Origin of the sequence: Gilliamella sp. CG16 (assembly GCF_046635785.1) — a bacterium.
Lineage (GTDB): Bacteria > Pseudomonadota > Gammaproteobacteria > Enterobacterales > Orbaceae > Gilliamella > Gilliamella apicola_I.
This window is the reverse complement of sequence record NZ_JBIDFL010000003.1, coordinates 115344-172032: the sequence shown is the minus strand read 5'-3', so window position 1 is coordinate 172032 and position 56689 is coordinate 115344. Positions and strand designations below refer to the sequence as shown.

Genomic DNA, 56689 nt, shown 5'->3' with positions numbered 1-56689 from the left:
GTTTCATCGACTTCAAGCGGAACATCCCCAAGCAAAGCTATCTCAACAATTAAATCGACTCATTACTTATCGACATGCGTTATATGAAAATATTCAACAATATTTGCTTAAACTTACTAATCAATATAATCGATTAGATAGAAAGTTATTGAGTGTTTCGCCAGAATATCACATCACGTTTTATGGTCAGACATTATATCAAAAGCAACAGCAACTGATTAATATGATTAAACAAAAATTAGCAATGTCGCAACATCAATTTGTTTTACAAACCTCACAACTTAATAACTTAAGTCCGCTGGCAACGTTAGAGCGGGGTTATTCCATTACCACTAACCAACATGATGATGTGATTTGTAATAGTCAACAAGTGAAAGTGGGTGAATGTATCACGACAAAGTTAAAAGAAGGGATTTTAGTCAGTCAAATTACTGAGGTGAAATAAAATAATTAATTATTACGATAAAAATCATATTACTAAACTTCAATTTTATACAATAAAGTATACTGATTATTTTAATCAAATAAAATTGTCATTAAAATAGTAATACAGTATATAATACTACGTTTAAATTTTTTTTTATAACTAATAACTAATAATATTTAAGTACATAAGAGAATAGACGATTTATGCATCCCCCAATAGGTATTGATTTAGGTACAACAAACAGCTTAATTTGTGTTTGGCAAGATAGTAAACCGACGCTGATTCCCAACGCAATTGGAGAAGTGGTAACACCATCAGCAATAAGTATTGATGAAGATGGATCCATTTTAGTTGGTCGAGCAGCGTTATCACGATTAACAACTCATCCCAATCAAAGTGCATCAGCATTTAAACGTTTTTTAGGATCGAATAAAGTTTTTGAATTAGGCGATAAGAAGTTTACGCCAACAGAACTTTCTGCAATTGTCCTAAAATCTTTAAAAGCTGATGCTGAAGCTTTTCTAAAACAAAACATTCATGATGTGGTGATTTCTGTCCCTGCTTATTTTAATGATGAGCAGCGCAAACAAACCCGTTTTGCAGCTGAACTTGCTGGATTAAACGCGGTACGTTTAATTAATGAACCAACTGCAGCGTCCATGGCATATGGCTTGCATGATGAACAATCCGGTAATACATTAGTTTTTGATTTGGGTGGGGGAACATTTGATGTCACCGTACTTGAGTACTCTATGCCAATAATCGAAGTCCATGCTTCGGCGGGCGATAATTATTTAGGTGGAGAAGATTTTACTCATGATATTGTTAAAGCTTGCTTAAGTGAATGGAATATTAAACAGCAAGATGTTTCAGCCGATGATTATGCCAGATTACTTGATTTAGCTGAACAGTTAAAATGCAAGTTAAACGGCGAACAGATGCAACACTTAACTTGGTTTTGGCAAGATAAAGAGAGGCAATTTGAGCTTAACGAAAATCGAGCTAAAATGATTTGGTTGCCATTATTAAATCGCCTTCGAGCACCGATCGAGCAAGCGTTAAGTGACGCTCGGTTGAAGCCGAATCAACTAGAACATATTGTGTTAGTGGGTGGTTCGTCTCAATTGGGCGTTGTGCGTGAACTGGTTACCAAATTATTTGGCAAATTACCTTATCGCCATATTAATCCGACCACTATTGTGGCACAAGGTGCTGCAGTACAAGCAGCTTGTCGATTGCGTAATAAAGATGTGGAAGAAGTTATTTTGACCGATGTTTGTCCTTACACATTAGGTATTGAAAGTGCGTCGGATAATGTTCATGGCTTATTTTCCCCCATTATTGAACGCAATACAATTGTACCAACTTCCAAAGTGAAGACTTTTTATACTAGTCGTCCACAACAAAAATTGATTTCTATAGCCGTTTATCAAGGCGAAAATCCACGTGTTGAAAACAATGTGTTAATTGATGAGTTTGAAGTTCCTTTAACGCCTATGGAAAAAATACAAGGGATTGATATTCGTTTCAGTTATGATTTAAATGGATTATTAGAGGTCGATGTTGTGGTACTTGAAACAGGTAAGCAACACGGCAAGGTAATCGATCATAGCCCGATAGGGTTAACAGAACAACAAAAACAGGAAAGTCATGAACGTTTAAAATCACTGAAAATTCATCCCCGAGATCAAATGCAAAATCGTACATTATTAGCTAGATTGGAACGTGCATGGGCGCAATCACTTGGTGATGAACGTCATTTAATTGGATCTTATCTTGAAGCATTTCTTGATGTATTAAATCGTCAAAATCCAGATGAAATTAATGAGTTTCGTTGTGATATTGAGTCTGAACTTAAAGATCTTGATAGATAATTATTCAAAGTAGTATTTATAAACTTCTCCCCTTTTATTATTGATATAAAAGGGGAAGTTTATACACTAGTTTATCTATTCCTTCACAGGCGGTCCATATCGGTTATTTTTTTTATAACTAGGTTTCCAGAAAGGTAATAATATCAGTAAAAATAGGGTATAAATAATGAAGTAACTTGGTTCACCTAAATAACTATCATTTGCACGTCGTTTTAATGCGAAAATAATATTTATTCCCGAAATCATATAAGCAAATTTTGAAACTTCGTTATATATTGATGCTTCGGACAAATATCTATCAAGAAATAAGGTAGAAAAACCAATAATTAACAGACTATAAAAAATTTGTTTACAAAATCCTTTACGATTTGTTCGTCCATTTAAACGCCAAAATTGCCACCATTTATTTTCAGGTAGAGATAATGCATCAACTTGTTTTTGATTTTCACGATTTCTAGCTAAAAGTATGGCGGCACATAAGCGTAATATCATATTATTGTCTGAATGATTTTTTAGCCCTTCTAACATCTCGATATCATCTTCTTCAATTAGACCACAGTAGTTGGCTAAACATTCTTTAAGATATATTATTCTAGCCGTTAGATCATTATGTTGATATTTATCTTTATTTACTGAAGATGGAAATAACCACTGTTTTTCGAGCGAATTTGCGATTTTTTGTAAATCATCATTATCACCTGCAATTTTATTCAACGTTTGTTGTAATTTCAGATTTTGTTCAGGTTTATATAACAAAATGGCATTTAATATCATTAAATAATAAGGGTTTTGATTGGCAAATTTGGTTTGCCACAATTGTTCGATTTTATTTTCGATATCTTTTAAATCAATTTTTTCAGGATAGTCTATATCAGATTCGATTGAATCTGGGTAATTGATTAAAATACTATTGATTAACCCACTATTATTATCCATTAAATTATAGAGCTCAGTTTTATTTTGCCAGTTTCCATATTTGAAAATATTAATCACTGGAAGCATTTGATCATCATCGGTTAATTTAAACGTATTATTTTCTTTTCGAAGATATTTTGCTGTTTCGTAGGGTTGATTAATTATAGCCATCGTTAAAATAAATTGACGATACCACTCCCAATAAACGTTTTTATCACACGATGAATCAGGTGGAGTTGGAAACTGGTAATAGTGTTCAGATTCTAAGAAAATAAACCAGTCAAACATCTCTATATTTGCATAACGCGAAAAATTATCAAGATGTTTTTTGGCACGCTCCGGAATGGCATCGAATCTATCCAACCATAAAAGACCATAGTATTGTTCGTACCCATTCAAGTTAGGATCAAATTTATCTGGAATGGGCGTATTTTCATCACTATCATACAGCCAAGCTTTAAATTCTTTGACGGGTGGAATTTGTTCAAGCCATGTTAAATGTTGCCGAGCTTGGCGTTGTAAATTTTGTAGAATAAAATACTCAAAGTCATCTTTACTCTGTTCATCAATAATTTGTTGTAATAAAGTTTGATTACCATGTCGTAACATAATGGCATGACGATATAAGCGATATAAACGATTAGTACCGTCATCAAGTAACAACAGTGCAAGAATTTGACGATAATTCCAACTCACATTTAACGACCATTTGATAAAACTCGCAATTTCAGGGGAATACTCATCAGGATCAATTTGTGCTAGTCGTGCAACCGTTGTTGCTGTTAACTGAGGAACTGCGTAAAGGTAAGTTTCTGATGTTTCTGCAGCGATACAATAAGAGTTATTCAATGCGATAATTAACAATGGAAAGTAATCACTAGCATAATGTGAGCACCAGCCCGCTATCCAACTGGCTGCTTTTTCTTGATAATGACCTGAGTTATAAAGATCAAGCCAAGCCTGTAAAGACTCATGTTTTTTATCAAGCATAGTATATTGAATTGCTGCAATATATTTCCATTCGATATTGATATGTTCATCTTGATCATCTTGAGTGATGCATTTCAACGCATAATCTAATAAGGTTTGATTAGGGATTCTTGCAACGCAGTGCCAATTAGCAAATTGAAGCATTAAGCTTTTATCATTGGGTAAATAGATGACGGTATCTTGTGATAAAAAGTCATAAAGATCACTACTTCTACGTTCGTAAAATAACCATTTGGTATAATCGATATAATTTATCGTTGCATCTTGCAGAGCTCTGTTTGTGGTGGGTAACAGGGTATAGTCAAATAAATCTTCACTCTCAATATGATTTAAAAAGATATCATACCTTTCAGATTGATTGGGAGATTGTATTTTCAGTTGTTGGCGCCAACGCAAATTATCCGCTAACAGTTTGATACAAGCATTTGATACATTGCTTGCTTCATAACTTATTTCTAATAGACGCCATTTTACCGAATCAATGATTGCCATTGGGTAATCGTAAAATGAACTAATAAATTTTTGCCATTCATCGGCGTTAAAACACCGTTGTGGATCGTTCAAAAGTGCTTGATAAGCAGTATAAATTTCATTTTCTTTGATTTGTTTTTCTGTAAGGGGGTGATTGACTGCTTGCTCTTGTGATTCTTGTTGTGATTGCCCATCCATTTGTTCGGTTGACTGTGCATACTGTATTGCAAACTCATAAGCTTCACGTAAAGCTTTAAATCCAATCGGGTCTGTTTCGGGATGATAAAAGGGTAACTTGGCTCGATAGGCTTGACGTATTGCGACAGTATCCGTCGTTTTTTCTATTTCGAGTAGTTGCCAAATATGTTCATTCATAACCAATCATACTCCCTTAATGATTCTGGCTTTTCAAATTTCTCAATATCAATAAACCATGGTAATCGGTTAAAGGGTGCTTGTTTGTCTTCATATAAATTTGCCATGGATGTTACTTTAGATGGACGGGATAATTCACAGCGTAATTTTTCTAAATCGTCTTTAATCTGTAAATTATTCCAATATTGTAAACCAATAAACCAACTAACAAGGTAGTGTTGCCAAGATTGATAAAAGTATGTTGAACGTAACCCAATTCTATGCAAAATCCATAAACATTCTTCTTCAGTGACATATTTATTCGTCGTGCCAAGTCGTAGAAGATAGGCCATCCGGGCATAATCCCAACTACGAATTCCTGCAATATTACAGATAGGAAATGTTTGCTCAACAAATTTAAGTATCACTTTATGATAATCAGTTTGACGTTCATAAAAGCTGAGCCAATCAAATTCAGACAATTGAGAATATTTAGAATAGAATTCAGATAATAATGGTGCATGTCCATCATCAATCATGGTGAAAACGCAATCAAGTAAAGTTTCCCGAGAATCTATTTCCCAACTCTCTTTCAAATCTATAAAATCATCGTTAGGATAAAAAAAAGGTGAGGTATAGCTTGCTCCATATCTTTTATTTAATATTACCATTGGCGCTGACAAACCATATAGCCAATCAATATAATCCTGTTCCATATTAGCCTATAAAATATCAATACATAGTTTAGTGTATAAAGATAACAGATTTTTCAAATAGACGTCAGTCTGTTTTACTGTTTTTCGTTTATTATTTTTAAAAAAATAAACAATAATTATTATGAATAACAGTAAAATTGTTTTGCAAATTACTTTGTGCAAGGCATAATAAAATCAATTTATTTTGTCATCAGTTACACATTACTAAGCCATAAATGAAGGAGTTATAATGAGAAAAATTGCCTTAACGGTAATATTAATGTCTGGCTCATTGATGTTACAAGGCTGTGTTGCTGCGGTAATTGGAGCCGGTGCAACGGCTACAGCCAAAGTTGCTTCAGATCCGCGTACAACCGGGACTCAAGTTGATGATACAACGCTGAATTCACGAATGGGTATGAAATTAAAAGAAAATACATCAGCTTTTAATGGTTCACGTATTTCAACGAGTGCTTATGACGGTAATATTCTTTTAACCGGACAAGCAAATAATGAACAGAGTATGAAAGCCGAAAATCTTGCTCATGAAGTTGAAGGTGTCAAAAAAGTATTTAATCAAATTCGTATCGGTGAGTCTGTTGGTGCAGGAACCATTACCAATGACGCATGGATTACAACCAAAGTTAAATCACAATTAGTCTTAAATTCGGCAACAAAAGCCAGAAATATTAAAGTCGTTACCGAAAATGGCGAAGTCTTTTTAATTGGTATTGTCAAACCTGAAGAGGGTAAAGCTGCTGCAGTTGTTGCCAGTAAAGTAGCTGGTGTTAAAAAAGTTATCACACTTTTTACTTATTTAGATAAGTAAAAAGTGAAATCGATGAAAGGGCGGAAAGATATTTCGCCCTTTTATTATTCTAATTAACTGATTGAATTCGCTCTATTAATTTATCTAATCCTTTTAGGCGAGATTGACTAAGCTCGTCGGTAATTTTAAGTTTACTTAATTCAAACTGAAAATCGATAGCCTGAATTTGCTTCGCTGTTTTATGATTTGCAATGATAAGTAAAATTGCGAGTAACCCTTTAACAATTCGACCCTCACTATCACCTTGAAAAATAAAAGTATCATCAGCTTGTTTTTGAAAAGTAAGCCAAACTCGATTTTCACAACCATTGACTTGGTTACTATCTGTTTTTAAATCGGCTGGAAAGTCAGGCAATTGTTTTGATAACGCAATGATTTGCCGATAACGATCTTGCCAGTTTTGTTGTTTCAATAATAATTCCGTTAATGTTTGCTGCGATAGCATAATATAGACCTATTTGTCGTTTACATAATGATAAATATTTAAAGTTAACAAAAGCTGGTGATAATACAATTAATCCAAGATTTGTATTGCATGTTGTAATGCATTTATAAAACGATCGATATCGTGTTTGTTATTATAAGGCATCAATGAAAGACGAATGACACCTTGGCAACCTAGCTTTTGCATTAATGGTTGAGCACAAAGTTCACCAGTGCGTATTGCAATGTTTTGTTCACTTAATAAGATAGCAATATCATTATGATGAATATTGTGGATATTAAATGTGATGATTGAACTATTATTTACACTGTAAAATTGAATATTGGTTAGTTTACTAAGTTGTGATTTTGCATAATCGGCTAATTGTTCGGAATATACTTGTGCTTGATTAAAATCCCAACGTTTTAGCCATTCAAACGTTGCATTAAAGCCTAGCATTCCGGCGATATTGGGTGTGCCTGCTTCAAATTTATACGGATGTTGCTCAGGTATAAAGTGATCGAAAGAGACACTTTTTAGCATTTTACCTCCACCATGCCAAACGGGCATAGTCTCAAGCAAAATTTGTTTACCATATAATACACCGAGTCCTGTAGGACCATATAATTTATGCGCTGAAAATGCATAAAAATCAATATTAAGTTTATCAACATCAATGGGATGATGAACAATACCTTGAGCACCATCCACCACTAAAATGGCATTATATTGGTGAACGATTTGGCTAATTGCTGCTAAATCCGGGCAAAATCCTGTCACATTTGACATTTGTGTAATGGCGACAATTTTTGTGCGTTCTGATAGAAGTGAAGTCAGATCATCAATAACTGATGACCATTTAATTACTTTGGCTCCCGTTTGCTCTGCAACAATTAGCCATGGCAATAAATTGCTATGGTGCTCTAATTCACTGACAATAATCTCATCACCTGCTTTTAGCAAAGGTCGAGCATAGCTTTGTGCAATAAGATTAATGGATTCGGTCGTACCACTTGTCCAAATAATTTCACTGCTCGTTGAAGCGTTAATCCAATCAGCGACATTTTGCCGAGCTTGATTTATTATTTCAGTCACTTGTAAGGCATTAGGGTGCAAACTGCGTTTAACAGTTGCAGTATTGTGTGCATAATATTCCAGCGTCGCATCGATCATCGCTTGGGGCTTGAGTGATGTTGCGGCTGAATCAAGATACACGTTTTCATTGTTCAGAGCAGGAAATTCTGCTCTAAACTTTTGATGAGAAAACTTTTTACTGGTTAAGTTCAAGTCCTGCAATTCCATTCCAATACCCATTACAGTCTCGTTTATGCTCTATATGTAGCGGATTTAATCCTTCTTCGTTCGCTCTAAACTGTTTCACAATATCCAATGTTTCCAACCCAAGTGGTGAAATACGAACAATATCAACTAAACCATTCATCTCTTTGAGTTGATTACCTAAATTATAGCAATAACCGCTTTGTGTTTGGATTCCATTTAAAACAAATACTTTTTGTTGTTCTTGTGAAAACACTTCACGCCCAACAGGGTATTTGATACAACATGTTTCGCATTTATCTTTGGGTTTATCTTCTGAACGTGCCGTAAAACAACGAGCTGAATAGGCTAACGGCAGGTAACCGTAACTGAAAACTTCAACGTCAAAATTTCGCTCGATATTGAGACTATCAAATTGATTTAGTACATTTGCTAACCAATCCCGAGAAAGTTCAACGGGCATACACCAACGTACCATACCTTGTTTTTGTAATAATTTTAACGTGTAAGCGTTATAGCAATTAATCGCAGGGCCGGCAACAAAAGGCAATTTATTTTCTTGAGCGATATTAATTGCAGCTAAATCATTGGCTTCAATTAAAAAATCGCCATTATTAACGAGTAATCTTAATTCATTTAATTCAGATGGAGCTTCAAGCAAAGCCAACGTTGAAAGCACAACTTGTTTACCTGATTTAGCGACTTCTTTAGCTAATTCAAGCCAGTTAGGGACTTTCATTTCACGGCGTTTAGTACAAACTGTTTCGCCCATATAAATAATATCGGCTTCACTTTCTTTTGCCGCATGATAAAAAGCTTCTGTTTCGGTTTTAGGCCAATAATAAAGCACTGGGCCTAATGCATATTTCATAGTTTTGCTCACTATATTGATTTATGTTAGATCATTTATCAAATCATTTAAAATGATATTTTATTAAATAAATTCAATAATATAAATTAAAGTAACGCCACTTTATTTTTAATAAGTGTCTTTTCCAATAATATGAATTTAAAGTCTAAAATACTCAATTATTGCCATTTACGGTGATAAGCACCCAATGTTGTTTGTGTTCCTTCCGACACAGAGCCTAATGTATCCATCCAATGTTGTTCAGCTTGAAATGATTGTGGATTGGCTTTATAACGGTCAATTGCTTGTCGCCATACTTTGGTTACTTGCTCAACATAAGCTGGACTGCGTTGACGCCCTTCAATTTTGACCGATGCAATATTGGCAGCAAACAGCTCGGGTAATAGCTCAATGGTATTTAAACTGGTTGGTTCTTCAATTGGATGATAAAGCTGTTCTCCAACAAAATAACGTCCTTTACATAGGGTTGGATAACCAGCATTTTCACCTTTTTTATGACAATCAATCAATACGTTATTCAAACGAGATTCAAGACCTTTGTCGGTCTCTTCCCATCGCACAAATTTAGCTGGAGAACATGCCCCAACCGTATTAGGTGATTCACCTGTTAAATAAGACGATAAATAGCAACGTCCTTCAGCCATTATACACAAACTACCAAAGGCAAAAACTTCTAAAGGGACGGGAGAAACTTTTGATAACTGTTTAACTTGATGCATCGACAGAACACGTGGCAATACAATACGATGAACCTGAAAATTATTATAATAAAACTTAATTGACTCTTCATTGGTTGAAGAGGCTTGAACGGAAACATGGCGTTCAAGATTAGGGTACTTTTCGGCAGCATAATCAAGCATAGCAAGATCAGCAATAATTAACGCATCAGCACCAATGTTAGCCGCGGTATCAACTGCATGTTGCCAACGCTGAAAATTTTCAGGATGTGCAAAAGTATTTATCGCAATATGCAATTTTTTACCACGTTTATGTACATAATCAGCGGCTTCAATTAATCGCTTCTCATTGAAATTTAAACCAGCAAAATGACGCGCATTGGTATCATCTTTTAAACCAATATAAACGGCATCAGCACCATTATCGATGGCTATTTTAAGTGATGGCAATGAACCTGCTGGACAAAGAAGTTCCATAATAATTCCTAAGTTAAGTTCGGTAATTTATACGTCGTGTATTATGCAATAATTCCCAATTTAAAGCGACTAGAAAGCCAAGTATGCGATGAAAAAAGTAACAATAGTGTGGATTAAATAGATTAACTAACTGTCAGGAAAATTGCCAGAATACTAACTCTATTGCTCACAAATTGCAGTTGGTCAATCATGATAAATATTCTTTTATTTTGTACTTAAAATAGGACAAAATCACCTTAACGATAACGACTGATGAAGAGAAAAATCAAGGTGATTTTATCGACTGAATAACAATACAACGTGTGATTATTGTAATTGGCAGGCGTCTTCATCGCCAGTATTTTGGCAAGACAGCTTAAAATAATGTTTAGCTGTGTTAATGTCTTTTTCTCGTCCCAGTCCTTGTTGATAAATAAGTCCTAAATAGTATTGTGATTCACCATGATTTTGCTCAGCAGCCAGTTCAAACCATTTTTGGGCTTGCCGATAATCTTGTTTAACGCCGTTTCCGTTAAAATATAGCCAACCTAATTTGAATTGTGACTCAACGTAACCTTTTTTCGCTGCTTTTTCATCTAATTTTCTACCTTTTACGTAATCTTGTTTCAATCCACCTTTTCCAAGATAATAAAAGTTAGCCAAATTATTATTTGAAACAATGGCATTTCCTTTTACGGCTTGTTCATAATACTTTCTTGCTTTGACGTCATCTTGTTTGACACCTCTTCCAGCTTCATACAAAACACCAAGATTTCCGGCCGCAGCTGGTTCTCCATGCTTTAATGCTTTTTCATACCATTTTCTAGCCATGATATAATTTTGATTGATTGCGTCATTTTTTAAATTGGATTCGATTCCTTTTGCTCTTGGCTTTTGAGCAATTAAATCATAAAAAAGCCCCATATAAAACTCGCCACTACTGTTACCGTTCAATGCGCCTTTTTCAATCAGTTTTTTTGCTTTATCTAAATTTTGAGTGACGCCTAAACCATTCAAATATAAGGAACCTAAATAAACTGAGGCATTTTCATTATTTTGTTTTACAGCTTTTTCATACCATTGAGCTGCTTTGGTATAACTTTGCTCAACTTCAATGCCTTTTTCATACATATAACCTACATGAAATTGTGCTTCAGCATCATTTTGGATAGTTGCTTTTCTGTACTCATCCTTATAATTAATTTCTTGATTTTCATCAGCGAAAATGGGGGTGTTCACTGAAAAAAATAAGCATAAAATTAATATTAATTTCTTCATCCATTTTTTCCTATTTATAACAATTTATAGCAAATATATTGTATCAAATTACATCGATAATGGTTTATAAGTATCGTCTTTTAATAAAGTTTTATTAAATAAGTTTGTAATATGTGAAAATTATTTAGCAATGCATACGGTGAAAATCGAAAATAATGTTAGTGATAAGTGAATAATATGTTGATAGGAATTATTTATGTAGCAGCTAGTCTCTTTAATAAATTATTAACGTATCAAAACATTATTTAATGCGGTGAATTTGGGATGTTGCGTTATTTTTCTCAAAATCAATAATATCGCTGACATTCCCAACATAATCTGGCAATAAGCTTATAAAACCTTTATACTATGCCGTAAATTTTGGTATCACTTTTTAGGTTTGCCAAAACAACCCGTTCTTTAACATCATCAATTGGAAGAAAATTATGCATCCGATGCTTAATATTGCTATTCGTGCTGCTCGCAAAGCAGGTAATGTTGCCATTAAGGCTTATGAAAATCCTAGTTCAATCGAAATTGATACTAAAGGTGCTAACGATTTTGCAACCAACGCAGATCGTGCTGCTGAAGCTTTAATTATTGAAACAATTAAAAAAGCGTATCCAGATCACACTATTATCGCTGAAGAAAGTGGTCTTGCTAAAGGTAGCGATACCGATACGCAGTGGATAATCGACCCAATTGATGGTACCACCAATTTTATTAAGAATATCCCACATTTTGCTGTATCTATCGCTGCTCGAGTAAAAGGTAAAACCGAAGTGGCAGTGGTTTATAATCCAATGAGCAATGAATTGTATACTGCTGCACGTGGTAAGGGTGCTCAGCTAAATGGCTATCGTATTCGTGTCAGTAATGCTAAAGATTTAAATGGAAGTATACTGGCAACCGCATTTCCATTTAAAGCGAAACAATATAGCGATAGCTATTTTGCAGTTTTACAAAAATTATTTACTAAATGCGGTGATTTTCGTCGCACTGGTTCAGCAGCATTAGATTTGGCTTATGTGGCAGCAGGTCGTTTAGATGGATTTTTCGAAATCGGTTTAAAACCTTGGGATATTGCGGCAGGTGAACTCATCTTACGTGAAGCTGGTGGTGTCATTACCGATTTTGCCGGTGGTAATAATTATATGGTATCAGGTAATGTTGTGGCTGGTAATCCACGAGTTGTGAAAGATTTATTAGTGTCTACTCAAAACGATTGGCCAGAAAAATTACGTAATTAATTTCTATTATGAACAGCGTTGTAATAACGCTGTTTCCTCTTATTTATTGCTTGTCTTTTTGATCACTAAGAAAAAGTAATTGATGCAAAGCATCTTGTATTAAAGTGATTATTGTTTAGGTTGGTCAGCTATTGCTGCCATTGTACAATTGATATTTAGTCCTTGGCGATTTAAACAATGGCTTCCCCATTGATACATTGCTTCTAATACAGGTTTAATACTTTTGCCAAAATCTGTTAAGGAATATTCTACTTTTGGTGGGACGACAGGAAACACTTTTCGGTTGATTAATTGATTGGATTCGAGTTCACGTAACTGCTGAGTTAACATTTTTGGTGTGGCGCAAGGAATTTCTTTTCGTAACTGAGAAAATCTTAATGTTTTGTTTGTCATCAGTTTCCATAAAATTAATGATTTATATTTACCTCCAATCATATTGATTGTTGTTTCAACCGGACAGTGAATAACAGATTCCAAGCTTTGCTCGTTGTTATAGGTTTTAACTAAATGATTTTTCACTTAATGCCTCAATAGTATCTTTTTGGATAGTATATATCAAAAAAGTGCATTCTTGTTATTCGAATAATTAGTATTAAAATATTTGTTAAGTAATCAAAAAAATTTGTTGAGAACGTTTTTTAATCTTAACAACCCTATCACCAAAGGATGCGTCAAATGAAAACAGTTGAATATAATTTTTATGTTGAAGATATGAGCTGCGCATCATGCGTTAGTCGTGTTGAAAAGGCGATTAAAAAGGTTGATGGAGTAATTGATGTTAGCGTGAATCTAGCGACTGAAAAAGCAACCGTTAAAGCAAATTCAAATGTTAATTTAGCAACACTGATGTCAGCGGTAGACAAAGCAGGTTATCATGCGGTGAAAATGACGGATCAGCAAACACATGCAAAAGATACTGAAAAACAAGCATCACTTTGGCCGATTGTGGTGTCCATTTTATTCGCTATTCCTTTTGTTTTACCAATGTTATTAGAGCCATTTGGTTTCCATTTAATGATGCCTGCATGGTTACAATTTATTCTGGCTTCGATTGTTCAATTCGGTCTTGGTGCTAAATTTTACCGAAGTGGTTTTAGTGCTTTAAAAGCTTTCACCGGTAATATGGATTTATTAGTGGCTATAGGTACCAGTGCGGCTTATAGTTTATCGTTATATCAATTAATTACAGGGCATTATGATCATCTCTATTTCGAATCATCTGTTGTAATTATAACTTTAATCTTAGTGGGTAAATGGTTAGAGTCAAGAGCGAAACATCAAACCACACAAGCGATCGAAGCACTTTCAGCATTAAGACCTGAAGTCGCTTTAGTCAGACAAGGGGATCACGAAATTAGTTTACCGATTAGCCAAGTTAAAGTGAACGATATTGTCGTAATTAAACCCGGTGAACGTATTCCAGTTGACGGTATTATTATGGAAGGCACATCCAGTAGTGATGAATCGATGTTAACCGGAGAAAGTTTTCCAGTTAATAAAACTGTTAATGATGTGGTCACGGGTGGTACCATTAATGGTGAAGGACTGATAATCGTCAAAACTACCGCTATCCAATCTGATTCAAAACTGTCTAAAATTATTGAAATGGTCGAATCTGCACAGGCTAAAAAAGCACCTATACAGCGAATTGTCGATCGTATCAGCGCAATTTTTGTCCCAGTCATTTTGATCATTGCTTTGATTACCTTATTGGCTTGGGGAATTATTTATCATGATTGGCAACAAGCATTACTTCATGCCGTTGCTGTATTGGTGATTGCTTGCCCATGTGCTTTAGGATTGGCAACACCCACAGCGATTATGGTTGGCACGGGTGTGGCTGCACGTCAAGGTATTTTGATTAAAGATGCTGAAGCTTTAGAAACCTTGCATAATGTTAACACTGTCGCATTTGATAAAACAGGCACCTTAACAGAAGGTAAACCTGACTTGGTGGAAATCGATGTCGTTGGAACTGAAACACCCGATCAGATTTTGTCACTTGCTGCATCGATGCAAGCTGGTAGTGAACATCCATTAGCAAAAGCTATGTTATCTAAAGCTAAAAAGTATGATTATGCGAAAAATATCACATCAGTAACAGGATCGGGCGTCATGGCAACGATTGATAATACCGAATACTATTTAGGAAGTTTGCGTTGGATGAAATCGTTAAACGCCTATTTTGTAAACATGGATGATAAAATAGATGAGCTAACCAGTAAAGGGTACACTATTTCATTTTTGGCTAAACAACAAGCTGAAGATAGTGTCGTGATACTTGCTTTATTTGGCTTTGCTGATGTGATTAAACCTGAAGCGAGAAATGCAATTGATGCATTACATCACTTGCATGTTAATACTGTCATGCTAACTGGTGATAATCAACAAGCGGCAAATTATGTGGGTCAACAATTAAACTTAGATAAAGTGATAGCCGAAGTGTTACCCCAAGATAAAGCCAACTATATATATCAATTGCAAAAAGAGAGCCATACCAACACCAATAATCAAGTAGCAATGGTAGGGGATGGCATTAATGATGCGCCAGCGTTGGCTGCCGCTGATATCGGCATTGCCATGGGAACAGGTACTGATGTGGCAATGCATACGGCAAGTATTACCTTAATGCGAGGTAATTTATACCTTATCGCTGATGCTATTGATATTTCTCGTCGAACATATAATAAGATCAAACAAAACTTATTTTGGGCGTTTTTCTATAATTTAATTGGTATTCCATTAGCGGCATTTGGTTTTTTAAACCCAATGATTGCTGGCGCTGCTATGGCTTTAAGTAGTGTTAGTGTGGTGACTAATGCATTATTACTAAAACGCTGGAAGCCAAGAGCAGAAACAAAATAAAATTAGCTTGTTAACCTTTAACTTAAGGGGCAATGGATAATGTCCCTTAATGGTTTGATAGCTGATTGATAATGAGCAAGTGGCTTATGTGCTAAGTGACACGAAAATCAATTTGCGAACCTTTTCCTTGCTCAGTCACAAACACGCCGACAGCACAAATAAGTTGTTCATTATAATATATCAAAGGGATGCGTGTTCGCATCCAAGGTGGAATATGGTGTTCTTGCCATAGTTTTTTGATTGCTCTTGAGCCTTGACGATTAACGATTTGAAGCTGTCCTTGAGCATGAAAGCGTACGGTAACATGTTCGTCTCTGTTCGGTAGACGACACGTTAAATCATCTTGATAAAGAGCATGTAACTCACCGATATGATCGGGTAAAACTAAAGGCGAAGTCAGATCCCAATTTATGACTTGTTGTTCAGTATCTTTATAAAGTGGCAATAGATAAAGTAAATTTTGATAACGGCGAATTTGCTTATGGTGTAAAACGAATTGCGGATTAGCATCGTTCTTTGCTTGAACAATGGTTTGCCAAATAAGTGCTAGTTGTTTTTGGCTAGGCATCATAACGTGTTGATGTCGTAGCCACATGCGTAAAATGGCATTGCGTTTATATTCTGAATAATCGCGTAATGGCGACAAGCGTAGCTGACCTTGCTGGGTTAATACTTGATGAAAATCGTTAAGTAACAGCTCGTTAATTAAAGCTTCTTGTTGTTGGCAAAGCGATGCACTTCGGGCAACCATTTGTGAAAACTGAGGCCAACGTTGATCAATAATTGGCAAAACATTTAATCTAAGAAAATTGCGATCATAATGGTCATCTTGATTACTTTCATCTTCTATCCAAGTTAATTGATGCCAATTGGCATACGCTTCTATTTGTTTACGTGAAATAGTGAGTAACGGTCGAAGATGTTGTTGGTTTTCAACGGGCATGGCTGATAACCCTGATGGACCGCTTCCTCTTTTTAAAGCTAACAAAAACGTTTCGCATTGGTCATCAAGATGTTGTGCTGTGCATAGCATTTCATCGCTTTTCAAATGACGATAAATCGCTTGATAACGAGCATGTCGAGCTTGTTCTTCAATATTGCCTGCCGAGGTATCAAGCTTAACCTTTTCAATAATAAAAGGGATTTTCCATTGTTGGCATTGTTGTTGGCAATGGCTTGCCCAATTATCTGCATTTTGACTTAAACCATGATGAATATAAATGGCTCGTACTGCTAGATCAGCTTGTTGTTTCAATTTGACTAGTGCATGTAACAATACAGTGGAATCAACCCCGCCACTATAAGCTACCAATAGCTTACGGTGTTTTTTTAAACATGTTGAAATGGTCTGTGTGATGGTTTGATCAATCATGAGTTGACTTTGATTATCCATGTTTTTCCCGATTATACTAAGCTTTGTAGTGCATTTGCTTTATGATTATGCTGATTGATTCTTTCTAAACCAGCAGCAAGATCAGCAATTAAATCTTCAGGGTCTTCAAGACCGATATGTAATCGGATGAGTGTGCCTGTAAAACTAATACCCGAAACAGGTCTAATTTTAGCTAGTTCTTCCGGTTGATTGGCTAAAATTAATGACTCAAATCCGCCCCATGAATAAGCCATAGAGAAATGGGTTAAATTATCCAGAAAATCGGAAAGTTGAACATCACTTAGGCGATCATGAAGTATAAAAGAAAATAGTCCACTTGCTCCCGTAAAATCACGCTTAAAAAATTCATGTCCTTTACAACTTTCTAATGCTGGGTGATTCACTGTTGCAACTTGCGGGTGATTAGCCAACCATTTTGCTATTTTTAATCCACTTTCATGATGTTGTTTTAATCTGATAGCTAAGGTGCGTAACCCTCGTGCTGCCATATAAGCTGTATCGGCATCGCACATTTGTCCCATTAAATAAGAACGTTCTCGTAGTCTATCCCAGCATCTTTCATTAGCAACCGCGGTACCTAACATTGCATCAGAATGACCAATTAAATATTTTGTGCCTGCCTGAATTGAGATATCAATATTATGATCTAAGGCTTTAAATAATACACCAGCAGCCCAAGTCGTATCCATCATAATGATAATATCAGGATTTACATGGCGAATCGCTTTAACGATGGCCGGTACATCATGCACTTCCATGGTAATGGAGCTTGGCGATTCTAAAAATACGACTTTGGTATTCGGTTTAATATGGTTAGTGATATAGCGACCAACTAAAGGTGAAAAGTAATCGGTTTCGACGCCAAGATCCTTTAAAATATGATTACAAAATTCTTGAGTTGGTTCGTAGCTGGCTTCGGATACAAGGATATGATCCCCGGTTTTTACAAAAGCTAAAATGGCATTAGCAATTGCAGCTGCACCACATGGATAAAGATAACATCCGGCTCCGCCTTCAATTTCAATCATGGCATCTTGAAGTGAAAAGTGGGTTAATGTGCCTCGGCGTCCATAGAATAGTGCCCCTTTGGCTCGATTTTCTGTTGCTTCTTTTTTGGCAGCGACAGTGTCGAAGACTAATGAAGAAGCACGCTGAATTACCGAATTTACAGCGCCTTGGGTATAGCGTTTTTTGCGACCAGCATTCACTAATTTGGTTTGTAATGACATGATGTATCCTTAGCTATCTGAGAAATTTTAATAACAGTTAGCATAGCATGCTGTTAAAATAGTAAAAAATAATTTTTATGAATACTGGCTTTTCAATTATGCTAATCGTCCAACTAGCCAATTTAAATACGGCGACAATTAATTATGCGTTGTTATCAGAGCAAATTATCAACGATGCCAATCAGATGAATGGACAACGTAAAAAACAGTTTTTAATCTGTCGTTCGATATTAGCAGATTTGCTTAATCAGTATTGCCATTGCTCTACCTTGCCAACAATCGTAATCGGTGAAAATAGTCGCCCATGTTTTTTAGATCGAACTCTTCCTGATTTTAATATCAGCCATAGCCAAGATAGGGTAGCTGTCGCGATATCTTTAAACGGTAAAGTAGGTTTAGATATTGAACTTGCTCGCCAGCGTAAACACTATTTAAAAGTAGCAGAAAACTTTTTTGATGATGATGAATATCAATGGATGATAGCGCAAACCGATACATTATCGGCTTTTTGGCAATTATGGACGTTAAAAGAGTCTGCTTTAAAGCTGTATGCGAAAGGTGTTTGGCAAATGAAATCTGTGAAAATTGACCTTAATCACCAATTGATTCATGCTCCTTTTGCAAGTCATTTTTATTATCAATATCAGCAGATTGATGATGTCCATTTGGCGGTCAATAGTAGTGTGCCGATAACAAGGTTTATCTTACAACGTTAAAGACGCTAATCTGCCACATCAAAAAATGAAGCAGATTAACATGTTGTATTAATTATTTGTTGGTCGTTAATAAACCTGATTCACTTAACGTTTTGTTAAAATCTTTATCCATAAAGAATAGGTCACGCTTATTTTCACCGACTAATTCTAGTTTATCGACAATGCTTTTGAAGAGTTTTTCTTCTTCATGTTGTTCAGAAACATACCATTGTAAAAAGTTAAATGTCGAAAAATCTTTCTGTGTTAACGCATAATCAACCAGCGCATTAATTGCTTTGGTAATTTTAAGCTCGTGCTGATAAGCCACTTTAAATAATTCAAGTAAAGAAGGATATTGTGATTCAGGGGCTTCAATTTTGCCAATTAAAGCTAAGGAACCACAATCCAAAACATAATCAAATAAGCGCTCCATATGTTGGCGTTCTTCACCCGCATGATCTCTTAAAAACTTTCCGAAAGATGGAAAATTTTGGTCATCACACCAGGCACTCATTTGTAGGTACAGATTTGAAGAGTAAAACTCTAAATTTAATTGCTCATTAAGCTTTTTGACCATTTGATCGGTTAACATTTTTATTTCCTCACATTGCTATTTTATGACTTCACATTTCAATCGATAACATCGTTGATGTGATTATTATTTAAGTATAGATTAACTATCTATATCATTGATATTGTCTAAATTAGATAAAGGTCTTGAAGTACCTTTCTTTTGTTATTATCTAATTGATATTCCTGATCTAACCAATTATCAATAGTCTGATAACGCTGTTTAATTGCCGTTATTGCGGCGGTTAGGTATGCTTCTTTAGCAGCAAAAATCACTTTTTGATTTTCAAGTTCGGTTGCCGTTAATTGGTTTTTATTCTGGTTAAGAATGGTGTCACGAAAATCTTTTAATAATTGTTCGGTAAGTAGATAGTCTTGCATGACAACGTCTTCACTCACGCCTAATGCAAACAGTGTTAAAGCGACACCAATGCCCGTTCTATCCTTGCCGACAGCACAATGCTGAACTAAGGGCTGCCCATTACCATTTAATAAAATGTCAGTGAGTTTTTGATAAGCAGGATTATTGAAAGGTAATAATTGATAAAGTTTGATCATAAAATCAAAGGGTGACGTTTTTTTAATGGTAAAAATATCATCTTCAATTTCTGAGGTTAAACTGGCTGTCACTTCATCACTTAATGGATTTGCCGGAACATTAATATAGTTGGCATTACGCCATAAATTGTCGGGATAGCGATTGATTTCGTTCGGATCTCGATAGTCTAAAATGTAGTGTAATTTTAATTCATTCGCTAAGAAGTCTTTTTCTTGTTCGCTAATACGTGAAAATTCACCTGCACGATATAATTTTCCTTTACGTATTTGACGTCCATCTTGTGTTTTAATTCCACCTAAATCACGAAAATTAATTCCATTTTTTATTGGTACAGCAGATGTCATAACGAATCCTTATTTATTCTTAACCTGCTTGCTATATTAGCATGTTTCTGATTAGAATTAAGCCATTGTTTTATTTTTATCAATAATTGGAGTTCTGCTTATGTCGATGTTATCTATTTTACTTTCTGAAAAACCTGCACCCTCGCAATGGGGTAAAGATGCACTACTGAGTTTTTCAGATGAATCAATTACCATTCATTATAAAACTGAGCATCGTTTAGGGGCAATTCAACGTGCAGGGCGTAAACTCGATAATCAAGGTATTAAATCGGTTAAACTTAGTGGTCAAGGATGGGATTTAGAAGCTTGTTGGCATTTTTGGTTGGGTTATCGTAATGCAAAAAACAACAATAAAGTCACTTGGGCAAAGCTGGATAGCAAAGATAAGGCAGAATTAACACATCGTCTGGCCATTATTGATTGGTGTCGAGATATTGTTAACCAGCAAGCGGAAACATTGAGCCCACTTGAATTAGCTACGCAAAGTGCCAAACTCATCAGTCAATATTCGACAGACGTAACATACAAAATTATTTCAGGCGAAGCATTAAAAGAGCATGATTATATGGGGATCTATACTGTTGGCAAAGGTTCAGATAGACCGGCAGCGCTACTTGAACTTGATTATAATCCGGGTAAAAATCCAACAACACCGGTTACTGCTTGTTTAGTGGGTAAAGGGATCACATTTGATTCTGGTGGTTATAGTTTAAAACCAAGTAGTTTTATGGAGTCGATGCGCTCAGATATGGGCGGAGCAGCGCTAGTCGCTGGTGCATTAGCGCTTGCTATTGCACGAGGCATAAATCACCGTATTAAACTTTATCTATGTTGTGCAGATAACTTAGTGAGTGGTAGCGCTTTTAAACTAGGGGATATTATTTGTTATCGTAATGGTAAAACAGTTGAAATTGATAATACCGATGCTGAAGGTCGTTTAGTGTTAGCCGATGGGTTAATTTGTGCCGATAATGATAAACCACATTATATTATCGATTGTGCAACATTGACGGGTGCAGCAAAAATTGCGGTGGGTAATGATTATCAATCACTACTTTCATTTGATGATAAATTTGCTCAATTGTTATTGGCAAGTAGCGATATTGAGCATGAAGCATTTTGGCGTTTACCATTAGCCGAATTTCATCGCTCTCAATTTCCTTCATCCTTTGCAGACATGTCTAATTCTGGATTACCTAACACAGCAGGGGCAAGTACTGCAGCGGCATTTTTATCACATTTTATTAAAAATTATCAGCAAAACTGGTTACATATCGATTGCTCAGCCACTTTCCGTAAAAGTGCAACTGCATTATGGGCAACGGGAGCAACAGGTGTTGGGGTCAGAACTATTGCTCACTTATTGAGTAAATTAAAAAAAGCATGATTCATTGTTAAGGGATGTAATATCTATTTATTAAAACCGATTAGTTTAATAATTCTTAATAATTTTTGTTATTGCTAATTTGAGTTTTTTTCCTACAATAGGCAGAGTTTAAAATTTGTCAAATGTTTATAATTTAGAGATATAAGGAAAGGTATGAAAAAAGTATTTTTTATTTTGTTAATAGTATTGTTTTCAAATGCAACCTACGCTGGCGAGTGTGAGAAATATTGGAATTCAGAAGAGTATGATAAAGCTTTTGATGCTTGCCAAAAAGAAGCCGAACAAGGTGATAAAAAAGCTCAATTTTATTTGGCTCAAGCTTATGAGGAAGGTTTGGGCGTTGAGGGAGATTTCGATAAGGTATTACATTGGGTAACTAAATCAGCAGAACAAGGATATGATCAGGCACAATATTATTTAGCACTAATGTATGATGAAGGTGAAGGTGTTGAAGAAGATGATCAAAAGGCTGTTTATTGGTATAAAAAAGCTGCCGAACAAGGTTTAGTTGATGCTCAATATAATTTAGCGATAATGTATGATGAAGGGGAAGGTGTCGAAAAAAATAAAGAAACAGCTGTGTTCTGGTATAAGAAAGCAGCGGAGCAAGATTCGCCAGAAGCGTTAAATAATTTAGGTGTCATGTATTACAATGGTGAAGGAGTAGAAAAAAATAGACTGTTAGCCATTAAGTACTTTAAGAAAGCCTGTAGTCTTGGCATAGATGAAGCTTGTGATAATAAAAGCTTGCGATAATATAAAACAAATAGAACTAATTAAAATATGTTAAAACTGAACTGTCTTAAATCATTAAGACAGTTCTTTTGAATAAATGAAGTAGAATAAATAAAATCATTTATTCTGTTATGATAATTGCTTTTTTAATATAAATTGGCTCAATCGGTACATTTTGATGTGGGCCCATCCGTTTAGTTGGCACATTGACAATTTTATCAACAACATCCATTCCTTTTATCACTTTTCCAAATACTGCGTAACCATAATCTTTGGATGGATCGTGGTTGAGAAAATGATTATCGACAACATTAATAAAAAATTGGCTCGTTGCACTATCGATGACACCGGTTCTGGCCATTGCAATCGTACCACGCACATTTTTTAATCCATTATCTGCTTCGTTTTTAATTGGGGCATTTGTTTCTTTAAATTTTAATTCACCGTCTGCTCCACCACCTTGAATCATAAAATTAGGGATCACACGATGAAAAGTGGTGTTTTCATAGAAACCACTTTTAACATAATCAAGAAAGTTTTTGGTCGTAATTGGTGCATGCTCATTGTCTAATTCAATTTCAATATCCCCCATACTGGTTTGCAACAATACTTTTGTATCTGCTAATGCAATGGGTGAAAGTAAAATTAAGCACAATGTGATGATTAATGATATGATTTTATTCATTATATTTGTTCCTTAGTCCATTTGTTTGTTGATTATACCGAATATAAAATTTATTTAAATAACAATTGTGCAAAATACAAAAAAATTTTGTGAAATAGTTCGAGTTATTGTTTATTTAATATTTTTCAACATGTTAAACAAGATATTATAAGTAAGTTTTTGCATTTGAGTACTATTTTTATGGCTGAAAAAAGTATTTTTTGAACGATATGCGATGGTCTGAAAACAAACTCTTAGTATTGACGTTTTATCCTTTATTAAATGATTGTTTTAAATTTTTGGATGACATTATTTTTAAAGTTGGAGAATTATGCGTTGCTTCTTATGCAATATGCCATTATATTTGGCACATCATGGAATTTGTTATCAATGTTCAAAAAACATACCGAAATTAAACAAGGTATGTCCGCAATGTTGTTTACCGCATTCTTTATCCACTCAGATTTGTTATCGTTGTCTTGAAAATAAACCCTACTGGGATACATTAATTGCGACTAGCGAATACATTAATCCGTTAAAAAAATTAATTCAGCAATTAAAGTTTTATCATAAAACGGAACTGACATTGGCACTGGCAAGATTAATGTTTTTAACATGGTATAAAAAACGACTTGCAAATGAAATCATAAAACCGGATTTAGTCACTTGCGTTCCATTACATCATATACGTTATTGGTCAAGAGGATTTAATCAAGCAGAATTATTGGCAAAATTGATAGCGAAATGGTTAAATTGTGATTTTTATCCTCATTTACTCTATCGACATCAACGAGCAATAGATCAGAAAAAGCTTTCATTAAAAGAACGTAAACAAAATGTAGAAACACTTTATGAATGTCGAAAAAATCTTTCTCAAAAATCGGTAATGCTTATTGATGATATTGTCACTACGGGAAACACAATAAATGCTGTTAGTCAGCAGCTAAAAAAATGCGGGGCAATGAATATTCAAGTGATTTGTTTATGTCGCACAGTATTGTAAAATTGTAAACAGTCCCTATAATAACCAACATAGTTAGTCAACTATTACAACAAATCAATTAGCTAGTTTATTACCTAATTGCATCAAAAGTGAGGGGTTATGTCTATTATTACCATTTCTGAATCAGCTCAGCAACATTTCAAAAAACTACTAGCCAATCAACCACAAGATACACAAATTCGTGTCTTTGTCATGAATCCTGGTACGCCAAGTGCAGAGTGTGGTGTTTCTTATTGTCCTGCTGATACTGTAGAAGATAGTGATATAGAAGAAAAGTTTGCAGATTTTTCGGTATACATTGATGAAATGAGTGCACCATTTTTAGAAGAAACCGTTATCGATTATGTTACTGATGAATTGGGTTCGCAATTGACGTTAAAAGCGCCAAATTCCAAAATGAGAAAAGTCAGCGATGATGCACCTTTAATTGAACGCGTCAATTATACGATTCAAACTCAAATTAATCCTCAACTTGCTAGTCATGGCGGTATGGTAAGTTTAATTGAATTAACAGAAGATAATTATGTTGTCCTTCAATTTGGGGGGGGCTGTAACGGTTGTTCAATGGTTGATTATACGTTGAAAGAAGGAATTGAAAAACAATTATTAATGGAATTTCCTGAACTTGCAGGCGTAAAAGATGTGACTGAGCATCAAGCAGGAACACACTCTTTTTGTTAAGAAAAACTAAATAATTTGGATTTAAATCTTGCTTATTGCTAAGATTAAGTCATAATCGCATGATGTCTGCCAGTTCACTTTATGATGGGGTTTTATGAATCAAGTCAGCATTATTTCAGATCTTATCGTTTGGATTGAAAAAAATCTGGAGCAGCCTTTGTCTATTGATCATGTTGCTCAAAAATCAGGTTATTCAAAGTGGCATTTACAACGTATGTTTAAAGAAGTAACCGGTCAGGTACTTGGTACTTACATTCGTCATCGTAGGTTAACTTATGCTGCACTTTCTTTACGAATGACGAGTAAGCCGATTTTAGATATTGCCATGCAATATCGTTTTGATTCTCAGCAAACATTTACCCGTTCTTTTAAAAAACAGTTCAATGAAACCCCAGCAAGTTATCGACGCGCTGAATTTTGGGATCCGACAGGATTAACGCCAGCAATTGAACTTAATAAAACTCAGCTTACATTACCCGAACCCAAATTCGTTAATATGCCAAAACAGACATTTTGGGGTATTACTTATAAAAATAACTGTAATTTAAGTAAATTATTAGAGGAAGAAAATAAGTTGCGAGGGCAATTTTTTCATAATTATCTTTCTCGTTATACCCATAAAAATGAAATTCTGCCGGATAAAATTTATGCTTTTAACCGTATCTTGAAAAGTAAAGAAAATGCTAATGAACAAGAGTTACTTTATACTATAGCGTTAGAACACAATAATCATCTTGAGTATATTGAACAGTTTGTTAGCGAAGGTGGTCTGTATCTTTGTTTTAAATATATTGGCACACCAGAAAACTTTAAAGATTTTATTTCTCAGGTGCATTTAGCTGCGATGCCAGCTTTAAAAGTTCATTTACGTGCCGGATGTTTAATTGAAATCCATCATAATCGAGATAAAAATACGGTTGAAACGGCAAAAGATATCCAACGTATGGAATGCGATTATTGTGTGCCAGTTGCAACAGAAAATGAAGTTCTTCTAAAGAAAAATTCGTAGTAATTCTAAGTTTTTATCTGTAATCAATCTTGTGACTAATTGTAATAACCTAGCATTATAATCAATTTAACAATGTTTTTTCTAACCATTGTCTAAATTCTGGTGATGCTTCTTTCAAACTGTTTGATCCACGTGTGACAGTGGCAATACCAATACCTAATTGTTCTTTAAGCTGTCTTTGATTTATTGAACCATCAAGTAAAGAGTGAATTATTTTAACTCGGGTAATTAAAGCATCACGTTCATCTGCGGTTAGCAGCAGTTTAAATATATCCAGTGAATAACCATCATTAAATGCTTGGTGTAGTATTTCAACTGTTTGTTTCCATTCTTGAGTTTTCATAATGCCCACCATTAATAGGTTCTGTTAAATTCGTTTGCGGTAAAAATATTATGCCTTTTTTGACCTAACAAATTTTGATAAATATAATCATAAACTAAAACATTTTTAACATAATTACGTGTTTCAGTAAAAGGAATACTTTCAATAAAAGCTACTGCATCAAGTTTACCATCACTATTATTCAACCATCGTTTAACTCGACTTGGTCCAGCATTATAGGCTGCTGACGCCAAAATACGATTTTTAGCATTTTGTTGATAAACATTATTAAGAAAATATGTCCCTAATTCTATGTTTGTCATGGGATCAGATAGCTGAGATGTTGATGTATAACTAATTGAGCTAACTTTTTTTGCTGTTTCTTTTGCTGTCGCAGGCATTAATTGCATTAAACCTTTTGCCCCAGCTGGTGATTGTATCGTGGCATCAAAAGCGCTCTCTTGACGAGATATAGCCAGCGCATAAGAAAGAGATATCTCTTTACCTTTTAATGCCTGTTTATATATATCTTCATACATAATAGGTAAGCGCTCTGTCCAATTATTCCAAAGTTTTCCAGATATTGTTGCTTGAATACTAAGATCTCCCCAACCTTTATAATAAGCATATTGAGCTAAATCTAAATATTCATTATTTTCAACGTGATTATTCAACATAAAGCGCCATTCGCGTGTTGATTCTGTTAACTTCTTCCAGAAACGTAATTCTTTAATTCGTTTTATAACAGTTTGATTATCATACTTAGATTTTAAATTTGCTATCTCGGCTTGTGTAATTTTTCTGGATTGGTTGTTAAGAGAATATTTTTGCTTAAGCAATTGAGCGCTGACCATGCCATAAAATCCACGATTAGCCGATAATTTTTTCAAAATGGTATTGGCTTCATTTTTTTTGTTTTGGTCTAAATAGACGCGAGCTTGCCAATATTGCCATTCTTCTTTTAATTTATCTTCGGGTGTTAATTGTGATAACCAATAAGCAATATCTTTATAATTATTTTCATCAATCGCAACACGAATGCGTTTTTCAACTAACGTTGTATCATGATACTTGGAAATGTAATCATCACGCCATTTAATTTGCTCATTTGTCGCAGAATCACTGAAAAATCTGTTTGCTAAATTTTTTTGTAATGCAATGAGTTCGGTTTCGCTTAGATGTTGCTGCTGTACCAGTTTTGGCAATAGTATTTGCGCAAAATTCATATCCGCTTTAACTACTCGAGGAAAAGAAGCCAATACAATTTTTTTAGTAAAATTGCTGGTTTTGATATTTTTAGAGAAATCCTCTAATTTTTTCGGATTATCTAATAAAGCATATAAATTACTTTTGGTTGTTTTATAGTCATTATCTAATAAATTGATTAAATATCGTGCTAATTTTAAATTATTCGCTTCTATGGCAAGTTCAATTCGTAACAAAATGATATTGTTTGTTTGTTTTCCAGCATCTTTCCATGCATTAAGAAGAGGATCACAGGCAGAAGGTAATTCTTTTCCTGTTAGCCACAATGATTCTACTGTCTCTATAACAGATTGATTACCCTGTTGTAACAAAGCGTATTGATAACGGCAGTTAGATTGAATTGAGTTATCTTTAGGAAAGTCAACAATAGCAGTCCAATCTTGACGATTGGTCAATTCTGATAAGAAAGATTGACTTAATGATGCTGTTAACGGAAATTTACTATACTGAGTGACAAAATTGCTCACCATGTCTGGGGAAACCGTTTTAATATTTTTTTGAAAATATTGTACTGCAGCATAAGGATACAGTGGGTAATCTTTTAGCTCTTTTAAAAGAGCAGTTTGTTCATCAAGATTGAGTGATTGATATGAGTTAAGCCATTTTTTGTAATTAGCTCGTAAATCTTGCTGCGTATTAACCGCGATTGCACTTTTAGTAAAGAGTAATCCTATTATTAAAATACACTTTAATAGTGATTTCATTGCTCAACTCCTATATCAAATTAGTTTACTAGATTAGCATATTTCACCATTGTTCGTCGATGAAAGAACTTAAGGTTTAATTCCCACTAAAATAGTCAACTAAATACTTGACTAAAATTGAAGGATATATAAAATACCTTCCATATATAAAGGGGAATAAATAATGAAATTGACATCAAAAGGGAGATATGCAGTAACTGCAATGTTGGATATTGCATTACATTCTGGTTTAGGGCCCGTATCACTTGCAGATATCTCAGAACGTCAACAAATCTCACTTTCCTATCTTGAACAACTATTTGCCCGTTTACGTAAACATGGTTTGGTCTCTAGTGTTCGGGGGCCGGGTGGTGGCTATGTGCTTAGTCGAAGCATGGATCAAATTGCGATTAGTTCAATTGTTAAAGCCGTCGATGAAACGGTTCACGCAACAAAATGTTATGGTCATGATGGATGTCAAGGTGGCGTGAGATGTTTAACTCACACGTTGTGGAATGACCTAAGTGAACGTATCGATGAGTTTTTAACAAGTATCACTTTAAGCGAATTAGTCAATAATAAAGAAGTTAAAGAAGTGGCTAGTCGACAAAGCAATCTAATATCAATAAATTAAGCAATAAAATTTGTACACAGATTTTGTCATTGGGAGTATTTAATGAAACTACCTATTTATATGGATTATGCAGCTACAACGCCTGTCGATCCTAGAGTTGCTGAAAAAATGATGCAGTATCTAACCTTGGATGGTATTTTCGGTAACCCCGCCTCTCGTTCTCATAAATTTGGTTGGCAAGCTGAAGAAGCGGTTGATATTGCACGAAATCAAATAGCCGATCTTATTGGTGCCGATTCACGAGAAATCGTTTTTACTTCTGGCGCGACTGAAGCGGACAATTTAGCCATTAAAGGTGCAGCACACTTTAATCAAGCTAAAGGTAAACATATTATTACGTGTAAAACTGAACATAAAGCCGTGCTTGATACTTGTCGCCAACTAGAACGAGAAGGTTATGAAGTAACGTATTTAGCACCTGAATCTGATGGAATATTAGATTTAAACAAACTCGCAGCGGCAATGCGTAGTGATACGACAGTGGTATCAATCATGCACGTTAATAATGAAACAGGCGTCATACAAGATATCGAAAAAATTGGTGAAATGTGTCGTGAAAGAGGCATTGTTTTCCACGTGGATGCAACCCAAGCTGTTGGTAAATTACCGATTGATGTAACCAAATTGAAAGTAGACTTAATGTCTTTTTCAGGTCATAAAATTTATGGTCCAAAAGGTATCGGTGGGCTATATGTAAGACGTAAACCTCGTGTTCGTATCGAAGCCCAAATGCATGGTGGTGGTCATGAACGAGGTATGCGCTCTGGAACGCTACCTGTGCACCAAATTGTTGGTATGGGTGAAGCATATCGGATAGCAAAAGAAGAAATGGCTACTGAAATGCCACGTCTATTGGCACTCAAAAATCGGTTATGGAACGGTTTAAAAGATATAGAAGAAGTTTATCTAAATGGATCTTTAGAACACAGTGCACCAAATATTTTAAATGTCAGTTTTGCTTATATTGAAGGTGAATCGTTAATGATGGCATTAAAAGATTTGGCTGTATCTTCTGGCTCAGCCTGTACGTCAGCGAGTTTAGAACCTTCTTATGTATTGCGGGCACTAGGTCTTAATGATGAATTAGCACATAGCTCAATCCGTTTTTCACTAGGTCGATTTAGTACTGAAGAAGAAGTGGATTATGTTATTGAGTTAATCAAAAACTCTATTGATAAATTAAGAAACTTATCTCCGCTTTGGGAAATGTTTAAAGATGGTGTTGATTTATCAAAAATAAAATGGTCAGCCCATTAAAATTAGGAGTAAATTATGGCATACAGTGAAAAAGTAGTCGATCATTACGAAAACCCTCGCAATGTCGGATCGTTCGATCAAAACGATCCGAATGTTGGTAGTGGTATGGTTGGTGCACCAGCCTGTGGCGATGTCATGCGACTTCAAATTAAAGTGAATGATGATGGCATTATTGAAGATGCGAAATTTAAAACTTATGGCTGTGGTAGCGCAATTGCTTCAAGTTCGTTAGTTACCGAATGGATTAAAGGTAAATCTTTAGATGAAGCACAAGCAATAAAAAATACGGATATTGCTAAAGAACTCGCTTTACCGCCAGTTAAAATTCACTGTTCAATTTTAGCTGAAGATGCAATCAAAGCGGCAATTGATGACTATAAGACTAAAAAAGGGCAAAGTTAATGGCTATTACATTAACCACAAGTGCCGCTGATCGTGTTCAAGCTTTTTTAACTAATCGTGGAAAAGGCATCGGTCTAAGATTAGGCGTTAAAACATCTGGTTGTTCGGGTATGGCTTATGTTTTAGAGTTTGCTGATACGATTAATGACGATGACAGTGTATTTGAAGACAAAAATGTCAAAGTTATCGTGGATAAAAAAAGCTTAGTCTATATTGATGGCACTGAACTTGATTTTGTTAAAGAAGGATTGAATGAAGGTTTTAAATTCAATAATCCTAATGCGCATAATGAATGTGGTTGTGGCGAAAGCTTTAATGTTTAACTGAGGCATCAAGCGTGAATAATTATTTTGAGTTATTTCATCTACCTATTCAATTACCTGTCGATACGCAGCAGTTAACATTACAATATCAGCAATTACAAAGACAGTATCACCCTGATAATTTTGCAACGGCATCGGATAGTGAAAAAATGGCGATTATTCAAAAATCAGCCATGATTAATGATGCTTATCAAGTATTAAAAAATCCTATAAAAGCAGCTGAATATTTCCTATCTTTGCAAGGCTTTGATGTGGCAACCGAACAACATATTATTCATGATGCAGATTTTTTAATGGAGCAATTTGTTTTGCGTGAAAAACTAGATGATATGGAAAGTCAGTCAAACTTTGAACTATTAGATAGCTTTGGGTCTGAAATATCAGGGCGCAAAAAAGATATTTATAATCAATTGTTGAACAATTTATCGCAACAAGATTGGCAATCCGCCCTAAATCAAATCTACAAGATTCGTTATCTTACTCGATTAATAGAACAGATCGAAAAGTTACAAGAAAAGCAATATGCTTTATAATTTAAGACAAATAACACATCAAGTAGAGATAAGTTAAATGGCATTATTACAAATTAGTGAACCAGGTCAAACACCAGAACCACATCAACGTCGGATTGCGGTTGGCATTGATTTGGGTACGACCAACTCACTAGTTGCAACCGTTCGAAGCGGTAAATCTGAAGTTCTGCCAGATTTAGAAGGCGATTTTTTATTGCCTTCAGTTGTACATTATGGTGTTGATCATGATGATAATACTATTATCACAATTGGTAAAAATGCTAAAAACAGTGCTACTTCTGATCCAAAAAATACAGTAAGTTCAGTGAAGCGATTAATGGGAAGACGTCTTTCTGATATAGACACATCTCATTTCCCTTATCCATTATCCATGACAGAAAATGGTGTACCATTACTAAATTTACCGAATCAGCAAGTTAATCCTATTCAAGTCTCTGCTGAAATCTTGATTGCTCTTGCAGATCGGGCTAAAGCGAGTTTAAATGGTGAAATTGATGGTGTCGTCATCACCGTTCCCGCCTATTTTGATGATGCTCAACGACAGGCAACAAAAGATGCCGCTAAATTAGCTGGTTTACACGTTTTACGTTTGTTGAATGAACCTACTGCTGCAGCTATCGCTTATGGCCTTGATTCTGGAAAAGAAGGCATCATTGCTGTATATGATTTAGGTGGTGGAACTTTTGATATCTCTATTCTGCGTTTACATAAAGGCGTTTTTGAAGTTCTATCAACAGGGGGAGATTCTGCTCTTGGTGGTGATGACTTCGATCGTTTACTTGCGGAGTATATTAAAAACGAATTAGGGTTGATTGATCATCATGATGCACAGTTGAATCAGAGAATGATTCATCAAGCGGTTGACATTAAAATTGCACTCAGCCATCAAGATTCTGTCACGATAACATTTGATAATCAAGTCTTAACTATAACCCGACATCAATTTGAACAACTCATTGAACCGCTAGTTAAACGAACCTTAGCCGTTTGTCGGCGTGCATTAAAAGATGCTGATATTGATCTCGATGAAATTGTTGAAGTGGTCATGGTGGGGGGATCTACCCGAATTCCGTTTGTGCGTGAATCGGTCGGTAATTATTTCAAAACAAAACCTTTAACTTCTATCGATCCAGATAAAGTTGTCGCTATTGGGGCATCCATTCAAGCAGATATTTTAGTGGGTAATAAACCCGATTCCGATATGTTGTTGCTTGATGTAATTCCCTTATCTTTAGGCATCGAAACAATGGGGGAATTGGTTGAAAAAATTATTCCTCGTAATAGTACGATCCCTTGTGCAAGGGCGCAAGAATTTACAACGTTTAAAGATGGTCAGACCGCTATGATGATTCATGTTTTACAAGGTGAACGTGAAAATGTAGCAGATTGTCGATCGTTGGCGCAATTTATCTTACGTGGCATTCCGCCAATGCCTGCTGGTGGCGCACATATTCGTGTCACTTTCCAAGTGGATGCTGATGGATTGCTAAGCGTAACGGCAATGGAAAAATCAACAGGTGTTGAAGCCGCAATACAAGTTAAGCCATCTTATGGGCTAACTGATAAAGAAATTGCAACTATGATTCAAGATTCCATCAATTACGCTCAACAAGATAAGCAAACTAGAATGCTTGCTGAACAAAAAGTTGAAGCAGCAAGAGTCCTTGAAAGTTTACAAAATGCATTAGATAAAGATGCTGACTTATTGAATGAGCATCAGCTTAATCAAATTTTAAATGCTAAACATCGTTTACAAGCGGTAAGCGAATCCAATGATATATACGAAATAGAAAAGCAAATTAAAATTGTTGATAACGTGACGCAGGATTTTGCGGCTAAGCGTATGGATAGATCCATTCGTCAAGCTTTAACCGGTCATAAAGTTGATGATATTTAACTAACGAGATTATTATGCCAAAAATTACATTTTTACCAAATGCTGAACTTTGCCCTGAAGGGAAAACGGTTGAAGCGCAAGAAGGTGAATCTATTTTAGAAGTCGCTTTACGTAACGATATTGAAATTGAGCATGCTTGTGAAATGTCATGTGCTTGTTCAACTTGCCATTGTATTGTCCGTAAAGGTTTTGACTCACTTGAAGAGAGTGATGAACAAGAAGATGATATGTTAGATAAAGCGTGGGGCGTTGAACCGCATAGTCGACTAAGTTGTCAGGCTCGTGTTGCCGATGAAGATCTTGAAGTCGAAATTCCAAGATATAGCCTAAATCACGCCAAAGAAGATCATTAATTAGTCGCCTTTATGGCGACGTGATTTCCTCAAAAAGCCCGTTCCTCAACTTTTCGGTAACCATAAATGATCATATTTTTTCTATCTATATGATAATTAATACTTGATGTTGGTACACCAACGGGGTATAATTCCGCCACTTTGTTTATTGTCTTTATGTAAGCAAATGCGTATGAAGATATAATCCTTATTTAATAATATTGAATTATATCAACAATACTCCCGATCTGGGGGTTACGAAAAGAACGGATTACACTCTCCTGTCAATCGAAACAGGGTAAGAGGAGTAGTCTTTTGTTATAACTTTTAAATAGTGGAGCTCTGGTCTCATGTCGAACCAAAGAATCCGTATCCGGTTAAAAGCGTTTGATCATCGTTTGATTGATCAATCAACTGCTGAAATTGTAGAAACTGCGAAGCGCACTGGTGCGCAAGTTCGTGGTCCTATTCCATTACCGACACGCAAAGAGCGTTTCACCGTATTGATTTCTCCGCACGTTAATAAAGACGCGCGTGATCAATATGAGATTCGTACTCATAAACGTCTAGTTGATATTGTTGAGCCAACTGAAAAAACAGTTGATGCTTTAATGCGCCTAGATCTTGCTGCCGGTGTTGATGTGCAGATCAGTTTAGGTTAATCCTAAGCTGAATGATTGAGAGGTCTAAACAATGATTGGTTTAATCGGTCGTAAAGTAGGAATGACACGAATCTTCACCGAAGAAGGTGTTTCTATTCCTGTCACCGTAGTTGAAGTTCAAAGCAACCGCGTTACTCAAGTTAAAACTTTAGAGAACGATGGTTATCAAGCTATTCAGGTTACTACTGGCAGCAAAAAAGCAAGCCGTGTAAATAAACCTGAAGCAGGTCATTTTGCTAAGGCTGGCGTTGAAGCTGGTCGTGGTCTATGGGAATTCCGTTTTGAAGAAGGCGAATTTACTGTAGGGCAAAGTATTAACGTTGATATTTTCACAGACGTTAAAAAAGTTGATGTTACTGGAACATCTAAAGGTAAAGGTTTTGCTGGCGTAACTAAACGTTGGAACTTCCGTACTCAAGATGCAACTCATGGTAACTCTTTGGCACACCGTGGTCATGGCTCTATCGGTCAAAACCAAACTCCAGGTAAAGTGTTCAAAGGTCGTAAAATGGCAGGTCACCTAGGTAATGAACGTGTAACTGTTCAAAACTTAGATATTGTACGTGTTGATGCTGAACGCAACCTTTTATTAATTAAAGGTGCAGTTCCAGGCGCAATCAATAGTGACGTAATTGTTAAACCGGCAATCAAGGCTTAACGTCGAGGAGATAGAGATGGAATTAGTAGTAAAAGACGCGAAAGCGCTTTCTGTTTCCGAAACTACCTTCGGACGTGAGTTTAATGAAGCGTTAGTTCACCAAGTAGTTGTTGCTTATGCATCTGCTGCTCGTCAAGGCTCACGCGCACAAAAAACTCGTGCAGAAATCGCTGGTTCAGGCAAAAAACCATGGCGTCAAAAAGGCACAGGTCGTGCTCGTTCAGGTTCTATTAAGAGCCCAATCTGGCGTAGTGGTGGTGTAACATTTGCAGCAAAACCACAAGATCATAGCCAAAAAGTTAACCGTAAAATGTATCGTGGTGCATTAAAGAGCATTTTCTCTGAATTAGTGCGTCAAGAGCGTTTAGTTGTGGTTGAAACATTTACTGTTGAAGCACCTAAGACTAAATTATTAACTCAGAAATTAAATGATATGAATCTTAATGATGTCCTTATCATTACAACTGAAGTTGATGAGAATCTTTTCTTAGCAGCACGTAACTTGCATAAAGTTGATGTGCGTGATGTGGCAGGTATTGATCCAGTTAGTTTGATTGCATTTGACAAAGTGGTTATCACTGTTGATGCCGTTAAACAAGTAGAGGAGATGTTAGCATGATTCGTGAAGAGCGTCTGCTTAAAGTCCTGCGAGCACCACATGTTTCTGAAAAAGCATCTATTTCAATGGAAAAAACAAATACATTAGTATTGAAAGTTGCTAAAGATGCTACTAAGAGAGAGATTAAAGCCGCAGTTGAGCAACTATTTGAAGTTAAAGTAGATGACGTTAATACACTTGTTGTTAAAGGCAAAGTAAAACGTCGTGGTCAACAACTTGGTCGCCGTAGCGACTGGAAAAAAGCTTACGTAACTTTAGCAGAAGGTCAAAACTTAGACCTTGCTGGCGTCGCTGAGTAATTCGGAGGAGTAAGAACAATGGCAGTTGTTAAGTGTAAACCTACATCTCCGGGTCGTCGCCACGTTGTTAAAGTGGTTAACCCAGAGTTGCATAAAGGTAAGCCTTATGCACCGTTGCTTGATTCAAAAAGCAAAACTGGTGGTCGCAATAATAATGGTCGTATCACTACCCGTCATATCGGTGGTGGTCATAAACAACATTATCGTATTGTTGACTTTAAGCGTAACAAAGATGGTATTCCAGCAGTTGTTGAACGTTTGGAATATGATCCAAACCGTAGTGCAAATATTGCATTGGTTTTATATAAAGACGGTGAACGTCGTTATATTTTAGCGCCTAAAGGCTTAAAAGCAGGTGATCAGATCCAATCTGGTGTTGATGCATCGATTAAAACAGGTAACTGTTTACCAATGCGCAATATTCCAGTCGGTTCTACCGTGCATAACATTGAAATGAAACCAGGTAAAGGCGGACAACTTGCTCGCTCAGCTGGTAGCTATGTTCAAATCGTTGCGCGTGATGGTGCATATGTAACATTACGTCTACGTTCAGGTGAAATGCGTAAAGTATTATCTGATTGTCGTGCCACTATTGGTGAAGTCGGTAATTCAGAACATATGCTTCGCGTACTAGGTAAAGCGGGTGCAACGCGTTGGCGTGGTGTTCGTCCTACTGTTCGTGGTACAGCAATGAACCCGGTAGACCATCCACATGGTGGTGGTGAAGGTCGTAACTTTGGTAAACATCCTGTGTCTCCATGGGGTCAAAAAGCCAAAGGATTGAAAACGCGTAGCAACAAACGTACTGATAAGTATATTGTTCGCCGTCGCAATAAGAAATAATTAATATAGAGGATTAGCTATGCCACGTTCTCTCAAGAAGGGTCCTTTTATTGACCTACACTTGCTGAAGAAGGTAGAGAAAGCGGTGGAAAGCGGGGACAAGAAACCAATTCGTACTTGGTCCCGTCGTTCAACGATCTTTCCTAACATGATCGGTTTGACCATCGCTGTCCATAATGGTCGTCAGCACGTTCCAGTTTATGTTACCGACGAAATGGTTGGTCATAAATTGGGTGAATTCGCGCCGACTCGTACTTATCGCGGTCACGCTGCGGATAAGAAAGCTAAGAAGAAATAAGTAGGAGAAAGAGATGGAAACAATTGCAAAGTACCGCCACGCTCGTTCTTCTGCACAAAAAGTTCGCTTAGTTGCAGATCTTGTTCGCGGTAAAAAAGTGTCTCAGGCACTTGATATTTTAACGTACACCAATAAAAAAGCGGCTGTACTTGTTAAAAAAGTATTAGAGTCTGCTATTGCTAATGCAGAGCATAACGATGGTGCTGATATTGATGATCTAAAAGTTGCGAAAATTTTCGTAGACGAAGGCCCAACCATGAAGCGTATTATGCCTCGTGCGAAAGGTCGTGCAGATCGAATTTTGAAGCGTACGAGTCACATCACCGTGATCGTCTCAGATCGCTAGGCTGGAGAATAGCAATGGGTCAAAAAGTAAATCCAAATGGTATCCGATTAGGCATTGTCAAGCCTTGGACATCTACATGGTATTCGGGTACAAAGACATTCGCTGATAATTTAGAAAGTGATTTTAGAGTGCGTGAATTCTTAAATAAAGAATTAGCACAAGCGTCAATCTCTAAAATTGTAATCGACCGTTCAGCAGAAACTAACGTTCGCATTACTATTCACACTGCTCGTCCAGGTATCGTGATTGGTAAAAAAGGTGAGGACGTTGAAAAATTACGTAATGCCGTAGCTTCTATTGTCAATAAGTATAAAGACAAAAGAGAAAAACGTGATGTTGCAGTACAAATTAATATTGCTGAAGTTCGTAAACCTGAACTTGATGCAAAATTAGTTGCTGACAGCATTACTTCTCAGTTAGAACGCCGTGTTATGTTCCGTCGTGCAATGAAACGTGCGGTACAAAACGCAATGAAAGCGGGTGCTAAAGGTATCAAAGTTGAAGTAAGTGGTCGTTTAGGCGGCGCTGAAATTGCTCGCTCAGAGTGGTATCGTGAAGGTCGTGTACCTCTACATACACTACGAGCTGACATCGACTACGGAGTGTCTGAAGCATTAACTACCTATGGTATTATTGGTGTTAAAGTGTGGATCTTCAAAGGTGAGATCCTTGGTGGTATGGCTGCCGTTGAACAAGCAGAAAAACAACCTGCTGCTCAACCGAAAAAGCAGCGCAAAGGCCGAAAACAATAAGGAGCGTCGCTGATGTTACAACCAAAGCGTACAAAATTCCGTAAAGTGCACAAGGGCCACAATCGTGGTCTAGCTGTGAGTACTGACGTAAGTTTCGGTACATTCGGTCTTAAGGCTGTGGGTCGTGGTCGTTTGACTGCGCGCCAGATCGAAGCAGCACGTCGTGCAATGACTCGTGCAGTTAAGCGTCAAGGTAAAATCTGGATTCGAGTTTTCCCTGATAAACCAATTACTGAAAAACCACTTGAAGTGCGTATGGGTAAAGGTAAGGGTAACGTTGAATACTGGGTTGCTCAGATTCAACCAGGTAAAGTCCTTTATGAAATGGACGGAGTACCGGAAGAAGTTGCTCGTGAAGCATTTGCGTTGGCAGCTGCAAAACTGCCAATTAAAACCACCTTTGTGATTAAGACGGTGATGTAAATGAAAGCAAAAGAGCTACGCGAAAAAAGCGTTGAAGAGTTAAATACTGAACTTCTTAATTTATTACGTGAGCAATTTAACTTACGTATGCAATTAGCTGGAGGTCAGTTGACACAGACTCATATGTTAAAACAAGTGCGTCGTAATATTGCACGAGTTAAAACGTTATTAACTGAAAAGGCGGGTGCGTAATATGACTACTGAAGTAAAAATTCGTACTCAGCAAGGTCGTGTTATTAGCGACAAAATGGATAAATCTATTACTGTAGCTATTGAACGTAAAGTGAAGCATCCGTTATATGGTAAGTTCATTAAACGTACGACTAAATTGCATGTACATGATGAAAACAACGAGTGTGGTATTGGTGATACTGTAGAAATTAAAGAGTGTCGTCCATTATCAAAAACCAAATCTTGGACTCTTGTTCGAATCGTAGAAAAAGCAGTTAGTTAATCTAATCGATTAAAAACTGTACATAATATAATAAACGGCTAAATGCAGCCGTTTATTTTATGCTATCCATTTTATTTGAGTGGTGTTATACTATGCGCCCTCACATATGTGGGTTTTTGGTTGTCTATTCTTATCCATGGTAGTTGAGGTGGATGAAGGTAGATTAGACAATAATTTATTTATACGGAGCATTAAAATGATCCAAGAACAGACTAGGCTAGATGTTGCCGATAACTCTGGCGCACGTAGTGTAATGTGTATCAAGGTTCTCGGTGGATCGCACCGTCGTTATGCAGCGGTTGGTGATATCATCAAGGTTACCATTAAAGAAGCAATTCCACGTGGTAAAGTAAAAAAAGGTGATGTACTTAAAGCTGTTGTCGTGCGCACTAGAAAAGGTGTTCGTCGTCCTGATGGATCTGTCATTCGTTTCGATCGCAATGCTTGTGTTATTTTAAACAATAACAGTGAGCAACCGATTGGTACGCGTATTTTTGGACCGGTCACTCGTGAACTTCGTTCTGAGAAGTTTATGAAGATCATTTCATTAGCACCAGAAGTACTGTAAGGAGCGGGTAATGGCAGCGAAAATCCGTCGAGAAGATGAAGTTATCGTGTTAACCGGTAAAGATAAAGGTAAACGCGGTAAAGTAAAAAGTGTTTTGTCTACAGGCAAAGTGATTGTTGAAGGTATTAATTTGGTGAAAAAACATCAAAAACCAGTACCTGCATTAAATCAAGAAGGTGGAATTGTTGAAAAAGAAGCAGCTATTAATGTTTCTAATGTAGCAATTTTTAACCCAGCTACAGGCAAAGCAGATCGCGTAGGCTTTAGAATTGAAAATGGTAAAAAAGTCCGTTTTTATAAGTCTACTAATGAATTAATTAATTAAGTAATTTGGAGTGTACGATGGCGAAACTGCATGATTACTACAAAGCACAGGTAGTAAATAAACTGCAAGAACAGTTTGGCTACAAATCTGTCATGCAAGTCCCTCGGATCGAAAAGATCACCTTGAATATGGGTGTGGGTGAAGCAATTACTGATAAGAAATTATTAGATAATGCGGTTGCAGATTTAGCAGCAATCAGTGGTCAAAAACCACTTGTCACAAAAGCACGCAAGTCAGTTGCTGGTTTTAAAATCCGTCAAGGGTATCCTATTGGTTGTAAAGTCACTTTACGTGGCGAACGTATGTGGGAATTTTTTGAACGTCTAGTTTATATTGCGCTTCCTCGTACTCGAGATTTTCGCGGTTTAAGCGCAAAATCTTTCGATGGTCGTGGTAACTATAGCATGGGTGTTCGTGAACAAATCGTTTTCCCTGAAATCGATTATGATAAAGTTGATCGTGTTCGTGGTTTAGATATTACTATCACAACAAGTGCACAATCAGATGAAGAAGGCCGAGCTTTATTATCTGCCTTTAACTTCCCATTTCGTAAGTAAGGTAGGGCATAATGGCTAAACAATCAATGATTGAACGCGATAAGAAACGCGTAAAGCTAGCAGAAAAATATTTTGCAAAGCGTCAAGAATTAAAAGCGATTATCTCTGATCTTAATGCATCAGATGAAGATCGTTGGAATGCAGTGCTTAAATTGCAAACGCTTCCTCGTGATTCTAGTCCATCACGTCAACGTCGTCGTTGTCGTCAAACAGGTCGTCCACATGGCGTCCTTCGTAAGTTTGGTTTAAGCCGTATTAAGGTTCGTGAATCAGCCATGCGTGGTGAGATTCCTGGTCTTAAAAAGGCAAGTTGGTAATCAGGGGAGTGTTATAGATGAGCATGCAAGATCCTATAGCAGATATGTTGACCCGTATTCGTAACGGTCAAGCTGCGAATAAAGTTGCAGTCACCATGCCTTCCTCTAAGCTAAAAGTGGCAATTGCCAATGTGCTAAAAGAAGAAGGTTACATCGGAGACTATAAAGTTGTTGGTGACACTAAGCCAGAATTGGAAATTTCATTAAAATATTTCCAAGGTAAGGCTGTAGTAGAAAGTATTAAACGTGTTAGCCGTCCAGGTTTACGTATTTATAAACGTAAAGACGAATTGCCAAAAGTTATGGCTGGATTAGGTATCGCAGTTGTTTCTACTTCTAAAGGTGTTATGACTGATCGAGCAGCACGCCAAGCAGGTCTTGGTGGTGAAATTATCTGCTACGTAGCGTAAGGGAGAAAAAAATGTCTCGTGTTGCAAAAGCACCTGTCGTTGTTCCTGCTGGCGTAGAGGTAAAACTCAATGGTCAGGTAATTACGATTAAAGGTAAAAATGGCGAGTTAACTCGTACAATTAATAATGCTGTTGTTATTAATCAAGAAGAAGGTCAAATTAAATTTGCTCCTCGTGACGGCTTTGCGAATGCTTGGGCTCAAGCTGGTACTGCACGTGCGTTGATTAATGCAATGGTTATTGGTGTTACTGAAGGTTTTACTAAAAAACTTCAGCTAGTTGGTGTCGGTTATCGTGCACAAGTTAAAGGTAATGCTATTGGTCTATCTCTTGGATATTCACATCCAATTGAGCATCAATTACCTGCTGGTGTGACCGCAGAATGTCCATCACAAACTGAAATCATACTGAAAAGTGCTGATAAACAGTTAATTGGACAAGTGGCAGCAGATATCCGTGCTTATCGTCGTCCTGAGCCTTATAAAGGTAAAGGTGTTCGTTACGCAGATGAAGTTGTGCGTACTAAAGAAGCTAAGAAAAAGTAAGGTAACACTATGGATAAGAAATCAGCTCGTATCCGTCGTGCAACTAAAGCGCGTCGCAAGATGCATGAACTACTTGCAACTCGCTTAGTGGTTCACCGTACTCCGCGTCATATTTATGCGCAGATTATCGCACCAAACGGATCAGAAGTACTGGCAGCTGCTTCTACATTAGAAAAAGCTATCAGTGAAAGTTTAAAATACACCGGAAACAAAGATGCAGCAGCTGCAGTTGGTAAAGCAATCGCAGAGCGCGCATTAGCGAAAGATATCAAAGAAGTTTCTTTTGATCGTTCGGGTTTCCAATATCATGGTCGAGTTCAGGCGCTAGCAGATGCTGCTCGCGAAGCTGGCCTACAGTTCTAAGGTAGGAGTTAAAGATGTCAAACATCGAAAAACAAGCTGGTGAACTGCAGGAAAAACTAATCGCAGTTAACCGAGTTTCTAAAACCGTAAAAGGTGGTCGTATTTTTAGTTTTTCTGCACTAACAGTTGTTGGTGACGGTAATGGCCGCGTAGGTTTTGGATATGGTAAAGCACGTGAAGTGCCAGCAGCAATCCAAAAAGCAATGGAAAAAGCACGTCGTAATATGATTAATGTTGCTTTAAATAACGATACTTTACAGCATCCTGTTAAAGGCGCTCATACAGGTTCTCGTGTTTATATGCAACCAGCATCAGAAGGTACTGGTATTATCGCCGGTGGTGCAATGCGTGCTGTATTAGAAGTTGCTGGTGTTCGTAACGTTCTAGCTAAAGCATATGGTTCAACAAACCCAATTAATGTGGTTCGTGCAACGATTGATGGCTTAGAAAATATGAAATCACCAGAAATGGTTGCTGCTAAGCGTGGTAAAACCGTCGAAGAAATTTTGGGGTAATTAACCATGGCAAAGACAATTAAAATTACACAAACTCGTAGTTCTATTGGACGCATACCGAAGCATAAAGCAACGTTAGTCGGACTTGGATTACGTCATATTGGTCATACTGTTGAGCGCGAGGATACTCCTGCTATTCGTGGTATGGTAAACCAAGTTTATTACATGGTCAAAGTTGAGGAGTAATAGTAATGCGTTTAAATACTTTATCTCCTGCTGAAGGTTCAAAGCATGCACCAAAACGTCTAGGTCGAGGTATCGGTTCTGGATTAGGTAAAACAGGTACCCGTGGTATCAAAGGTCAAAAATCACGTTCAGGTGGCGGCGTTCGTCGTGGCTTTGAAGGTGGTCAAATGCCTTTATATCGTCGATTACCAAAATTTGGTTTTACTTCTCGTAAAGCTCTAGTTACAGCACAAGTTCGCCTTTCAGATTTAATGAAAGTTGAAGGTGATGTTGTTGACCTAAATAGCTTAAAAGTTGCAAATGTGATTAATTCACAAATCGAATACGCAAAAATCATGTTATCTGGTGAAGTTACAAAACCAGTAACAGTTCGTGGTATTCGTGTAACGAAAGGTGCTAAAGCTGCAATTGAAGCTGCTGGCGGAAAAATTGAGGAATAATTAGAAAGATGGCAAAGCAACCAGGATTAGATTTTCAAAGTGCCCGTGGTGGTGGGGGTGAACTTAAGAAGCGTTTACTATTTGTGCTTTTAGCACTGATTGTTTTTCGTTTAGGTTCTTATATTCCAGTTCCTGGCATTGATACTAAAGCGTTATCGGACATACTTTCACAAGCATCATCTAATGGTATTGTGGATATGTTCAATATGTTCTCTGGTGGTGCTTTAAGCCGTGCTTCAATTTTTGCATTAGGGATAATGCCTTATATTTCTGCATCGATTATTGTGCAGTTATTAACGGCCATTAACCCTAAATTGGCAGAATTGAAGAAAGAAGGTGAATCAGGTCGTAAGAAAATTAGCCAGTACACTCGTTATGGCACATTGGCTTTAGCTATTGTACAAGCAGTTGGTATTGCGACTGGTTTACCAAATATTCCTGGTTATGAGCGTGTTGTGACTAATCCAGGATTTTCTTTCTATTTTATTGCATCGGTTAGTTTAGTTACTGGCACTATGTTTCTTATGTGGCTTGGTGAGCAGATCACGGAACGTGGAGTAGGTAATGGTATTTCAATCATTATTTTCTCTGGAATTGTGGCGGGTCTTCCTCATGCAATATATGAAACAATTGAACAAGCTCGTTCTGGTGAATTGAATCCGATTCTATTATTAGTTGTCGCAGCTTTAGTGATAGGTGTGACTTATTTTGTTGTTTTTGTTGAGCGTGGTCAACGTCGAATCGTAGTTAACTATGCCCAACGTCAACAAGGGCGTCGCGTTTATGCAGCGCAAACATCACATTTACCATTAAAAATTAATATGGCTGGCGTTATTCCAGCGATATTTGCCTCAACAATTATTATGTTACCATCTATGATGGCATCTTGGTTTCAAGGAAATGGTGAAGGCTGGAGATATGTATTTGTACTTATTGGTCAATATTTCTCTCATGACCAACCGTTATACATAATCTTTTTTGCGGCAGCGATAATCTTCTTTTGTTTCTTCTATACAGCGTTGGTTTTCAACCCTAGAGAGACAGCAGATCAGCTTAAAAAATCTGGTGCATTTATTCCAGGTATCCGCCCAGGTGAGCAAACATCTAAATATATTGACAAAGTAATGACACGTTTAACATTAATAGGCGCAATCTACATTACTTTTGTATGTTTGGTACCAATGTTTATGACAAGTGCAATGAAGGTTCCAGTTCAATTTGGTGGAACATCTTTATTAATTGTGGTTGTTGTAATCATGGATTTTATGGCACAAGTACAGACTTTAATGATGCCAAATCGTTATGAGTCAGTGTTAAAGAAAGCGAACCTTAAAGGCTACGGCCGATAAGCTAGCCAGAAGTTACGGAGAAAAAAATGAAAGTTCGTGCTTCAGTCAAGAAATTATGCAGAAATTGTAAAATCATTAAACGCAATGGCATCGTTCGTGTTATTTGTGTTGAAGGTAAACATAAGCAACGTCAAGGTTAATTTATTTAGCCTAAAAGTTGAACTTTTGCATATTTTACTTGCCAAAGTATAGTAAAGCTGGCTAGAATAGCCAGCCTAAATTTTATTTGCAGACTTACTGTTTGAGTATCCTGAAAACGGGCTTTTCAGTATGGTGAGTTTGTTAAACATTAACAATAAAGGAGTGCATAGTGGCCCGTATAGCAGGCATTAACATTCCTGATCAGCAACATGCTGTAATTGCGTTACAAGCAATTTATGGTATCGGTAATACTCGCGCTAAGACAATTTGTGCTGAAGCAGGTATTCCTGAACATGTTAAGATCAGAGAACTATCTGAAGATCAGATTGAGAAGTTACGTGAACAAGTCGCTAAATTTACTGTTGAAGGTGATTTACGTCGTGAAGTAACTATGAGTATCAAGCGTTTATTAGACCTTGGTTGTTATCGTGGCATCCGTCATCGTCGTGGACTTCCAGTTCGTGGTCAACGCACTAAGACTAACGCTCGTACCCGCAAGGGACCGCGTAAGCCAATCAAGAAATAATTGAGGTGATAATAAATGGCAAAGACACCTGTTCGTACACGTAAACGTGTAAAAAAACAAGTTTCTGATGGTGTAGCTCATATTCATGCATCATTTAACAATACAATCGTAACTATTACCGATCGTCAAGGTAATGCGTTGGGTTGGGCAACCGCTGGTGGTTCTGGTTTCCGTGGCTCTCGTAAGTCCACACCGTTTGCTGCTCAAGTAGCTGCTGAACGTTGTGCAGAAGCCGTAAAAGATTACGGAATTAAGAATCTGGAAGTTATGGTAAAAGGACCTGGTCCTGGTCGTGAGTCAACAATTCGTGCATTAAATGCAGCGGGTTATCGCATCACTAATATTACTGATGTTACTCCGATTCCTCATAACGGTTGTCGTCCACCAAAGAAACGTCGTGTTTAATGTTTATTAAACATTGAATGTTTAGGATTATTGGAGAAATAAAATGGCAAGATATTTGGGACCAAAGCTCAAATTAAGTCGTCGTGAAGGTACTGATTTATTCCTTAAATCTGGTGTTCGAGCGGTTGACAGTAAATGTAAGTTAGAACAAGCTCCTGGACAACATGGTGCGCGTAAACCGCGTTTATCAGATTATGGTGTTCAGTTACGCGAAAAACAAAAAGTTAGACGTATTTATGGAATTTTAGAACGTCAATTCCGTAATTACTACAAAAATGCAGCACGTATTAAAGGTAATACAGGTGAAAACCTATTAGGTCTTTTAGAACGTCGCTTAGATAACGTTGTTTATCGTATGGGATTTGGTGCAACTCGCGCTGAAGCTCGTCAATTAGTTAGTCATAAAGCTGTTCTTGTTAATGGTCATGTTGTGAACATTGCATCTTATCAAGTTTCGCCTGAAGATGTGATCAGCGTTCGCGAAAAATCAAAAAAACAAGCACGTATTAAAGCTGCTTTAGAGTTAGCTGAGCAACGTGAAAAACCTACATGGTTAGAAGTTGATGCTAGCAAAATGGAAGGTGTATTTAAACGCTTACCAGAACGTTCAGATTTATCTGCTGACATCAACGAACATTTGATCGTCGAACTTTACTCTAAGTAAAGTTTAGCACTTAAGAGAGGACATAATGCAGGGTTCTGTAACAGAGTTTTTAAAACCTCACCTAGTTGATGTTGTTCAATACACTCAAACTCATGCGAAAGTGACTTTAGAGCCACTTGAGCGTGGTTTTGGTCATACTTTAGGTAATGCACTACGCCGCATTTTATTATCATCAATGCCTGGATATGCAGTAACCGAAGTTGAAATTGACGGTGTTCTGCATGAGTACAGTACTAAAGAAGGCGTTCAAGAAGATGTACTTGATATTTTGCTTAATTTGAAAAAATTAGCAGTACGTGTACATACCAAAGATGATGTTATGCTGACTTTAAACAAATCAGGCATTGGTGCGGTAACTGCATCTGATATCACTCATGATGGTGATGTTGAAATTGTTAATCCTGATTTAGTGATTTGTCATCTTACTGATGCAAATGCTTCAATTAGTATGCGTATTCGTGTACAACGAGGACGTGGTTATGTCCCTGCTTCTGCTCGCGTTAAGTCAGAAGATGAAGAGCGACCAATTGGTCGTTTATTAGTTGATGCATGTTATAGTCCTGTCGAGCGTATCGCTTATTCTGTCGATGCAGCTCGTGTGGAACAACGCACCGATTTAGATAAACTGGTTATTGATATGGAAACTAATGGTACTATCGATCCAGAAGAAGCTATTCGTCGTGCGTCAACTATTTTGGCTGAACAACTTGAAGCTTTCGTTGATTTACGTGATGTACGTCAACCTGAAGTTAAAGAAGATAAACCGGAATTTGATCCGATTCTTCTACGTCCAGTAGATGATCTCGAATTAACTGTTCGGTCTGCTAATTGCTTAAAAGCAGAAGCAGTTCATTATATTGGTGATTTAGTACAACGTACAGAAGTTGAGCTACTTAAAACCCCTAATCTTGGTAAGAAATCACTTACTGAAATTAAGGATGTGCTCGCATCTCGTGGTTTGTCTTTAGGCATGCGTCTTGAGAACTGGCCACCAGCAAGTATTGTTGAAGACTAAAATAAAATTTATATAAGAAGGATAAAGTTATGCGCCATCGTAAAAGTGGTCGTCAACTGAACCGAAATAGCAGCCATCGTCAAGCAATGTTTCGTAACATGACTAGTTCACTTGTTGAACATGAAATCATCAAAACTACATTGCCTAAAGCAAAAGAGTTGCGTCGTGTTGTTGAACCGTTAATTACGCTAGCCAAAAGCGATAGCGTAGCTAATCGCCGTTTGGCTTTTGCTCGTATCCGTGATAAAGATACAGTGAAAAAATTATTTTCAGATCTAGGTCCACGTTTTGCTACCCGTCCAGGTGGTTATGTACGTATTTTGAAATGTGGTTTCCGTGACGGAGATAATGCTCCAATGGCTTATATTGAATTAGTTGATCGCCCTGCAGTAGAAGCAGAAGCAACAGCTGAATAAGATTTTAAATCATTGTATACAAAAGCCGGCTATACGCCGGTTTTTTATTGATGATATCTATCACAGATCCTTTAACTTTGGTTTCCTTATCCTTAAGTTCATCGTATCTAAATCTACTATATTTCTATTCTTTTAATTGATTAAAAATTAAGCTTATGTTGTTTTTAATAAACATATGGCATGAAAATCTATTGAGAGGGATTAGTTTAATTGAAATTTCAATGTTAATTTATTTTTAAGTAGATTTAGATATCGATGTTTTTATAACTCTTCTGGATATTTCTAATGTTAATTTAAGAGCATCTAATAAATAAGTATTAATAGTTTTTTAAAAATAGGCTACATTATTATTTCATCATTGAGATATCTGACTATAAACATAATTAATAGTGTGGTGGTGGGGTTTCCTCAGATAAATTAGCAATATTCGATGTTTGAGTGGCTTGTAGTTTTTGTGATAATAACATTAATTGCTCTTTTAGTTTACTAACATCGGCTTGAAGGTTAGTTACTGCTTGGTTTAATTCTTCAATGGTGATTTCTTGAAACGCAACTTTGGTTTCTAATAATTCAATTTGTTGTCTCATATTATTTTCACAATTAGACTTTTTAAATATTGACCTCTATTGTAAGTAAAAATAACAATTAAATCCATCCACGTTCAGCAAATGAGACATATTCACCTTTACCAATTACAATATGATCAATAATACGGATATCGATTAATTCACAAACTTGATCCAACTTGCGCGTTAAATTCCGATCTGCTTGGCTTGGTTCTGCTAAACCAGAAGGGTGATTGTGGGCTAAAATTAAAGAGGCAGCATTATATTGTAATGCTTTTCTGGCTACTTCTCTGGGATGAACTTCTACACAGTTATAAGTACCAATAAACATTTCTTCAGATGTAATGACGTGATTTTGATTGTCCAGAAAAATAACCATGAAGATTTCACGATCTTTGTTAGCTAAGCGACTAGCTAAATAATGGTGAGTTAACGAAGGTGAAGTGAGATAATTTTCATTTGTCATTTTTACTTTCAAATATCGGTGCGATAATTCAACGACAGCTTTGAGCTGAGTATATTTAACGGTACCTAATCCATGTTTTTTACAAAACTGCTCATGAGTAGCGTTCATTAAATGATAAAATGAGCCAAATTCATTTAATAAATTTTGAGCTAGTTCTAAAACAGGTAATTTTCGTGTACCTGTCCGTAAAAATAGCGCAAGCAGTTCTGCATCACTTAGCATTTCAACACCAAATTGTAAAAGTTTTTCTCTCGGCATCAGTTTTGAACATAGAGGATGCATAGTATTTGTATTCCACTCATAAAAAAACTAATTATTCTTAGAAAATTGGCTTAAAAGAATTGAAAATTGAGAAAACTGTGAACTGTTTCTCAAAAAAATGAATAATATTTCACATGATGACAAAAAAAGCGCTATCAAGCGCTTTTTTGTAAATTAATATGATGACTTAATGGCAACCGCAGCTACCATGACCGCCACCACAACAACCACTATCTTCTTCATCTTCATGATCGTGTCCGCCACAGCCACAACCACCATGCCCATGTTCGTGACCATGTTCACCATGGATATGTCCATGCGCAATTTCTTCTTCTGTTGCTTCACGAATAGCTAATACTTCAACATTAAATTTTAAATCTTGTCCTGCTAACATGTGATTTCCGTCAATTGTCACAGTATCCCCATCAATTGCGGTAATTTCAACAGGTAAAGCGCCATGGTCGGTATCTGCAAAAAAGCGCATGCCAACTTCAAGTTCATCAACCCCGACAAATACATCACGTGGCACATTTTGCACCAGTGCATCATTAAAATCACCGTAAGCATTGATAAGTTCAACATCAAATTTATCACCAACTTGATGGCCTTCTAGTGCATTTTCAAGCTCTTGTAATAAATTACCAGCGCCTTGTAAATATTCTAGAGGTGCAACAGTTGTTGCTTCGTCAACCAAAACCCCGTCTTTAGTGCGAACTTGGTATGCCAAACTGACTACTGTATTTTTTGCTATTTTCATTTTTTCTCCAACAAACTTGTATTGAGCAAACATCTTAAGATTTTAACGGAAAATGAAGGATAAGTATTCATAATTTTTATTTTTGACTAAAACTGACCAATGAAATGATAAAAGATCATGAAATGAATAATGATTAACATCGTGTTAGTGTTAACACGATAAAAACAGTCGATAAAGAATTCTTACAAGAAAAGTGTGGAACTTACGATATATCTGAATAGATTCAAAAATCAAAGGATGAAATCAAATGAATGTATGGACTTCCCTTTTTAATCCTAAAAAATTAGAAAATAGACGAATAAAAAAGGCATCAATATTGATGCCTTTTTTTTATTTTTAAATGATACCTATTATTTAAGTTCTAACTCGTTCATTGCAGCAATGCTAAATCCACCGTCAACATGCACAACTTCACCCGTAATACCCGATGCTAAGTTTGAACATAAAAATGCCGCAGAATTACCCACGTCTTCAATTGTAACTGTACGACGAATTGGCGTAACCGATTCACAATGTGATAGCATTTTTTTGAAATCTTTAATGCCTGATGCAGCAAGAGTACGAATTGGACCAGCAGAGATAGCATTCACACGAATTCCTTCTGGCCCCATAGCATTTGCCATATAACGCACGTTTGCTTCTAGAGACGCTTTAGCAAGACCCATTACATTATAGTTAGGGATCGCTCTTTCAGCACCAAGATAAGAAAGGGTCACTAACGCTGAATTTGGATTCAACATCGAACGACATGCTTTAGCCATTGCAACAAAGCTATAAGAACTAATGTCGTGAGCGATAGCAAAACCTTCACGAGTGACGGCATTAACATAGTCACCGTCTAATTGATCGCCAGGCGCAAAAGCAATAGCATGGACAAAACCGTCAAATTTATCCCATGTTTTTGCCAGTTCTGTAAATAGATTAGTAATACTATCATCGTGAGCAACATCACAAGGCAACACGATTTTAGAACCAAAGTCAGCCGCAAATTCTTCAACGCGTGCTTTTAATTTATCACTTTGATAAGTGAATGCTAATTCTGCACCCTCACGATGCATTGCTTGTGCAATACCATAAGCAATAGAACGATTACTTGCAACACCGGTAACGAGTATGCGTTTACCTGTTAAAAATCCCATAAAGTTTTCCTCTATTATTTTACTATACAGTCTAGGATGGTGAAGATTATATGTTGATAAAGTCAACTTCGCTACTATAAATTTACTTTTAATGATTTTGTTTTGGTTGCTGAGTTACCAACAAAACGTTGTTTATCTCATCAATAATTGACTATAATAGTCAACTATTAATTTAGTTAACTCGTGATAAAATTTTGAAAAACCTAATTTGTTATAAAACATTACCTGTTTGGAATGCTAAATCATTACCTCAATCATTTTGTGAAAAACATAATACGCAAGTTGACACTTGGGCTAAGCTCAATATCCTAGTGGGCAGTATCGATTTTGAGATATTAACTGAACAAGGGGAAATCATATCGCAACATCATTATGATGTTTCTCACCAGCCTCCCTTTATTTTGCCTCAGCAATGGCATCGTATCGCTCAGGTATCTGAAAATTTACAATGCCAACTATCATTTTACTGTTTACCAGAAGACTATACTTTTAAAAAGTATCAAATGACCAAAACACATTCTGAAGTGCTAGCGGCAAGCAAAATTATCCCGTTAGGAAAGGTATTGGATTTAGGCTGTGGTTCGGGACGCAATTCGCTCTATTTACAGCTACTTGGTTTTGATGTGAATGCAGTTGATAAATCCGAATTAAGTATTGGTAATTTAAATCAAATCATCAAAGATGAAAACCTAAAGCACATTAATGCAAAGGTATATGATATCAATCAAGCAAATTTAGAAGGTGAGTATGATTTTGTTCTTTCAACGGTTGTCATGATGTTTTTACAACCTGAAAAAATCCCTGAAATTATTGATAATATGCAAAAATTGACTAAATCGGGTGGTTATAATCTTATTGTAAGCGCTATGTCTACTTCTGATTATCCTTGTTCTGTGGGATTTTCATTTACGTTTAAAGAAAATGAATTGCGGGAATATTATCAGGATTGGGAAATACAGAAATATAACGAAAATGTTGGAGAATTACATAAAACCGATAGTCAGGGTAATCGAATTAAATTGAGATTTGCGACTTTGCTGGCTAAAAAAAGGTAATCATTACAGGATGACTCATCCTGTAATTTTTTACATTGATTAATTAGTTGGTACTTAGTTTTTCGCCAACAACAAACCAAGCTTTGCGAGAGTTTAATAAATCTTGAGCTGACATCGGTTTTTTTCCGGCAGGTTGTAACAGTGTCATATTTAATGCACCATCGCTTGTTGCAATGCATATCCCTTTTTTGTCTGCTTGTAAAATAGTACCGACTGGTTGATTGTGGTGAGTGGATACCACTTCTGCTTGCCATACTTTCACTGGTTCACCATTAACTTCAAAATAACTAACAGGCCAAGGATTAAAGGCGCGAACACAACGTTCAAGTTGCTGTGCCGATAAATTCCAATCAAGTTTAGCTTCTTGTTTAGATAATTTTTCAGCGTAAGTGACCTGTAATGGATCCTGTTTTTCAGGTTGGATTTTCCCTTCAGCAATGAGTGTTAAAGTATCAAGTAGTCCTTTTGGACCTAATTGCGCCAGTTTGTTATATAACGTTGCACTTGTATCAGAAGGTTCAATTGGACAGGTGAGTTTATATAACATATCACCCGTATCAAGCCCAGCATCCATTTGCATAATTGTGATACCGGTTAAAGTATCTCCAGCCCAACAAGCGCGTTGAATAGGAGCTGCGCCACGCCATCTTGGTAGTAATGAACCATGTACATTTAAACAACCTAGTTTAGGCATATCAAGCACAGCTTGCGGTAAAATAAGACCATATGCCACCACAATCATAATGTCGGCATTTAGCTCCGCAATGATTTTTTGATTTTCTTCCGTTTTGAGTGTTGCCGGTTGATAAACAGGAAGATGATTTTCAATTGCTAATTGTTTAACCGGACTTGCGGTTAACTTATTACCACGTCCGGCAGGGCGATCGGGCTGAGTAAAAACCGCAATGACATTATGTTTAGCATCAATTAATGCTTTTAAATGGGTTGCTGCAAAGTCAGGAGTACCAGCAAAAATAATATTTAATGGCTTGGCTGTTTGTGGCATATGTCTATAATCCATCATCAAAAAACTCGGATAATTATAACTTAATTTTCATTAAGAATCTTTAATCAAAAAGAATCGATATGTTGGTTTTATCAAACTGATGATGAATTAATAATTAAAAAGGAAAAAATATAGGTACTAATGCAATATTCACCGCCATAACGAGAAACGTTAAAGGTACACCGACTTTTACAAAGTCACTAAAGCTGTAACCACCTGGCGCAACGACCATGGTTTTTACCGGCGAAGAGACCGGCGTGATAAAAGAAGCGGAGGTCGCAATAGCCACAGTCATTGCAAACGGATAAGGTGAATAACCAAATTTTATTGCCAGATCAATTGCAATAGGGGCAATGAGTATTGCTGTAGCCGTATTAGAAATAAAGAGACCAACAGTTGAACATAATAAGAAAATGAAGGTTAGCACCATATACGGACTGAAAGAACGTAAATGAATTTCTAACCATGCCGATATGAGCGAAATGCCGCCGGTTTTATTCAGTGCTAAAGCAAACGGCATCATACCGATGATCAAAATGAGTGTTGGCCAGTGTATCGATTTATAAGCACTATTCATGTCGATGCAGCGTGTTGCTCCCATTAAAAGACAAGCTATTAGGGCAGCCACGACATTAGGAACAAGCCCCGTTACCATCAATATAATCATAATAGCTAAATTAATTAATGCTGCAAATGCTTGAGAACTTGCAGGTGCAACATCATCAATATCCGACGGATAATCTAAAACAACAAAATCATTGGTACGAGTTTGTAATTTTTGAATCGATCCCCAATCCCCACATACCAGTAAAGTATCACTCATTTCTAAACGTTCTTGGAATAAGTTATTGGTATCAACAGGGGCATGATTACGCCAAATTCCAATTACGGTTAAAAAGTATTTTTCTCTAAAATCGATTTCATTGAGTGTTTTGCCACAAAGTGACGATTCAGGTAATAGCGCCACTTCTGCCATGCCAACTTCTTTCACTTGTTCCGAAAAATATTCACCCCGTAAAACTTTAGGTTCAAGATTATTGGTCGATAAAAATGTTCGATAATCGGCTTCGGAGTGGGACATATCTAATAATAAAATATCGTTTTCCCGAAATTCTGTTGCCCCGTTAACGGGGATTAACACTTTTTGAAATTTGCGCCAACGTTCAATACCAATAACATTGACACCGTGTTCACTTCGTAAATGTAGACCATCAATCGTACGACCAACAAAAGGCGAGCCTGGTAATATTTGTGCACGATGTGCCCGACCAATTAATTTATAGTCTCTGATTAAATCTGTGATTTTTCTTCTTTGTGGCTGGGTATTTGTCGGAGAAACTTGTTGAGCTGTTAACAACCAATTGCGCGTTAATATACAATAAATGACGCCAACAACAAGCACGCCTAACCCAATAGGGGTGATAGAGAAAAAACCGAATTCGGTTAAATTTGCTCGATTTAACTCACTATTAACCACCAGATTAGGTGCGGTTGCAACCAATGTCATCATGCCACTAATTAAAGCGGCAATACACAGTGGCATCATTAATTTTTTAACATGAATACCCGTATGATTGGCAATACTGATGGCAACAGGAATAAAGATAGCGACAACGCCTGTGGAACTCATTATTGAACCCAGTAACGCCACACCGAGCATAATACAGGTAATAATTCGAACATCATTTTTTCCGGATACCTTAAGAATATATTCGCTCATTTTGAACGAAATGCCAGTACGGACTAAACTTTCACCAATGATAAACAATAATGCAATTAAAATGATATTAGGATCGCTAAACCCCGAAAACGCTTCAGCAGGCGTTAAAATACCCGTGACTGAAATAGCTGTAATGGTTAGCAATGCAATAATATCCATTCTTAATTTGCTGAATGAAAACATTAAAATTGCAATCAATAGTAATAAACAAACAGTAATAAGCGGATAATATTCGATAAAGTAATGAGGCAAAAATGCAGTTAAAGAGGTTAATAAATTTTGCCCAGATGACAAATTTTCCACAAAAAGTCACTCTATGAGAACGATTGGATTTTAACCATAATACCTTGATTTATTGTAATAGGGAATATTTTCCAAAAAAGTTTATTCTCAAAAAATTAACGAACATTACATTTTTAACATTTTTTGCTTTTTTTTTCATAACCTATTCGCTTTATTAAAACTTAGGTGTAATTTAGTTAACTTAGATTATTTAATCTGTTAATTGTGTCTAGGAGACAGTATGTCATTAAAAAAATCAGTTGCACAAATTATTATCGAAGTCTTAGAGGAAGCTGGTGTTAAACACTGTTATGGTATTGTGGGTGATACACTCAATTATATTACCAGTGCCATTAAAAAAAGTGACATTGAGTGGGTGCATGTTCGACACGAAGAAGTTGGAGCTTTTGCAGCAGGAGCCGAGGCTTATCTGACTAATCAGCTAACTGCATGTGCAGGTTCTTGTGGGCCGGGAAGCTTACATTTTATCAATGGTATTTATGAAGCTCAGCGCAATAAAGCACCTGTTATTCTCTTAGCCAGTCAACTGGTTACCTCACAACAGGGAACAGATTTTCCGCAAGAAGTTGATTTTGAGTCTGTTTATAAAAATTGTTCTGTCTTTTGTCGTCAAATTAACGATCCTACTCAAGCAAGACAGATTACGACTGCTGCCGTTCAAGCCGCAATAAATCAACGTGGCGTTGCTGTTCTGGTTATCCCTTATAATATTAGTTTAGAAAAAGTGGAAGATAAAAGTGGGCATAAAATTTATCATCCTAATCCGATCATTCGCCCATCAGATACAGAGCTTACCCAAATTGCAGAAATCTTAAATAAAAATCAAAAAGTGGCTATTTTTGCCGGACAAGGTGCAAATGGCGCTCATGATGAATTAATTGCACTTGCTGAAAAATTGAAATCGCCCATTGTGCATACATCAAGAGGTAAGGATTTTGTCGAATACAATAACCCTTACAATGTCGGTATGACGGGCATGTTTGGCGTTGAATCAGGATTAACCGCCATTAAAGAGTGTGATGTGCTGCTAATGTTGGGTGCTGATTTTGCATGGTCTCAATTTTACCCAAATGATGCCACCATTATTCAAGTTGATATCGATGCAACTCACCTTGGTCGACGTCATCCAGTGAGTGTGGGTGTTGTCGGCAGTAGTCAACCTACTTTGGCGGCTTTAATCCCTTTAGTTGAAGAAAAACAAGATGCTGCATTTTTAGAAAAATGCCGCCAATTATATATGAAAGCAATGGATAAATTGAACAAAAAAGCCATGCCTTCAAAATCAACGATTCATCCGCAATATTTAACGGAATTAGTTGATAAATATGCTAATGATGATGCTGTTCTATGTGCTGATGTGGGTTCAGCAATGGTTTGGGCTTGTCGACACTTTAATACTAATGGAAAAAGACGCACGGTCATCAGTTTAAAACATGGAACCATGGCTAATGCTATGCCACAAGCTTTAGGCGTACAAAAAGCATTTCCTAACCGACAAGTGATAACGCTATCGGGTGATGGTGGCATTAGTATGCTATTAGGGGATTTACTGACGACTATTCAAGAACAGTTACCGATAAAAATTATTGTATTAAATAACAGCTCTCTCAACTTTGTCGAATTAGAGCAAAAAGTAGAAGGAATTGTGGATCATTACACCGATTTACACAATCCAGACTTTGCTAAAGTGGCTAATGCAATGGGACTGTTTTCGATCAGAGTAGAAGATTCAGATTTACTTGAAGCAGCGATGCAATCATTTTTAGCAC

At 36.5% G+C, this 56689-nt stretch carries 69 protein-coding genes (2 of these 69 only partly in view); 48 read left to right on the top strand and 21 right to left on the bottom strand.

What is annotated here, in order from left to right; genetic code table 11:
- Window positions 1–445: the 3' portion of an exodeoxyribonuclease VII large subunit gene (xseA, locus tag ACGH47_RS04985; RefSeq protein WP_267379607.1), read on the top strand. 887 nt of this gene lie to the left of the window's left edge; 445 of the gene's 1332 nt are visible here — the last part of the coding sequence; the start codon falls outside the window, past its left edge; the stop codon is at window positions 443–445.
- 185 nt (window positions 446–630) lie between these two features.
- The gene (locus ACGH47_RS04980; RefSeq protein WP_411622869.1) at window positions 631–2301 is read left to right on the top strand and encodes an Hsp70 family protein; all 1671 of its coding nucleotides are present in this window, start codon (window positions 631–633) and stop codon (window positions 2299–2301) included.
- 75 nt (window positions 2302–2376) lie between these two features.
- Here the strand turns inward: ACGH47_RS04980 and ACGH47_RS04975 are convergent, their stop codons facing one another.
- The gene (locus ACGH47_RS04975; RefSeq protein ID WP_411622868.1) at window positions 2377–5052 is read right to left on the bottom strand and encodes a hypothetical protein; all 2676 of its coding nucleotides are present in this window, start codon (window positions 5050–5052) and stop codon (window positions 2377–2379) included.
- A complete protein-coding gene (locus ACGH47_RS04970) occupies window positions 5049–5747 on the bottom strand; it encodes a DUF1266 domain-containing protein (RefSeq protein WP_267350269.1) in 699 nt (232 codons plus the stop codon). The genes ACGH47_RS04975 and ACGH47_RS04970 overlap by 4 nt, the downstream gene beginning before the upstream one ends.
- 229 nt (window positions 5748–5976) lie before the next feature.
- On the opposite strand from ACGH47_RS04970, the gene dolP reads away from it, so the two are divergent.
- The gene (dolP, locus tag ACGH47_RS04965; protein ID WP_411622867.1) at window positions 5977–6555 is read left to right on the top strand and encodes a division/outer membrane stress-associated lipid-binding lipoprotein; all 579 of its coding nucleotides are present in this window, start codon (window positions 5977–5979) and stop codon (window positions 6553–6555) included.
- Window positions 6556–6604: 49 nt separating this feature from the next.
- Here the strand turns inward: dolP and ACGH47_RS04960 are convergent, their stop codons facing one another.
- The 5 genes from ACGH47_RS04960 to ACGH47_RS04940 all read right to left on the bottom strand — a co-directional run bounded on the left by ACGH47_RS04960 (window position 6605) and on the right by ACGH47_RS04940 (window position 11539).
- Window positions 6605–7000, bottom strand: coding sequence for a SufE family protein (locus ACGH47_RS04960; RefSeq protein WP_267350271.1), 396 nt, complete (start codon window positions 6998–7000; stop codon window positions 6605–6607).
- Between the two features lie 69 nt (window positions 7001–7069).
- Window positions 7070–8281 (bottom strand): cysteine desulfurase CsdA, encoded by a 1212-nt coding sequence (gene csdA / locus ACGH47_RS04955; protein WP_267350272.1) that lies wholly within the window; start codon window positions 8279–8281, stop codon window positions 7070–7072.
- Window positions 8250–9128 carry a U32 family peptidase gene (locus tag ACGH47_RS04950; RefSeq protein WP_267350274.1) on the bottom strand — a complete coding sequence of 293 codons (879 nt, stop codon included), beginning with the start codon at window positions 9126–9128 and terminating at the stop codon, window positions 8250–8252. Before ACGH47_RS04950 ends, csdA begins: the two co-directional genes overlap by 32 nt.
- Window positions 9129–9286: 158 nt before the next feature.
- Window positions 9287–10282: a peptidase U32 family protein gene (locus tag ACGH47_RS04945; RefSeq protein WP_255556881.1), complete on the bottom strand. Its 996-nt coding sequence runs from the start codon at window positions 10280–10282 to the stop codon at window positions 9287–9289.
- A 306-nt stretch (window positions 10283–10588) separates the two neighbouring features.
- The gene (locus tag ACGH47_RS04940) at window positions 10589–11539 is read right to left on the bottom strand and encodes a tetratricopeptide repeat protein (RefSeq protein ID WP_411622866.1); all 951 of its coding nucleotides are present in this window, start codon (window positions 11537–11539) and stop codon (window positions 10589–10591) included.
- Between the two features lie 425 nt (window positions 11540–11964).
- Here ACGH47_RS04940 and suhB point away from each other — a divergent pair, with 425 nt between their 5' ends.
- Window positions 11965–12768, top strand: coding sequence for an inositol-1-monophosphatase (gene suhB / locus ACGH47_RS04935; protein ID WP_411622865.1), 804 nt, complete (start codon window positions 11965–11967; stop codon window positions 12766–12768).
- Between the two features lie 108 nt (window positions 12769–12876).
- Here the strand turns inward: suhB and ACGH47_RS04930 are convergent, their stop codons facing one another.
- On the bottom strand, window positions 12877–13203 hold the full coding sequence (locus ACGH47_RS04930; RefSeq protein WP_081299091.1) for a winged helix-turn-helix transcriptional regulator: 327 nt from the start codon (window positions 13201–13203) through the stop codon (window positions 12877–12879).
- Window positions 13204–13443: 240 nt separating this feature from the next.
- Between ACGH47_RS04930 and ACGH47_RS04925 the strand changes: the two genes are divergently transcribed.
- Window positions 13444–15633: a heavy metal translocating P-type ATPase gene (locus ACGH47_RS04925; protein ID WP_267350280.1), complete on the top strand. Its 2190-nt coding sequence runs from the start codon at window positions 13444–13446 to the stop codon at window positions 15631–15633.
- 91 nt (window positions 15634–15724) lie between these two features.
- Here ACGH47_RS04925 and tilS read toward each other — a convergent pair whose 3' ends face one another.
- Together tilS and metC are read right to left on the bottom strand one after the other, a co-directional pair.
- Entirely contained in the window at window positions 15725–17005 is a 1281-nt protein-coding gene (gene tilS / locus ACGH47_RS04920; protein WP_411622919.1) for a tRNA lysidine(34) synthetase TilS, read from the bottom strand.
- A gap of 32 nt (window positions 17006–17037) precedes the next feature.
- The gene (gene metC / locus ACGH47_RS04915) at window positions 17038–18255 is read right to left on the bottom strand and encodes a cystathionine beta-lyase (RefSeq protein ID WP_267350283.1); all 1218 of its coding nucleotides are present in this window, start codon (window positions 18253–18255) and stop codon (window positions 17038–17040) included.
- A gap of 77 nt (window positions 18256–18332) precedes the next feature.
- Between metC and ACGH47_RS04910 the strand changes: the two genes are divergently transcribed.
- Window positions 18333–18971, top strand: a complete 639-nt coding sequence (locus tag ACGH47_RS04910) for a 4'-phosphopantetheinyl transferase family protein (protein ID WP_267350285.1) — start codon at window positions 18333–18335, stop codon at window positions 18969–18971.
- A 52-nt stretch (window positions 18972–19023) separates the two neighbouring features.
- Here ACGH47_RS04910 and ftnA read toward each other — a convergent pair whose 3' ends face one another.
- Together ftnA and ACGH47_RS04900 are read right to left on the bottom strand one after the other, a co-directional pair.
- Window positions 19024–19542, bottom strand: a complete 519-nt coding sequence (gene ftnA / locus ACGH47_RS04905) for a non-heme ferritin (protein ID WP_267350286.1) — start codon at window positions 19540–19542, stop codon at window positions 19024–19026.
- Between the two features lie 107 nt (window positions 19543–19649).
- A complete protein-coding gene (locus tag ACGH47_RS04900; protein WP_267350288.1) occupies window positions 19650–20423 on the bottom strand; it encodes a tyrosine-protein phosphatase in 774 nt (257 codons plus the stop codon).
- Window positions 20424–20517: 94 nt separating this feature from the next.
- Here ACGH47_RS04900 and pepB point away from each other — a divergent pair, with 94 nt between their 5' ends.
- On the top strand, window positions 20518–21810 hold the full coding sequence (gene pepB / locus ACGH47_RS04895; protein WP_411622918.1) for an aminopeptidase PepB: 1293 nt from the start codon (window positions 20518–20520) through the stop codon (window positions 21808–21810).
- 153 nt (window positions 21811–21963) lie between these two features.
- Window positions 21964–22566, top strand: a complete 603-nt coding sequence (locus ACGH47_RS04890) for a tetratricopeptide repeat protein (RefSeq protein WP_267350291.1) — start codon at window positions 21964–21966, stop codon at window positions 22564–22566.
- Window positions 22567–22666: 100 nt separating this feature from the next.
- Here ACGH47_RS04890 and ACGH47_RS04885 read toward each other — a convergent pair whose 3' ends face one another.
- A complete protein-coding gene (locus tag ACGH47_RS04885; RefSeq protein ID WP_267350293.1) occupies window positions 22667–23230 on the bottom strand; it encodes a peptidylprolyl isomerase in 564 nt (187 codons plus the stop codon).
- 310 nt (window positions 23231–23540) lie between these two features.
- On the opposite strand from ACGH47_RS04885, the gene ACGH47_RS04880 reads away from it, so the two are divergent.
- The 3 genes from ACGH47_RS04880 to robA all read left to right on the top strand — a co-directional run bounded on the left by ACGH47_RS04880 (window position 23541) and on the right by robA (window position 25902).
- Complete coding sequence (locus ACGH47_RS04880; RefSeq protein ID WP_267350295.1) at window positions 23541–24212, top strand: phosphoribosyltransferase family protein; 672 nt, start codon at window positions 23541–23543, stop codon at window positions 24210–24212.
- Window positions 24213–24317: 105 nt separating this feature from the next.
- Window positions 24318–24893, top strand: coding sequence for a Fe-S biogenesis protein NfuA (nfuA, locus tag ACGH47_RS04875; protein ID WP_065558691.1), 576 nt, complete (start codon window positions 24318–24320; stop codon window positions 24891–24893).
- 94 nt (window positions 24894–24987) lie between these two features.
- Window positions 24988–25902 (top strand): MDR efflux pump AcrAB transcriptional activator RobA, encoded by a 915-nt coding sequence (gene robA, locus ACGH47_RS04870; RefSeq protein WP_267350297.1) that lies wholly within the window; start codon window positions 24988–24990, stop codon window positions 25900–25902.
- 61 nt (window positions 25903–25963) lie between these two features.
- Here the strand turns inward: robA and trpR are convergent, their stop codons facing one another.
- Together trpR and sltY are read right to left on the bottom strand one after the other, a co-directional pair.
- Window positions 25964–26245 carry a trp operon repressor gene (gene trpR / locus ACGH47_RS04865; RefSeq protein WP_218837341.1) on the bottom strand — a complete coding sequence of 94 codons (282 nt, stop codon included), beginning with the start codon at window positions 26243–26245 and terminating at the stop codon, window positions 25964–25966.
- Between the two features lie 11 nt (window positions 26246–26256).
- A complete protein-coding gene (sltY, locus tag ACGH47_RS04860; RefSeq protein WP_411622864.1) occupies window positions 26257–28194 on the bottom strand; it encodes a murein transglycosylase in 1938 nt (645 codons plus the stop codon).
- A gap of 163 nt (window positions 28195–28357) precedes the next feature.
- Here sltY and iscR point away from each other — a divergent pair, with 163 nt between their 5' ends.
- The 35 genes from iscR to rplQ all read left to right on the top strand — a co-directional run bounded on the left by iscR (window position 28358) and on the right by rplQ (window position 47647).
- Complete coding sequence (iscR, locus tag ACGH47_RS04855; protein WP_065558570.1) at window positions 28358–28807, top strand: Fe-S cluster assembly transcriptional regulator IscR; 450 nt, start codon at window positions 28358–28360, stop codon at window positions 28805–28807.
- 42 nt (window positions 28808–28849) lie between these two features.
- On the top strand, window positions 28850–30064 hold the full coding sequence (locus ACGH47_RS04850; RefSeq protein WP_065558571.1) for an IscS subfamily cysteine desulfurase: 1215 nt from the start codon (window positions 28850–28852) through the stop codon (window positions 30062–30064).
- A gap of 15 nt (window positions 30065–30079) precedes the next feature.
- The gene (gene iscU / locus ACGH47_RS04845) at window positions 30080–30466 is read left to right on the top strand and encodes a Fe-S cluster assembly scaffold IscU (RefSeq protein ID WP_065558572.1); all 387 of its coding nucleotides are present in this window, start codon (window positions 30080–30082) and stop codon (window positions 30464–30466) included.
- Entirely contained in the window at window positions 30466–30789 is a 324-nt protein-coding gene (iscA, locus tag ACGH47_RS04840; protein WP_065558573.1) for an iron-sulfur cluster assembly protein IscA, read from the top strand. Before iscU ends, iscA begins: the two co-directional genes overlap by 1 nt.
- 14 nt (window positions 30790–30803) lie before the next feature.
- Window positions 30804–31322, top strand: coding sequence for a Fe-S protein assembly co-chaperone HscB (hscB, locus tag ACGH47_RS04835; RefSeq protein ID WP_411622863.1), 519 nt, complete (start codon window positions 30804–30806; stop codon window positions 31320–31322).
- A gap of 37 nt (window positions 31323–31359) precedes the next feature.
- Window positions 31360–33219 (top strand): Fe-S protein assembly chaperone HscA, encoded by a 1860-nt coding sequence (gene hscA, locus ACGH47_RS04830; protein ID WP_411622862.1) that lies wholly within the window; start codon window positions 31360–31362, stop codon window positions 33217–33219.
- A gap of 14 nt (window positions 33220–33233) precedes the next feature.
- Complete coding sequence (gene fdx, locus ACGH47_RS04825) at window positions 33234–33572, top strand: ISC system 2Fe-2S type ferredoxin (protein WP_065558576.1); 339 nt, start codon at window positions 33234–33236, stop codon at window positions 33570–33572.
- Between the two features lie 329 nt (window positions 33573–33901).
- Entirely contained in the window at window positions 33902–34213 is a 312-nt protein-coding gene (gene rpsJ / locus ACGH47_RS04820) for a 30S ribosomal protein S10 (RefSeq protein WP_006120582.1), read from the top strand.
- Window positions 34214–34244: 31 nt separating this feature from the next.
- Complete coding sequence (gene rplC, locus ACGH47_RS04815) at window positions 34245–34871, top strand: 50S ribosomal protein L3 (protein ID WP_065558577.1); 627 nt, start codon at window positions 34245–34247, stop codon at window positions 34869–34871.
- A 16-nt stretch (window positions 34872–34887) separates the two neighbouring features.
- Window positions 34888–35490, top strand: a complete 603-nt coding sequence (gene rplD / locus ACGH47_RS04810; RefSeq protein WP_065558578.1) for a 50S ribosomal protein L4 — start codon at window positions 34888–34890, stop codon at window positions 35488–35490.
- Window positions 35487–35789 (top strand): 50S ribosomal protein L23, encoded by a 303-nt coding sequence (gene rplW, locus ACGH47_RS04805; protein ID WP_065558579.1) that lies wholly within the window; start codon window positions 35487–35489, stop codon window positions 35787–35789. Before rplD ends, rplW begins: the two co-directional genes overlap by 4 nt.
- A gap of 18 nt (window positions 35790–35807) precedes the next feature.
- A complete protein-coding gene (rplB, locus tag ACGH47_RS04800) occupies window positions 35808–36632 on the top strand; it encodes a 50S ribosomal protein L2 (protein WP_065558580.1) in 825 nt (274 codons plus the stop codon).
- 19 nt (window positions 36633–36651) lie between these two features.
- Window positions 36652–36930: a 30S ribosomal protein S19 gene (rpsS, locus tag ACGH47_RS04795; protein WP_065558581.1), complete on the top strand. Its 279-nt coding sequence runs from the start codon at window positions 36652–36654 to the stop codon at window positions 36928–36930.
- Window positions 36931–36943: 13 nt separating this feature from the next.
- Entirely contained in the window at window positions 36944–37276 is a 333-nt protein-coding gene (rplV, locus tag ACGH47_RS04790) for a 50S ribosomal protein L22 (protein WP_034884235.1), read from the top strand.
- 14 nt (window positions 37277–37290) lie between these two features.
- On the top strand, window positions 37291–38028 hold the full coding sequence (rpsC, locus tag ACGH47_RS04785) for a 30S ribosomal protein S3 (protein ID WP_065558582.1): 738 nt from the start codon (window positions 37291–37293) through the stop codon (window positions 38026–38028).
- Window positions 38029–38040: 12 nt separating this feature from the next.
- Window positions 38041–38451 (top strand): 50S ribosomal protein L16, encoded by a 411-nt coding sequence (gene rplP, locus ACGH47_RS04780; protein WP_411622861.1) that lies wholly within the window; start codon window positions 38041–38043, stop codon window positions 38449–38451.
- Complete coding sequence (gene rpmC, locus ACGH47_RS04775) at window positions 38452–38643, top strand: 50S ribosomal protein L29 (RefSeq protein WP_034902373.1); 192 nt, start codon at window positions 38452–38454, stop codon at window positions 38641–38643.
- Between the two features lies 1 nt (window position 38644).
- On the top strand, window positions 38645–38905 hold the full coding sequence (gene rpsQ, locus ACGH47_RS04770; protein ID WP_025314391.1) for a 30S ribosomal protein S17: 261 nt from the start codon (window positions 38645–38647) through the stop codon (window positions 38903–38905).
- A 196-nt stretch (window positions 38906–39101) separates the two neighbouring features.
- Entirely contained in the window at window positions 39102–39473 is a 372-nt protein-coding gene (rplN, locus tag ACGH47_RS04765; RefSeq protein WP_025314392.1) for a 50S ribosomal protein L14, read from the top strand.
- Between the two features lie 10 nt (window positions 39474–39483).
- Window positions 39484–39798 carry a 50S ribosomal protein L24 gene (gene rplX / locus ACGH47_RS04760; protein WP_065558583.1) on the top strand — a complete coding sequence of 105 codons (315 nt, stop codon included), beginning with the start codon at window positions 39484–39486 and terminating at the stop codon, window positions 39796–39798.
- A gap of 17 nt (window positions 39799–39815) precedes the next feature.
- A complete protein-coding gene (rplE, locus tag ACGH47_RS04755) occupies window positions 39816–40355 on the top strand; it encodes a 50S ribosomal protein L5 (RefSeq protein WP_065558584.1) in 540 nt (179 codons plus the stop codon).
- An 11-nt stretch (window positions 40356–40366) separates the two neighbouring features.
- Window positions 40367–40672: a 30S ribosomal protein S14 gene (gene rpsN, locus ACGH47_RS04750; RefSeq protein ID WP_025314395.1), complete on the top strand. Its 306-nt coding sequence runs from the start codon at window positions 40367–40369 to the stop codon at window positions 40670–40672.
- Window positions 40673–40689: 17 nt separating this feature from the next.
- Window positions 40690–41082, top strand: a complete 393-nt coding sequence (gene rpsH / locus ACGH47_RS04745; RefSeq protein ID WP_065558585.1) for a 30S ribosomal protein S8 — start codon at window positions 40690–40692, stop codon at window positions 41080–41082.
- 11 nt (window positions 41083–41093) lie between these two features.
- Window positions 41094–41627: a 50S ribosomal protein L6 gene (gene rplF / locus ACGH47_RS04740; RefSeq protein WP_065558586.1), complete on the top strand. Its 534-nt coding sequence runs from the start codon at window positions 41094–41096 to the stop codon at window positions 41625–41627.
- A 9-nt stretch (window positions 41628–41636) separates the two neighbouring features.
- Window positions 41637–41990: a 50S ribosomal protein L18 gene (rplR, locus tag ACGH47_RS04735; RefSeq protein WP_025314398.1), complete on the top strand. Its 354-nt coding sequence runs from the start codon at window positions 41637–41639 to the stop codon at window positions 41988–41990.
- 14 nt (window positions 41991–42004) lie between these two features.
- Window positions 42005–42505 (top strand): 30S ribosomal protein S5, encoded by a 501-nt coding sequence (rpsE, locus tag ACGH47_RS04730; protein ID WP_025314399.1) that lies wholly within the window; start codon window positions 42005–42007, stop codon window positions 42503–42505.
- A 6-nt stretch (window positions 42506–42511) separates the two neighbouring features.
- Window positions 42512–42691, top strand: coding sequence for a 50S ribosomal protein L30 (gene rpmD, locus ACGH47_RS04725; protein WP_267350311.1), 180 nt, complete (start codon window positions 42512–42514; stop codon window positions 42689–42691).
- 5 nt (window positions 42692–42696) lie between these two features.
- Entirely contained in the window at window positions 42697–43131 is a 435-nt protein-coding gene (rplO, locus tag ACGH47_RS04720) for a 50S ribosomal protein L15 (protein ID WP_065558588.1), read from the top strand.
- A gap of 8 nt (window positions 43132–43139) precedes the next feature.
- Window positions 43140–44480 carry a preprotein translocase subunit SecY gene (secY, locus tag ACGH47_RS04715; protein ID WP_065558589.1) on the top strand — a complete coding sequence of 447 codons (1341 nt, stop codon included), beginning with the start codon at window positions 43140–43142 and terminating at the stop codon, window positions 44478–44480.
- A gap of 26 nt (window positions 44481–44506) precedes the next feature.
- Complete coding sequence (rpmJ, locus tag ACGH47_RS04710; protein WP_025314403.1) at window positions 44507–44620, top strand: 50S ribosomal protein L36; 114 nt, start codon at window positions 44507–44509, stop codon at window positions 44618–44620.
- A gap of 170 nt (window positions 44621–44790) precedes the next feature.
- Window positions 44791–45147 (top strand): 30S ribosomal protein S13, encoded by a 357-nt coding sequence (gene rpsM / locus ACGH47_RS04705; protein ID WP_065558590.1) that lies wholly within the window; start codon window positions 44791–44793, stop codon window positions 45145–45147.
- A 15-nt stretch (window positions 45148–45162) separates the two neighbouring features.
- Window positions 45163–45552, top strand: coding sequence for a 30S ribosomal protein S11 (gene rpsK / locus ACGH47_RS04700; RefSeq protein ID WP_034948028.1), 390 nt, complete (start codon window positions 45163–45165; stop codon window positions 45550–45552).
- A 43-nt stretch (window positions 45553–45595) separates the two neighbouring features.
- Window positions 45596–46216: a 30S ribosomal protein S4 gene (gene rpsD, locus ACGH47_RS04695; protein ID WP_065558591.1), complete on the top strand. Its 621-nt coding sequence runs from the start codon at window positions 45596–45598 to the stop codon at window positions 46214–46216.
- Between the two features lie 25 nt (window positions 46217–46241).
- Window positions 46242–47231, top strand: a complete 990-nt coding sequence (locus ACGH47_RS04690) for a DNA-directed RNA polymerase subunit alpha (protein ID WP_065558592.1) — start codon at window positions 46242–46244, stop codon at window positions 47229–47231.
- A gap of 29 nt (window positions 47232–47260) precedes the next feature.
- Window positions 47261–47647, top strand: a complete 387-nt coding sequence (gene rplQ, locus ACGH47_RS04685) for a 50S ribosomal protein L17 (RefSeq protein WP_065558593.1) — start codon at window positions 47261–47263, stop codon at window positions 47645–47647.
- 383 nt (window positions 47648–48030) lie between these two features.
- On the opposite strand, the gene ACGH47_RS04680 is transcribed toward rplQ, so the two are convergent.
- The 4 genes from ACGH47_RS04680 to fabI all read right to left on the bottom strand — a co-directional run bounded on the left by ACGH47_RS04680 (window position 48031) and on the right by fabI (window position 50836).
- Window positions 48031–48234, bottom strand: a complete 204-nt coding sequence (locus ACGH47_RS04680) for a SlyX family protein (protein WP_267350314.1) — start codon at window positions 48232–48234, stop codon at window positions 48031–48033.
- Between the two features lie 58 nt (window positions 48235–48292).
- A complete protein-coding gene (gene radC / locus ACGH47_RS04675) occupies window positions 48293–48961 on the bottom strand; it encodes a RadC family protein (RefSeq protein WP_411622860.1) in 669 nt (222 codons plus the stop codon).
- Between the two features lie 166 nt (window positions 48962–49127).
- Window positions 49128–49697, bottom strand: a complete 570-nt coding sequence (gene slyD, locus ACGH47_RS04670; RefSeq protein ID WP_411589609.1) for a peptidylprolyl isomerase — start codon at window positions 49695–49697, stop codon at window positions 49128–49130.
- Window positions 49698–50047: 350 nt separating this feature from the next.
- Window positions 50048–50836 (bottom strand): enoyl-ACP reductase FabI, encoded by a 789-nt coding sequence (gene fabI, locus ACGH47_RS04665; protein WP_065558597.1) that lies wholly within the window; start codon window positions 50834–50836, stop codon window positions 50048–50050.
- 194 nt (window positions 50837–51030) lie between these two features.
- Between fabI and tehB the strand changes: the two genes are divergently transcribed.
- Window positions 51031–51891 carry an SAM-dependent methyltransferase TehB gene (gene tehB, locus ACGH47_RS04660; RefSeq protein WP_411622859.1) on the top strand — a complete coding sequence of 287 codons (861 nt, stop codon included), beginning with the start codon at window positions 51031–51033 and terminating at the stop codon, window positions 51889–51891.
- Window positions 51892–51934: 43 nt separating this feature from the next.
- On the opposite strand, the gene fmt is transcribed toward tehB, so the two are convergent.
- Window positions 51935–52897: a methionyl-tRNA formyltransferase gene (gene fmt / locus ACGH47_RS04655; RefSeq protein ID WP_411622858.1), complete on the bottom strand. Its 963-nt coding sequence runs from the start codon at window positions 52895–52897 to the stop codon at window positions 51935–51937.
- Window positions 52898–53012: 115 nt separating this feature from the next.
- Window positions 53013–54854 (bottom strand): SLC13 family permease, encoded by a 1842-nt coding sequence (locus ACGH47_RS04650; protein WP_363317349.1) that lies wholly within the window; start codon window positions 54852–54854, stop codon window positions 53013–53015.
- Window positions 54855–55140: 286 nt separating this feature from the next.
- Between ACGH47_RS04650 and ACGH47_RS04645 the strand changes: the two genes are divergently transcribed.
- A protein-coding gene (locus ACGH47_RS04645) for a thiamine pyrophosphate-dependent enzyme (RefSeq protein WP_294826184.1) crosses the window boundary here: on the top strand, window positions 55141–56689 show its 5' portion. The gene runs 173 nt beyond the window's last position; only the first 1549 of its 1722 coding nucleotides appear in the window; its start codon is at window positions 55141–55143; its stop codon lies off the right edge, out of view.

Coding starts and splice junctions, on each gene's coding strand:
- ACGH47_RS04980 (WP_411622869.1), top strand. CDS start 631: ATGCATCCCCCAATAGGTATTGATTTAGGTACAACAAACAGCTTAATT.
- ACGH47_RS04975 (WP_411622868.1), bottom strand. CDS start 5,052: ATGAATGAACATATTTGGCAACTACTCGAAATAGAAAAAACGACGGAT.
- ACGH47_RS04970 (WP_267350269.1), bottom strand. CDS start 5,747: ATGGAACAGGATTATATTGATTGGCTATATGGTTTGTCAGCGCCAATG.
- dolP (WP_411622867.1), top strand. CDS start 5,977: ATGAGAAAAATTGCCTTAACGGTAATATTAATGTCTGGCTCATTGATG.
- ACGH47_RS04960 (WP_267350271.1), bottom strand. CDS start 7,000: ATGCTATCGCAGCAAACATTAACGGAATTATTATTGAAACAACAAAAC.
- csdA (WP_267350272.1), bottom strand. CDS start 8,281: ATGGAATTGCAGGACTTGAACTTAACCAGTAAAAAGTTTTCTCATCAA.
- ACGH47_RS04950 (WP_267350274.1), bottom strand. CDS start 9,128: ATGAAATATGCATTAGGCCCAGTGCTTTATTATTGGCCTAAAACCGAA.
- ACGH47_RS04945 (WP_255556881.1), bottom strand. CDS start 10,282: ATGGAACTTCTTTGTCCAGCAGGTTCATTGCCATCACTTAAAATAGCC.
- ACGH47_RS04940 (WP_411622866.1), bottom strand. CDS start 11,539: ATGAAGAAATTAATATTAATTTTATGCTTATTTTTTTCAGTGAACACC.
- suhB (WP_411622865.1), top strand. CDS start 11,965: ATGCATCCGATGCTTAATATTGCTATTCGTGCTGCTCGCAAAGCAGGT.
- ACGH47_RS04930 (WP_081299091.1), bottom strand. CDS start 13,203: ATGATTGGAGGTAAATATAAATCATTAATTTTATGGAAACTGATGACA.
- ACGH47_RS04925 (WP_267350280.1), top strand. CDS start 13,444: ATGAAAACAGTTGAATATAATTTTTATGTTGAAGATATGAGCTGCGCA.
- tilS (WP_411622919.1), bottom strand. CDS start 17,005: ATGATTGATCAAACCATCACACAGACCATTTCAACATGTTTAAAAAAA.
- metC (WP_267350283.1), bottom strand. CDS start 18,255: ATGTCATTACAAACCAAATTAGTGAATGCTGGTCGCAAAAAACGCTAT.
- ACGH47_RS04910 (WP_267350285.1), top strand. CDS start 18,333: ATGAATACTGGCTTTTCAATTATGCTAATCGTCCAACTAGCCAATTTA.
- ftnA (WP_267350286.1), bottom strand. CDS start 19,542: ATGTTAACCGATCAAATGGTCAAAAAGCTTAATGAGCAATTAAATTTA.
- ACGH47_RS04900 (WP_267350288.1), bottom strand. CDS start 20,423: ATGACATCTGCTGTACCAATAAAAAATGGAATTAATTTTCGTGATTTA.
- ACGH47_RS04890 (WP_267350291.1), top strand. CDS start 21,964: ATGAAAAAAGTATTTTTTATTTTGTTAATAGTATTGTTTTCAAATGCA.
- ACGH47_RS04885 (WP_267350293.1), bottom strand. CDS start 23,230: ATGAATAAAATCATATCATTAATCATCACATTGTGCTTAATTTTACTT.
- ACGH47_RS04880 (WP_267350295.1), top strand. CDS start 23,541: ATGCGTTGCTTCTTATGCAATATGCCATTATATTTGGCACATCATGGA.
- robA (WP_267350297.1), top strand. CDS start 24,988: ATGAATCAAGTCAGCATTATTTCAGATCTTATCGTTTGGATTGAAAAA.
- trpR (WP_218837341.1), bottom strand. CDS start 26,245: ATGAAAACTCAAGAATGGAAACAAACAGTTGAAATACTACACCAAGCA.
- sltY (WP_411622864.1), bottom strand. CDS start 28,194: ATGAAATCACTATTAAAGTGTATTTTAATAATAGGATTACTCTTTACT.
- iscR (WP_065558570.1), top strand. CDS start 28,358: ATGAAATTGACATCAAAAGGGAGATATGCAGTAACTGCAATGTTGGAT.
- ACGH47_RS04850 (WP_065558571.1), top strand. CDS start 28,850: ATGAAACTACCTATTTATATGGATTATGCAGCTACAACGCCTGTCGAT.
- iscU (WP_065558572.1), top strand. CDS start 30,080: ATGGCATACAGTGAAAAAGTAGTCGATCATTACGAAAACCCTCGCAAT.
- iscA (WP_065558573.1), top strand. CDS start 30,466: ATGGCTATTACATTAACCACAAGTGCCGCTGATCGTGTTCAAGCTTTT.
- hscA (WP_411622862.1), top strand. CDS start 31,360: ATGGCATTATTACAAATTAGTGAACCAGGTCAAACACCAGAACCACAT.
- fdx (WP_065558576.1), top strand. CDS start 33,234: ATGCCAAAAATTACATTTTTACCAAATGCTGAACTTTGCCCTGAAGGG.
- rpsJ (WP_006120582.1), top strand. CDS start 33,902: ATGTCGAACCAAAGAATCCGTATCCGGTTAAAAGCGTTTGATCATCGT.
- rplC (WP_065558577.1), top strand. CDS start 34,245: ATGATTGGTTTAATCGGTCGTAAAGTAGGAATGACACGAATCTTCACC.
- rplD (WP_065558578.1), top strand. CDS start 34,888: ATGGAATTAGTAGTAAAAGACGCGAAAGCGCTTTCTGTTTCCGAAACT.
- rplW (WP_065558579.1), top strand. CDS start 35,487: ATGATTCGTGAAGAGCGTCTGCTTAAAGTCCTGCGAGCACCACATGTT.
- rplB (WP_065558580.1), top strand. CDS start 35,808: ATGGCAGTTGTTAAGTGTAAACCTACATCTCCGGGTCGTCGCCACGTT.
- rpsS (WP_065558581.1), top strand. CDS start 36,652: ATGCCACGTTCTCTCAAGAAGGGTCCTTTTATTGACCTACACTTGCTG.
- rplV (WP_034884235.1), top strand. CDS start 36,944: ATGGAAACAATTGCAAAGTACCGCCACGCTCGTTCTTCTGCACAAAAA.
- rpsC (WP_065558582.1), top strand. CDS start 37,291: ATGGGTCAAAAAGTAAATCCAAATGGTATCCGATTAGGCATTGTCAAG.
- rplP (WP_411622861.1), top strand. CDS start 38,041: ATGTTACAACCAAAGCGTACAAAATTCCGTAAAGTGCACAAGGGCCAC.
- rpmC (WP_034902373.1), top strand. CDS start 38,452: ATGAAAGCAAAAGAGCTACGCGAAAAAAGCGTTGAAGAGTTAAATACT.
- rpsQ (WP_025314391.1), top strand. CDS start 38,645: ATGACTACTGAAGTAAAAATTCGTACTCAGCAAGGTCGTGTTATTAGC.
- rplN (WP_025314392.1), top strand. CDS start 39,102: ATGATCCAAGAACAGACTAGGCTAGATGTTGCCGATAACTCTGGCGCA.
- rplX (WP_065558583.1), top strand. CDS start 39,484: ATGGCAGCGAAAATCCGTCGAGAAGATGAAGTTATCGTGTTAACCGGT.
- rplE (WP_065558584.1), top strand. CDS start 39,816: ATGGCGAAACTGCATGATTACTACAAAGCACAGGTAGTAAATAAACTG.
- rpsN (WP_025314395.1), top strand. CDS start 40,367: ATGGCTAAACAATCAATGATTGAACGCGATAAGAAACGCGTAAAGCTA.
- rpsH (WP_065558585.1), top strand. CDS start 40,690: ATGAGCATGCAAGATCCTATAGCAGATATGTTGACCCGTATTCGTAAC.
- rplF (WP_065558586.1), top strand. CDS start 41,094: ATGTCTCGTGTTGCAAAAGCACCTGTCGTTGTTCCTGCTGGCGTAGAG.
- rplR (WP_025314398.1), top strand. CDS start 41,637: ATGGATAAGAAATCAGCTCGTATCCGTCGTGCAACTAAAGCGCGTCGC.
- rpsE (WP_025314399.1), top strand. CDS start 42,005: ATGTCAAACATCGAAAAACAAGCTGGTGAACTGCAGGAAAAACTAATC.
- rpmD (WP_267350311.1), top strand. CDS start 42,512: ATGGCAAAGACAATTAAAATTACACAAACTCGTAGTTCTATTGGACGC.
- rplO (WP_065558588.1), top strand. CDS start 42,697: ATGCGTTTAAATACTTTATCTCCTGCTGAAGGTTCAAAGCATGCACCA.
- secY (WP_065558589.1), top strand. CDS start 43,140: ATGGCAAAGCAACCAGGATTAGATTTTCAAAGTGCCCGTGGTGGTGGG.
- rpmJ (WP_025314403.1), top strand. CDS start 44,507: ATGAAAGTTCGTGCTTCAGTCAAGAAATTATGCAGAAATTGTAAAATC.
- rpsK (WP_034948028.1), top strand. CDS start 45,163: ATGGCAAAGACACCTGTTCGTACACGTAAACGTGTAAAAAAACAAGTT.
- rpsD (WP_065558591.1), top strand. CDS start 45,596: ATGGCAAGATATTTGGGACCAAAGCTCAAATTAAGTCGTCGTGAAGGT.
- ACGH47_RS04690 (WP_065558592.1), top strand. CDS start 46,242: ATGCAGGGTTCTGTAACAGAGTTTTTAAAACCTCACCTAGTTGATGTT.
- rplQ (WP_065558593.1), top strand. CDS start 47,261: ATGCGCCATCGTAAAAGTGGTCGTCAACTGAACCGAAATAGCAGCCAT.
- ACGH47_RS04680 (WP_267350314.1), bottom strand. CDS start 48,234: ATGAGACAACAAATTGAATTATTAGAAACCAAAGTTGCGTTTCAAGAA.
- radC (WP_411622860.1), bottom strand. CDS start 48,961: ATGCATCCTCTATGTTCAAAACTGATGCCGAGAGAAAAACTTTTACAA.
- slyD (WP_411589609.1), bottom strand. CDS start 49,697: ATGAAAATAGCAAAAAATACAGTAGTCAGTTTGGCATACCAAGTTCGC.
- fabI (WP_065558597.1), bottom strand. CDS start 50,836: ATGGGATTTTTAACAGGTAAACGCATACTCGTTACCGGTGTTGCAAGT.
- fmt (WP_411622858.1), bottom strand. CDS start 52,897: ATGCCACAAACAGCCAAGCCATTAAATATTATTTTTGCTGGTACTCCT.